Below are 43,966 nucleotides of genomic sequence, written 5' to 3' on the forward strand. Positions count from 1 at the left end.
GTGCGCGCCGGGCCCGGCCTTCGTGGCACGGAGACCGATTGAGGTGACCGACAGCGGTGAGGCATGCTGGGGTTGTCGTCAGGCGGCCCAGATCTGCTGTCTTGCGGCGTTGTGGAGGCGGAGGATCAGTCGGTGCCGAGAACGAGCCCGGGTGACGCTGCTGGAACGCCTACGCAGGTCAGGGCCTCGTGCTGCTCCCAATCCGAGCCGAAGTCGAAGAAGCTCACTGAACCCTGACCGGGCCGGCCGCTGGGGTCGTATGTCTGCGCGCGGTGACTGAATAGGCGGCGAGCGGGCGGTTGCCGCGCGGCTTGGCGATGGCCCGGAGAACGTCGGCCTGGCTCAGGACGAGCTGTCGCACCGGCTCGGGCAGCGCGGCCAGACGCTCATCGCTTCCCACCAGGTCGAGGCAAGCTGAGATTTCCCAGTCGCCGTCCTGAAGTTCTTCGGTATCGACCGGCTCGCTGCCGTCGGCCGTCCAGCCGGCCTCGGGCAGGAGCCGCAGCAGGCCCTCACGGGAGGAAGGGGTGCGGACGTTGCCCTGGCCATGCGATCCCGCGGCCTCGATCTGTCCCTGGATCAGCACGGCGAGCAGGTGCGCCAACTGGTCGTCGGAGGTAGGCGTCAGGTCCCACTCGGCGAACCACAGTCGTCGCGCCCACGGCTGTATCCGGGCCAGCGTGTCTCGCAGTTGTCCGAGCGATGTGAAGTACCAGGAGCAATGTGCGAGCACCACATGGTCGAAGGTGCTTTCGGGGAAGTCGACCGATGGGTCGAGGACGTCGGTGGCGAAGCGGAAGTCGATGCGCGGCCCGAGTGGGCCCGCCGCGAGCCGGGCTGCCGATTCTCCGAGCGTGACCGGCGCCCCGTAGGAGGGGTCGGCCACGTCAACGGCCACCACGCGCCCTTGGGGCCCGACCGCCTCTGCGAGGACGGCGGTCATGTCGCCCTGGCCGCAGCCCACTTCGAGGACGGTTGAGCCGGGTGCGATGTGCCAGCTCGCCACGAGCGCGGCGCGGTGGCGAGTCTGGGACAGCTGGATGTCCGAGCTGTGATCGGCGGCGGCCATGCCGGCCGCGAGCGAGGGGGCCTCGGCGAGGAGATCGGAGTGATTCACAGAGTCCTTGGTGATACTCGACGGGTCGGTGCGGGCCGAGGGTATGAGATGCGCGGGCAGCGGCGCCTCCGATTTCCTGGACGTCACCGGCACGACGGCGGCCCAGGTTCCCTCGTGAGCGGCCCGCGCGTCGAAGGGGCTGTGTCTTCGAGCGGGCTCGGAAAAGTCATTCCGGTGCCGGAACGTTCGGTCCACGCTTTTCCGATGAACCAGCCCGGCAAGCCCGAACCCGCCGATGAGGATCAGGTCACGGCGGGCCCGCTGCTGCTCACCTTCCTGGTGGCTCTGCCTTTCCCTGCCCGCTGCCGCACGGGGCAGTGATCACCAAGATGCTGCCCGGCACAGTCGGCGGGCGCGGCGGCATGGAGATGCGTCCCTCCCCGGACGGCCCCGTGTTGCCGTCGGCCGCAGGGGAGGCCATTCGTGTCGCTGAAGTTCTGCCAGCTCCGGGAACGCCAGAGCGGGGGGCCCATGCACCTGGCTGCCCTGACGCAGGTCTGCGCGGAGATCACCGGCAAGCCCCTGCCCGAAGAGGACTTCGCTGACGGGACGGTCGACGCGTACCGGACCGTGGTGGAGATGGTCACCATCCAGGGCGCCGACCGCCTGGAGCCGCAGGAGGAAGTCCTGCACGAGACGTTCGCCCGCTGCTTCGATGTGCTGACCGACGTCTCCTCGATGGCCAGGATGGTCCTGCCTCACAGCAACCCGGTGGCCGCTCCGGAACAGATAGCGCTGGCCCTCTGGCTCGCCAGGACCGTCACCGGCAGCCACGCCGACGGCGCGATGGGCGTGATGCCCCTGACGCCCCCATCGAGCCCGCTCGGCACTGTCCTCGACGAGGACCGGTTGACCCGCCTCAACGGGCACCTCCAGCGCCTGTGGGACGGATCGCCCCTGGAGCTCGCCATGGAGCGCCCCACCGAGGCCCGGCGGGCCTTCCGCCGCGATGGCGACTACCGCAACGCTGTCGTCCAGGCCCGGCTCGGCGGAGACTGGAACCGCACGCTCCCCGGCCCCGTCCACGACTGGACACACGCAGTGGCCGCACTGCGCAACCGGGTCGCCCACCGCGGATACCGCCCGACGAACGTGAACCGGGGGCCGCTACTCCGTCTGCTTGACGCAGGTCCGGTCCCTCGCCGGCAGCTTGCCGGTGGCCAGGTACCGGTTGACCTGGTCGTCCACGCACGCGTTGCCGTAGCGCCCGTAGAGGGCGTGCCGGTTGGCGCCCTCGAGGGTGACCAGCCTGGAGCTCGGCAGCTGCTTGTGCAGCTCGACGCTTCCCTTGTAGGTCGTACGCGGGTCGCCGGTGGCGGCGACGATCAGTGCAGGGGCATCGCGCCGCACCCGGGTGGGCTCTTCGCGCGGCGAGTCCCAGAAGGCGCACGGGTTGATGTTGTTGGTCAGAGCGCCGAACAGCGGGTGCGCGATGCGGTTGCGCTCGATGTCCCGCCAGAAGAACTCGGGATCGCGCGCGGCGGGCACGTCCCCGCAGATGACGGCGGACTGCGCGCCGGTGGGCTCGCCCTCACCGCGCAGCACGTACCGGAGCTCCGGGACGAGCATCGGCGGCACCGTCGTCGGCCGGCCCTCCGCGGCTTTGGCCAGTACGGAAAGCAGCTCGCCGAACGACGCCCGCGCAGGGGCGGTGTCGTCCGCGATGCCCGAGAAGAGGAGGAGCGGCACCTGGCTGTCGTCGATCCGGAAGGCATCGGCGCCGGCGCCGATGGTCAGCGGACCGCGCGCGGCCGCCGCGACGATGCGATCGACCGCGGCGAGCACCTCGGCGCGGCTGCGGCCGAGGCCGTAGGTGTCGTGGTGCTCCGCGGCCCAGGCGGCCCAGTCGGACAGCGCCTTCTCGTTCTCGCGCTCGGTGCCCTTCAGCAGCCGGGGGCGGTAGTTGCTCGGGTTGATCGCGCCGTCCAACACCATCCGGTCGTGGCGGCCGGGGAACATCTGCGTGTAGACCGTGCCCAGGTAGGTGCCGTACGAGTAGCCCAGGAAGGAGATTTTCCGCTCGCCGAGCGTGCCGCGGATGACGTCCATGTCGCGGGCCGTGTTGCGGGTGGTGATGTGCGGGAGCACCGCGGCGTCGGTGGCCCGGCACTTGTCGGCCAGGCTCTTCTGCAGGGCGACCTGGCGGTCGAAGCCGGCCCGGCCGGTGCCGGCGGACAGCCAGGTCATGCCGACGGGCCAGCCGCAGTCCAGCGCGGTGCTGCGCCCGATGAAGCGGGGGTCGAAGCCGACGATGTCGTAGCGCGCGCCGACCTCCTTCATCGACGCACGGGCCTGCGGCGGGGAGTGGAGCGCGGGACCGCCCGGACCGCCGTTGTTGAGGAGGATCGCGCCGATGCGGTGGCGGGTGTCGGTGGCCTTGAGCCGGGAGATCGCCACGGTGATCGTGCGCCCCCGGGGGTCGGCGTAGTCCAGGGGCACGGTCACGTCCGCGCACTGCACGCCTGCCCGGTCCAGATCGCGGCCCGTGGTGTCGTCGGGGCCCTTGATGCAGCTGCCCCAGCCGAGGTGCTGGCGGTAGTACCGGTCCAGTCCGGCCCCGGAGCTGTCCTGGGCGGGGGTCTCGGCGGCCGTGGCCAGGAAGGGGGAGGACGTGAGGCAGGCGGCGAGGGTGAGGCCTACGGCCAAGGCGCGGCGTGCGGCGGGGCTGACAGTGGTCACGGGGTCTCCTTGAGCATCGTCCGCTTCGTGTGATCGCATGCCCCGAGGCTAGGAACTCGCCCTGGTACGGCACATCGCCCAAGGGCACGAGGACCCCGGTCCCGTCCAACACCTGGTCCGGGACCTGCGGCCCGGTCCCGGCCTCCTCCTCCGGGAGGAGACGGTCGGCGGGGCTGCGCCGAGGGCCGTCCCGGCCACGCGCCTGCCGCAAGGGGAGATCGCCGCACTGGCCTGCTGTCAGGAGTTCTTCGGCTCCAGAATCGAGACGACCCTGCGTCTGCCTCCCGGGCGTTCGGCGATGACGCCTGCTTCGAAGCGGGACGAAAAGGTCGTAGGACCCGTCGGCGTCCTGGTCGTAGTAGCCGGTCCGCATGCGCGGGAGTTCACGGCCGGCCAGTACTTCGACGGCGCGTTTGGCGTCCTCGCCCGTCAGGAGGCGGAAGCGGTCGAAGATCTCCGGGAGGACGATGACGAGGGACTCCTCGGTGCCGTCCGCGGCGAGCGCCTCGATGGCGCGGGGTTCGGGATGGTAGGAGGCGGCGGCCTTCCCGCGGCCTCCGGCAAACGCCGCTACGTCGGACGCCGGGTTCGTCAAGAAGACACTGCACATCAGCCAACGGCACCCACGCAGACCAGCGCACAGACGGCCCCGAGAGGAACGCTATCGGCTGCCCGCCCCGTCGGCCGGGTCAGTGGCCGCCCACCAGGCAATGAAGCGGACGGCCATCGCCTCGGGCGGCCGACTCGAAGGAAGTCCGAAGTGAACCTCCAGCTCATGCCGCAGAAACTCACCGATCACCGTCTGGTCGGCGCCACCATGAAGCCTGCGGAACAAGGGGCCGATCATGCAGTCGTACTCGTCCTGGACATCGTCGGCGACACCGATCGGATCCCACTCATTGAGCAGCCGTCTCAGATCCTTCTGAGTGGAGGTGTTCCAGGAGTGCATGTCCCCAGAATGCCATTCGAGAACGCTAACGATCACTCACGGCATCTTGATCCAGACGAAACTGCCTGGCGGGCCGACGGGGCCGGGCCGATCGGCCGGGCCCGGAGTCCGGATCGGCGGTAGCCGCCCCTGGATCCGCGTGACCGGCGACGTCCGACCGACCTCAGATGGACAGCCGCCGCGGCGAGGAGAGGCACCTCCGCCCCCTGGTGACCCGGCATGAACCCATCGACTTTCGGCTTGCACCTCGGGCGCCTCCCACAACGAAAGTTGCGCCCACGATCATCCTTCGTACGGACGAGGCGACCGAACCGGGTCCCTAGCGTGATCCACATGACCAGTGACACGGGGGACCGTACCGACGGACCGACATGGCGGCGGACCGTGCTCGCAGTCGCGGCGGGAGTACTGGCCGCGGCAGCCGTGTGCGCGATCTATTGGTGGCAGGACTGGAATCTGGGCCCCGGTGCGGCTTTCCTGTCCAGCAAGGCCGCGGTGAAGGTGGGCCTCTTCGTCGCCGCCGGAGGGCTCGGCGCCGTGACGTTGTGGTGGCAGGGGCGCCGTACCTCGCGGTCCACGCCACCCAAGAAGGCCGACTGAGTCCGGTGGGCACCACCCTTGCCCAGCCGGCCGATCGCGCCATCGGACACGCACAGCCTCAACGACCCGCCCCCATTTCGTCCGCGGCCGAGCCGTCGGTCCCGCCGTCCGCGCTCAGCGCTTGACAAGGATCGTGCCAGGCGCGTCGCCGAGGTAGGCACGAACGAACCCGCCCAGGGACGTTGCCAACGCAGCGCCGGTGGGGCCCGGGTGAGTGAACTGCGAGGCGGATAGCGGCGGCGCATCGGGGACGGCGGCCTCCGCCGGCGTTCCGCCGACCGTGACCGGGCCGCCATCCTTTGCCAGGGCGGGTTTGCGCGGGTGTCGGGGGTTGGGGTGGCGAGTTGGTGCCTTGGCCTTGTGGTCTGTCAGATCCATCGGTAGTTGGAGTCGTTCAGGGTGGGCAGGGCTGCGGAGGAGGCGTTGACGTGTTCGTTGGGGTTGCCGAGGTCAGCAATGGGCACTGGGGGGAAGATGTCGAGGTCTCGTGTCTGTTCGTATGGCATCCAGACGACGTCTCCGCGGCCGACGGTGTCGTCGTCTTCGAATGTCTTCAGCTTCGGGCGGACTTTCGGGGCGAGGTGGGTTCGGTAGACGAGGTGTAGCTTGCGTGGGGGGCTGGTGCCGGGCCGGGTCACCATGGCGTCCAGGAGCCAGGTGAAGCTGGGCGGGCTGGCGAGGTCTTCCGGGGTCAGGCCGAGTTCTTCCTCGAGTTCTCGTTGCAGGGCGTCGGGCAGGGGTTCGGCGGGTTCCACGTTGCCGCCTGGCAGGGAGTAGTGCGTCATGCCCTGGTTGTTCGTTCGGCGGATCAGTGCCACGTCCTGGCCGTCGAAGACCAGTGCTGCAATCCGGATTTTGATCCGGTGGAATGCGGCTGCCTCGTTGTTTGTCATACGTCGTCCCTGGTTTGCGGTGCCTGTGTCGGCTCGGAGGTTGTCCTGCGTAAAGGGGAGACCGTCAGCAGGTGGGCCACGGTGGACACCGTTCTGCGTGCACTCTGCCTTATGGGCGGACAGGATTCCGACCGTCGGCGTTGGCCAGAGCCGGAAGACCGCTTCGACCCCTGACGACCCCTCGACGTGCAGGGAGCATCTGCGCCGCCTTTGGAAGGATGCCATCGACGGGGTTGAGCCGGAAGAGTCGCTGTCACGCCCGCCCGAAAAGCCGGTCCTTGAAGTGCCAGCCCCACGCCCTGCCTCTGACCCCTGGGCGAGCAGCACACCGACCCCCAGCGGGTGGGGCACAAGCAGCCCTTCCGCCGGGCCACGGTTACCCGCGCGGGTGAAGGCGGTCAGAACCGGCGACGGCCCGGGGCGGCGTTCGGCAGCTTGGATCCGGCGGGTTGCCGGCCCTGCGTCGTGCGCGTCAGACCCCTGTCCTGCCTTGCGGACGCGGGGTCGTCCTCAGCTGGCGGCACGAGCCCGGCCTGCTCCGCGGCGGCCTGAACGAGGGGACGAGACATGGACTACTGCAGGTGCGGAGCCCAGGCAGTGGGACGTTGTGTGGCTGGTGGGGAGTTCTTCTGCAGCTCGGAGCGTCGGACGTACCCACACACCGTCCGCGGCCTGTTGGCAGAGGCGGGCGAGCAGCCACCCGCCCAGTGGTACGGGCTGTTGTGTCCCTCGTGCTACCAGGACGCGATCGACGCGGCGCTGCCGACCGTTGCAAGCCATCTGTTCCAGGCCGAGGCAGGATCGATCGAACGTATCGTCTACCGGCTCGTGTCCGGCCACGGCTGGACGGACCTGGAGAACCGCAACCGTACCCTCGGCGCGGACATCATCTCAGCCGTGGTCGGGGATCGTCCCGCATGGCTGTTCAACAGTCTCCCGAGAACGCTGGCGGCGCTGTACGCCACGATGGCCCGGTCTCGCTCGCTCGCCCCACCGCCTCTTCGGGTGGAGTACGAGGAGGTACGCCACACCCCGACCCTCTTCAACAAACACAAGACGACCACGACAGTGACGCAGCTGGGTGAGCTCCACGCCTGGCCATTCGGATACAGCACCGACAGAGGCTTCTCGAGGCGTATCTACGTCGGGACGGGAGGGATCCTGATGGAGGGTGACTTCGGAGGGCCTATCAGGGACGGCACGATGGCCATGCACGTCGTCCTGGGCGATCTGCGGAACCAACTGAACGAGCTGAACCGGAAACTTGCCGAGCCTCCGCACGAGGGCCACTTCGACGACGATGCAGTGGACGTTCTCGCCGCTGCGGTCTCCCGGCTGCTGTAGGAAGCGGGGAGAGCCGCGGACCACCGTACGGGCAGCCGAGAAGGGCGGTCTGGGGCCCTGCTGGCGGGCGTTGCGGCAGCGGATCGGGATACCCGGCTACGGCCGCAGGATCCTCCCCCCGATTCAGCGGCTGTCCGGGGCCGGCGCCCCTTCCCCCCCGTGGCGCGGCGGCCCCGTAATCGCTCGGTGGCGTTTCGACTGCGGCGTTTCAACGGACCCGACCGGGGACTCCCGCATTCACTTCCGTTCTTCGAGGGCCGGACCCCACCGACGAACGGCTGGCGCCTGTTTCCCTCCTCATCCGTCGTAGAGGGGCCCAGCGTCCTCAACCCGGGGAACCTTCCCGGTCACAGCACGCGGGGGTGCGTCAGCGGAACCGGTCGGCCACCGCGCGGAAGGACTGCTTGGGTGTCCACTGCCCGGTTTCGGCGTAGCCGCGCCGGGTTCCGGACGGATACGTCCTGACGAGCGCGAAGCTGGCGATGTCCAGGTCGTGGCAGCGCTGCGGGGAATACGGGGAGTCGGGCGCGATGAAGTTGTAGACGAACGCCCCGTCCACGCGCTCGGCTGCGTAGAGGTCGAGCAGCGCCCCGACCTCGGCGGCCTGCTCGCGCTCGTCGCGCACGTAGCCGTCCTTGACCAGGGGAGGGTCCCGCTCCCAGTCCACCGCGGTGAAGCCCGAACCGCCCCGATCCCCGGCCCCCGTGAAGGTGCAGCAGCCGAACTCGGTGATGACGACCGGTTTGCCGTGCCGGTGCAGGGCCCGCAACGCGCGGGTGTAACTGGTCCTGTTGTCGCCGTTGCGGTACAGGTTGGCGCCGACGACGTCGAAGCCGTGCCAGTCGACCTGCTCCCAGTCGCCGGAGCTGTAGGTGACCGGCCCGTGGAACCGCGGCCGGACGGTCTCGACCGCCCGGCCCAGGAAGGCGTTCAGCCGCTCCTGGTAGCCGGCCGACTCCGGGCGCCCCAGCGCCTGACCGCGCTCCGCGTAGTCCTTTCCCGGTACCAGGCCGGACATGAAGATGGTCAGCTCTGTGCCGACGGAGAGGCCCACGCAGGAATACCGGGTGCGCAGCGACTCGGCGGCGCGCGCCACCGAGCCGAGGAAGGCGAGGGTCTGCTCGGCGTCCTGGTCGAACTGCCGCGGCTCGAACCAGACGAACAGGCCGAGCGCGGCGGCGATCGACGCGGCCTCGGTGAGCCGGTCGAGCCGGTGGCCGAGCAGGAGAACGGCGTTGCCGTGTAACTGCTCCTTGACGGCCGCGATCTCCCGGCGCACGTACTCCGTCCGCCAGACCTCACGGTCCGTGTCGAAGTTGACTCCCTTGTAGGTGAGCGATGCGGGTGTCCGCGAGGATGCCGTGGCTGTGGTGTCGTCCGCGTGGGGTGTCCGGGCAAGTGCGCTGCCGGTGGCGGTGGCGCAGAGGGTGGAGGCTGCCGCGACACCGGCCAGCAGGGTCCGACGGTCGATCAGTGGTGAGGTCATGCCCCCAGCCTCTACGGGGGGTGGGACCCGGCCCATCGTCCGTAGGTATCGCACGCCGAGACCAAAGTCGCTCCGCGTCCCTCGGACGATCCCGCGGCGGGCCGACCACCGGGATCCACTTCGCCGCGCCGGCCGCTGCCGGCCGCTCGCGTTCGTACTCACGCCGGGCCAGGCGGCGCGACCTGTGCGGCTGGAGCCACAGGATGATGCATGTGATCCAGGCCACTATCGCGGCGAGGGAGAGCGTTCTGGGCACCGGGCCTGGCCGGCGTATGCCATCCCGGCGTGGGCTGGCCACGGCCCTGACGGCGCACGGGCCGCCGTCCTCTTCACCGGCCGGGAAGCGGTCCCGGCGACTGGTCCTGGCATCTGACATCGGTGCCGCCGCTCGCGGCGACCTCTCCCACCGGGCCCAGCGGCGGACGGACCACCAGGCGGCCGGACAGGTCGGATGCCAGGACCCGGGGCTCGTCCCGGTCAGGCCGCGCAGAACGGCACAGCCGTGCCCGGGACGGTGTGCACCCGGCCCTTCAACGACCGAGCACGCCACCGGTTCCGCGCGCACGTCAACACAGGGCAGAGCGTTGGGTGACCGTGCGCCGGCATGGCAGTTGCCTGTCCGGAACTCCCGCTCGGGGGTCGGGGAGCACGGAGACCACATGGAACTGCACAGCCGCCTCCTGCTGGAGGACAACATCCTCGTGGCCACCGCGCACGAACCGGTCGGCACCGAGCAGAGAGCCGCACTTGCCGGGGAGATCGACCGTCTGATCGACGAGCACCGCCCCGCCGGTCTGGTCGCCGCTCTCGGCCCGGCCGCCGCAACCGCAGCAGCCGTCTCCGTCGTACTGCGCCTCTACCGCCACCACGCCAGTAACGGCATCGTCATCGCCGTGGCCACACCACCCGCTGCGGTCCGCTACCTCATCAAAGCCAACCAGCCCTCGCTGCCGGTCCACACCGACACCACCGACGCCCTGCGGGACTCCCTTCGCCGCCAGACCGCCTGCCACCACCCCCGGGCCGCAGAGCCGAGCCCGGGAGTCCGGCAGAGCACGCCCGCGTCGGAGCGCCGGGGCGGACTTTGAGTACGTAAGGGCTGGCTTCGGTGTGCTCGCATCGGAGGCGGGCCGACTTCACCCCCAGTCCGACTCGGCTGCTACCGCTACTGCCGGTGCCCGCAGCCGGGGCGCAGGTCCAGGAGGCGTGTCCGTAGATCCAGGAGGTCGGCAAGCGCAGCCCGCTGCACCAGCCGGCGCAGCAGCCGGTCGATCCGTATGTCGTCACCGGCCGCCACCGCCTCGACGATCTCCCGGACAAGACATTCCTCCCGCCCCGCGGTACCCGGCGTCATCAGTCCCGGCTACCTCGCACACCAGGGCTCCAAGCCAGCCACACAAGTGTCCGCGTCCCTGACGCACCGCCCTCTCGGACCCAGTGCCGGCGACTTCCCGGCCGAACACCCGCCACGAGGCCCTCCTGGCCGAAGCGGTCGTGTATCCGGAGATCGGCCCCGGCTGCACCCTGACCGGCGGGACCTGGTGGTCGAACTACGACGAGCGGGAGGTGACGCCGACCGGTGTGCTGGACATCGACCACATAGTGCACACGGCGTCCCAGCGAGGCACAGCAGGGCGCCGATGGCTCGGAAGCGGTCAGGACGATAGCCACCGGCGACCATGTTCCGGGAGTTCGACTCGGTCACGAAGTTCCCGTGGCGCGCGGCGAGGAGGCGCCGCGAAGCTGTTGTCAGGGGTCGGGCCTTTCGTTGTCTCTCATCACCAGTACGGGGCAGGTCGCGTGTTCGACGCAGTAGCGGCTCACTGAGCCCAGCAGGGTGCCGGTGAAGGCGCCCAGGCCACGGCAGCCGACGACCAGCAGGTCCGCGCCGTTCGCGGTGTCGACGAGTACCCGGGCGGGATGTCCGTGCACGATGTGGGTGTCGAGAGGTACCTCTGGGGCTGTGTGTCTTTCCTGCTCCACGGTGTCGGCCAAGGCATGCCGGGCGGCTGCTTCGAGGTCGGATGCGGGAACGGGTATCCAGCTGCTGGTTGCCGGGAAGGTCCAGCCGGTGACGGCTTCAACGGCCGCGTTCTGCATGCGTGCCTGGGCCAGTGCCCACCGCAGCGCCTTGCGCGAGGATTCGGAGCCGTCGACTCCCACCACGATCCTCGCGGTCGGCCTGTCCTCCTCGGCCATGGTCCGCCTCCTGGACGCCTTGCTCACCCGGCGCTCGGTTGTAGTGCCTGCTGGTGATTCTCGGCTCCTCACCATGGCCCCGCCAGCCGACGGCGCGGTCGGTAAGGTGCTGCAGCCGGATTGGCTGGGGTGCCCGATGTCGCGATGATGGGCAGAACCGGCCGACGCTTGGGCAACCACATTCCCGACCTGCGCGACCTGCGCTGTCCCCCGCCAGCTCGAAGCTAGTACGAGGCAGGCGAACCCCAGCAAGATCGTTCTCGCCGGGGTTTCCTGTGCCTCAACTACGCGTACCCGATCATGAGATCGGCGTCCTCGTTCCTTTCCAGGCGGCCGCGTTGGGCCGACCGGGCCGAGCCGGGGGCGTCCGGAGCACGGTTCCCGCAGATCTGACCGGTGCCGCCATAGGGTCGGACCTCGCCTCTCTGCGCGAGGCGGGCGTGAGGAGTGCCGATGAACGGCTGGGCCGTCGTGATCGCCGGGGGTGCGGTCGTCGGCTATGGGGCGCTCTCACGCCGTTTGTCGACCACGGTGCTCTCGGGACCGCTGGTCTTCATGCTCGTCGGTCTGGCGATCGGCCCGCTGGGACTGGACCTGCTGGACCGGGCGAAGGATCCCGAGGTCACGCGGACGCTCCTTGAGAGCGCGCTGGTGCTCCTTCTGTTCGCGGACGCGGCGGGGATCAAGGCCCGGGACCTGCGCCGGGAGGAGTTCCTGCCGCTGCGGCTGCTCGTGGTCGGTCTGCCGGCCACGATGGCTCTGGGCATGCTGGTGGCCTGGCCGCTGCTGTCCGGCCTGAGCGTGTGGGAGCTGGCCCTGGCCGCCGTCATCCTCGCGCCGACGGACGCCGCGCTCGGGCAGCAGGCATTCTCCAACAAGCGGGTGCCCCCGCTGGTCCGCGGCGGCCTGACCATCGAATCCGGTCTGAACGACGGCCTGGCTCTTCCGTTCTTCGTCCTGGCACTCGCGGCGGCGGGTGAGGGACACGACCATCCGAGCGTGGCCGAGACGTTTCTGCGCGCGCTGCTGCTGAGCGGCGCGATCGGAGTCACGGCCGGCTGGACCGGGGCGAGCCTGTTGCGCTGGTCACTCGCCCGGGGGTGGAGCAGCTCCGACTGGCGGCAGTTCCTGGTATTCGCCGTCCCAGTCATCGCGTACGTCCTGTGCGCCATGGTCGAGGGCAGCGGCTTCATCGGCGCCTGGGTCGCCGGCCTGGCCTTCGGCATCCACCTGCGCGGCACCCCCGCCGACCTGGGTATCCCTCCCCAGGACTCGGACCCCGCGCAGAGCACCGGGTTCACCGAACGCCTCGGCCTCCTCCTCGCCTCACTGAGCTTCCTCGTCTTCGGCGCCGTCATCCTGGGACCCGCACTCCAGCACCTGAACTGGCGCATCGTCCTCTACGCGCTGCTCAGCCTGACCGTCATCCGGATGCTGCCCGTCGCACTCGCCCTGGCCGGCACCGGCCTGCGCCCCGCCTCCATCGCGTACATCGGCTGGTTCGGCCCGCGGGGGCTCGCCTCCCTCGTGTTCGGCCTGCTCGCCCTCGAAGAACATCTGCCCGGGGGAACCCTGCTGAGCGAGGCCGTCGCCGTGACCGTGGGCCTGAGCATCATCCTCCACGGAGCATCAGCTCCCATCCTGGGCGACCGCTACGGCAGATGGTTCACCAGGACACTCCGCAAGGAACCGAACCTGCGGGAGAACGCCCTCGCGCAGCACGACGGCCCACACTGATGGAGTCAGCGGCCTTATGGGGACAGGGACGCCGGCCAGCCGCGACCCTGATGGTCAATTCGGTGGCCATGTGTCTGTGGGGGTGGGCAGGTTCCCTTCAGGTCGGTAGCGGCGGCAGGGGAGGGGCTGGGTTGTGTCGATGTCGCCGAGGCCGAGGCCGAGGCCGGAGCCGTCGCCGGAGAGCGCTGCTGCGATCCGGAAGATCTATGCGCGTAAGGAGCTTCTGCTCGCGGTGGCGGTCCGGGACCGATTGCCCGAGGTGTTCCCGAACGTGGAGTTCTCGTCGGCATTCGGGTCACGGGGCCGTCCGGCGATCTCGCCGGGCCTGCTGGCGCTGGTCACGGTGTTGCAACCGTGCTCCGCCGCCGTGCGAACGGCGAGTCGGTCGAGCAGATCCAGCCCGACCTGATCATCCCGTCCGGCAAGCGCAAGGGCCAGGCCCCAGCGTTGCGAGCATCTACCGGGCGCTCGCCGAGCACGAGAAGCAAGAGGCGTACCCCGAAGCCGCCGCCTGGGTGCACGCCGACTTCGCCGACCTCCAGGCCACCGACGAGATCCCCCGCCCTCCCGCCGAGTCCGCATCCGGCGGCCGGACGACCCGGTCCCCCCGACGCCAGCCGGCACAGAAGAAAGCGCTCTGAGCTGCGCTTTCACCCCCCGTCTTGCGAGGTCCGCCCCAGACTGGGCCCGCGCGGACGGGCAGGACGGTGAACTGCACTGTTCCCTCGGGGGAAAGCCGGGCCCGCGGGCGGGATGTCACGGCATGACGAAGCGCGGAGCGGGGATAGGCCCCGGTTGGGTGTAGGTCAGATGCGCCAGGTCCGAATGCGGTCGGCGGCCTGGTACACGGTGGCCTTGCCGGCCTGGATGTCGCGGACGAGGTCGACCATGGCGCCGTGCGGGGGGTCGATGCCCTCGCCGGAGGCGTGCATGTAGGCGGCCGCGACCTGGCAGGCGTACAGGCTGTTGCGGTACGGCAGCGGCTGCAGGCGCACCAGAGTGTGCAGGAGAGCCGCGGCGCGCCAGGCGGGGTCCGGCTCGACGGTGGCGGGTCGGGGGATGCGGGTCTTGTGCCGGGCGACAGCAGCGACGAGGGCCGAGTAGTCCGCGACGCTGACATCTTCGGGGACGGCCTGTTCCTGGACGTCCAGGAGCCAGGGGACGTCGATGTGGAGGACCATCAGGCCGCGTCCGCCCCCTGCTGGTGGCGTGTGGAGGGCGGGGCCTCGTCGGGGAAGGCGTCGTCGAACTCGGAGCGGCGGGTCTCGCCCCAGGAGACGGCGTAGCGCACGAACTGGCGGCGCTGGCGCTCGCGCAGCGGCAGGTCGTGGACGTACTGCTTGAGGGACTTGCCTTCGGCGGCCGCGGCGGCGCGGACCTCCTCCAGCTCCTCGTCGGTGAAGGTGACGTTCAAGGACGGCATACCCTGATGGTACCTACTTGGTACCTGCCGGGCCACAGGTAGGCGGCAAGCTACGGCACAGGACCGGCCGCGCAGCGGCCAGGCGCCCCGGAATTCGGCCAGCGCCCGCTCCAGCAGGGCATGCACCTTCCCGTACTGGGCTCCCCGAGGCCCGAGGAAATACGTTTTGTCGAAGAAGACCGGGCCGACGGTGTCCAGGTCGACGAACCTGGCGACGTCGATCGACCGGGACCGGCCCGGAGCGATCTCGTCGAGCTCCTGCGGCTCGACGATCACGTACTCGCCGCCGGTGTCGCAGCCCTTCACGATGTCCGCCAGGTCCACCTCATCGCCGGTGCGCTCGTTCACGCGCCGGTTCCGGATCCGGTCCGCCGGCCGCCGGAGCTGGTGGAAGCGGATCATGTGGCTGTCGGGGCATCGCCAACGCCAACTGGCGCGCGTCCCACGCCCCCGCGCCCGCCGGCACGGCGCCACGATGACCCTGCTCATCCGCGGCAGTGACGCCGCCCTCTACAGCGCCGAGTTCAACGGCTCATGGGCCAGCGCCCAGAAGGTCGCCAGCGTCGCCCTGACGGAGGCACCAGCGGCGATCTACTTCGGCGGCAACCTCCACGTGATCTACCGCCGCGCCACCTCCTGACACCCACCCCACCGCCTCTCGGTCATCCACCCCCGGGGCAGTGGTCGAAGCCGACGGAGCTCTCGGAACCTGCTCCCGGGGCCGGCACGGCAGCACAGATGCGGGGAAGGCCCACGTGATGCCGTCCACGCAAAACGCTCGGCTGGGGAAGCCCGGCCGAGCATCCGCCACCACACCGCACGACCTGGACCCGCTACCTCCGGCGCGGCCTGGGCATGAGCCCCTTCCCCGCGGCCGTGACCTTCGTACTGCTCCGCCGGAGAACTGGCCGGCGCGACGATCGTGGCGAAGAGCGCCGGGCGCCCCGGTGCGCCGCACGCTGCGGGGCACGGGAGGCGGCGGCGTGCTCCTGGTGCTCGTTGCACGCGCGGCAGGGTCCGGCGCACGGCCTACTACGCCTGATCTGCCCAGCCGGACGCCCTCGCCCCCACCCCACTGCCTTTGTGTCCGCTGCGGGGGCGAGGCTGGGGTGGCTAGTGGACCGTCCCGATCAGCTTGCTCGTGCGACGAGCTCGTCGTACTCGATGTCGGACGGGTCGGTCGCCTGCACGTACATCTGGACGCCGTCGAGCGCGCTGCGCAGGGTGTTGGAGCTGGAGGAGTGCGCCATCCTCTGCTTCGTCTTGGTTCCGCCAGGGCACCAGGAGATCAGCATGATCTTGGTGCGCTTCCCTTCGCCTTCTCCCGTGGTGTAGGTCAGGTCGTAGACGACGTGGCGGGGTTCGTCCGTGGGCAGCTTCTCCAGCAGCTCGTCGTGGGTGAGCTTGCCCTGGTAGTCGGGGACGATCGTGCTCAGGTCGTCGCTGAGACGGTAGAAGACCGTGTTGGCCGACCTCTTCTTCAGCTCCATGAACGCGGGGATGACGCTGTCATAGATCTGAGGGGCACTGCTCATGACTGTTCCTCACTGCTCTGTCGTCCTTCGGGCGGTCGAGTGGATCAAAGAGGCTGCCCGCAGACAGTCGCTGCGCCGTCAGGCGGAAACCGGGGACCGCGCCGCCGCCTACGCCCAACGCCTCTTCGGCGCCCGCGCCCAGGGCGCCGCCGACCCCGGCCTACTCATGCTCGTCTGGGTAGCCGCACTCAGGCGGAACTTTTGGTCCGTTGCCTAGCCTTCGGATCATGAGTTCCGCACAGCAGATCGATTCGTTCGACGAAGAGGCTCTCCCGCAGCTGACGGGAACCTGGTCCCTCACACTGGGCACCGCTGCTGTCGCAGCCGTCGGCTGCCCCCTGCTTCCGGAATTCGTTCCGAACCTGCTCCGCTACCTCCCCGTCTACTTCATCCTGCCCTTGGGGATCTGGGCGGTCATTTCAGGAGGCATTGCCCTGCGACGCGTTCGCGGCGACGAGGGAGTCAGTCGCATCCGGGCGCGGGCCGGGATCGCCCTCGGCACGGTGGCCGTCGTGACGGCGGTGACCACCATCGTCTGGGCGTGCTGGGCATTGCGCCACATCTGAGAGTGACGGCCGTGTAAGGGCCCTCGCAATACGGGCAGTGTTCCGGCGGTGGACCGCAGCACGCCGGGTGCCGTCGACCGTCGCATGATGGCGGTCCAACGCCGCGATGTTGCATCGGATGCAATCGTGGGGTGGGCGCGCCCATGCTCGGCCTGCACCTCATCACTGCCCAGCAATGGCGCCGCCGCGCCGCCACCGACTGGACCGCCCACCTCGAAGCCCGCAGCACCAGCCGGGCACCGGGAGACGATACGACCGGGCCCTGATGGCCTGGCCGTTACCCCACTCCGTTCCTTCTCCAGGTCAGGCGCTGCCTTCAAGGGGTCCGGGATTGTCCGTCGCCTCCCTCACTGGAGCACGACGGTGACGCCCCTCTTGCGCAGGAGGTTCACGGTCTCCTCGAAGTAGGACAGGCCGCCGAGGTGGTGCAGAACGTGTCCGGCGAGGGCGTGGCGCGCGATGTCGGCGTGGTGCCAGACGAGGGTGAACGGGGGGACGACGGAGGGCCCGCCGCACAGGGAGTCCGCCACCGAGTCCAGGTCTCTGCCGTAGTTGGCGCCGGGGCCGAGCAGGGCTTCGCCGAGTGCCAGGAGCAAGCCGGTCCTGTCGGTGACGTGCTGTCCGTCCAGGTGGTACGTCCCGCCGGACAGGCCCTGCAGCCCGTACGGGCCGACGCGGGTGAGGTCCAGCCACTCGGACCGGCCCTCGGCGTCGAACTGTGCCCACTGGTTGGGCCGCGTGGGAACACCGTGGGACCAGATCTCCCAGACTGCGCGGGCGGCCAGGGTGGGGCGGTCGTCACCGGGGTCGGTGACGGTGACGTCGATCAGGGCCCCGCCGAGGACGGATGGGCGTGCCTCGACGGTGTCCAGGTCGAGGTGGTACCCGGTCATCGTCCGGCCGTGGCGATCGAGGCGCCAGAGCGTGATCGGGTCGCCCTCCTGCGGAAGGGGACGACACAGCAGGGCCAGAAGCGGTGCGGCGGGTTCGCAGCCGATCAGGTGCACGGGCTGGGTGGGCCGCTGCGGGCGCGGGGTGAACAGGCCGTCAACGGAACGGCAACTGCCCGATGGGCTGTCCCCCCGGATCGAGGGGAACCACAGCTCGAACCGCGGACTCGAAGGCAGCCGCTTGCTGCCCCAGTAGTCGTCCTCCCTGACGCCGGTGCCCACGACGATGTCCACGCGCCCGGGATCGCCCGGCGTGGGCCACTGGGCCAGGACAGTCGTGTCCTCCAGGTCCCAGAAGCGGGCCGGCCCGTCGTTCGAGGGATCCACAGGCACGATCGAGAGCATTCCGTCCCCCAGCAGCCGCACCGGTTCGGCGCTGTCCGCCACGGCCTGGACCAGCAGGCTCTCGCGCGGGCAGCCGCGCAGCGTCAGGACCTCTCGCGGCAACGGAGGCGCGTCCATGAACAGGCCCTCGACCTCGGCGCACCGCCCCCACAGCACGCCCTCCTCCTCACCGTCGGTGTCCTCCCGCACCAGGAGATACCGGACCGGGAAGTCCCGCTCCCACCCCACATGTTCCTCGGACCGCACGCTTCTCCATTGCTACCAGGCTGTCTTGGCGCGCCAACCCTACGGCTCGCTGACGCCGAAGCCCTCCGAATATCGCGTGCTTGGAATGACGCTCCCTGCCAGTCGGGGTGTCGGCGTGGACGGCGGCGCGGCGGGAGGCGTACGCGAACGACCAGGGCCAGCCGGCCTCCCTGGTCGCGGTGACGGCCCGCTCGAATCGCTCGAAGGCGGACCAGGACCCGGCGGAGTGGCTGCCGCCGTCCGCGGACGCGCACCTGCGGCGGAAGCGCGTACGACTTCTCGACGTTCCCGGCAGGGCTGCTCGGCTGCTCCACCGGACCGTCCACTCGCCCTGGGTCCAGGCGAGCACGATGCCGGTCAGAGCGGGCCCTGGAGTTCCACGCGACTGTGAACGACCTCGGAAGCGGCGGCCGAGAAGGTGATGGAGCGGTTGTCGCTGATCACCGAGACCTGCTGCCGCCCGGCGTCGCTCACGATGACACGTACGGTGCGATCGCGGCGGTCCGGATGTTCGGCGGCGATGCCCGTGATGCGCAGCCCGTCCGCACCGGTGAACGTGACGAAGAAGCGCAGCGTGTTGTACTGCTTCTCCTCCCACTCCGGCCTGGGGTGGTCCGGTAGCTGCGGGGTCTCGAAGCCGAGGGTGACCGAGGTGTCCCGCTCGTCCACGTGGACGTAGTACAGCGGGCAGGAGGAGAGGTTTCGACGCGGCGAACACCAGCGACTCCCGGAACGGGCTGCGGCATGAGAAGGGTGCCGGCTCCGTTCGTCATGACCTGGTGTGCGCGGCCTGCCTAGATAGACACGGTCGTCATTGCCGGCTTGTACACGGCAGCGAAAGCCCGACCGGCGCCGTCGTCTCCCGCCATCCCGCCATCCCGCCGTGCTGGCTCAGCGCGGTGAAGAGCAGGCCCACCATGTCGTGGATACATTTTCGATGGTCGGCGCAGGTTTCGATGCGAAGCGCCAGACCAGAGCCGCGCGGCCGTCATTCGCTCCACGATCGGCAGGACTTCTCGCGCAGCCTCCACGAGGCCGGCTACCAGGTGTGCCGACCGGCCTGACCCTGCTGTGTTGGCGGCCAAGGGTGCAGCAACCGGGGTCGGGAACGGAGCGTGATCTTCAGTGTCCGCAGAGTCGAAGGGTGGGGGCAGGGGATCAAGGGCGTCCTATCCGGACCTTAAGGGACGGATAACAGCGAGCCCACAGCCCCTCGGAGGCCCGTTCCGGCCGCAAACCCCGCTTAGGGTCACGGGTGTTGACCGAGGCACTTTCGATGCTGCCGCTGCACCGGCGGATCGGCTTTACCAAGAGGTTTCTGATGTCCCGAAAGCGAATTGCCCTGGCCTGCGCGACTGTGGTTGTCGGGGTCTGCTCCGTCGTCATACCCGTGGCCGCCAATGCGGGAGAGGAAGGGGGCGGCTTCAGCGCCGCCTGCCGCGTCGCGGACCAGTCCACCGTGTGGTGGGCGTCCGGCGAGGTCTCCCTGGCCAATAAGGGGGACCGGCCCGTACGGGACTGGACCGCCGAGTTCGACGTGTCGCAGGGGCAGGTCACCCTCGACAACCCCTGGGCGTACGAACTCCGCCAGACCGGCAAGCACGTCACCATCAAGCCGATCGCCGACCGCGCCGACGTGGCCGCCAAGGGCAACCGGGCCGTCAAGGTCGGGATCAACCCCGCCGGCAAGGGCATACCCAAGATCAGCGGATGCCGCGTGAACGGCCCGTCGGGCAACGGAGGCGACACCGGCACGAATACGGCCGTCCCCGCCGACAGCGGCTCCTTCGTCAAGGACGACACCGCCGTCCACCTGATGTGGAAGCCGCCCACCGGCGGCGCAGAGGTCGTGCGCTACGAGGTCTTCCAGGACGGCAAGCAGGTCAAGACCGTCAAGGACACGATGACGGACATCGAGCTGCTGGCCCCCGCCACCCGCTACGCGTTCAAGGTCCGAGCCGTCCGCGCCGACGGCCGCACCACCGGCTTCAGCAAGGACATCGTGCTCACCACCCTCGCCGCGCCCGGCCAGGACAAGGCGAAGCCGGTCATCCCCGCGGACCTGGAGGCGACGGCCTCCGGCCCGTACCAGGCATCCCTGCGCTGGCGCGCGGCGACCGACGACGTCGCCGTCACCGGTTACCGCATCTACCGCAACGGCGCGAAGGTCCAGGAGGCGGACGCCAAGGCCACCTCGGCCACCGTCTCCGGCCTGACCGCGAGCACCGCCTACCGCTTCAAGATCACCGCAGTCGACGCCTCCGGCAAGGAGTCCGACCCGACCCGCGAAGCCCAGGTGACGACCACCGCAGCCCCCGACGGCAGCGGCGGCAGGGCCGCCCCCGGCGACTTCGCCGCCACCACCGCCACGAAGCAGGACGGCGGTGTCACCCAGCACTACCTGAACCTCACCTGGTCCGTCCCACAGGGCGTCGGCCAGATCACCACCTACCAGGTCCACCTGAACGGCAAGCCCGCCCAGACCTTCATGTGGGGCACGGGCGACCCGGTGCTGCCCGTGCCGACGACGAAGGGGTCGCGCGAGGTGCTCGTCGGCGCCCACCCCGGCACGGCGTACACCGTGAAGATCCGGGCGCGGCTCGGCGACGGCACGTGGGGCGCGTTCTCCCGCGAGATGACCGTGAAGACCGGCGGCTGACCCGCCCGCCTGCCGCCCCACGCGCACGACCGACCCCATGACCAGGAGCATCCCCTCATGAGTACGACCCGCCCCGCCGCCACGACTTCTCCCGACCCGGCACGGCCCCCGGCCCGCCGCACCGCCCTCCTGCGCCTCACCGCGCTCGTGGTCCTCCCCCTCGCCGTGACCACCCTCGGCTCCGCGCCCGCCTCCGCACACGGCTCCACCGCCGACCCGGTCAGCCGCAGCGTGGCCTGCACCAAGAACCCGAAGGCGAGTGAGGCATGCCGACTGGCCCTCGCCGAGAGCCCCGGCATCCCCGGCGACTGGAAGTCGATCGTCCAGGGCCGCGCCATCGACCACAGCACCCCGACCTCCTCTCCGCAGCACCGCGCCCGCATACCCGACGGCAAGCTGTGCAGCGCCGGCAACGCACAGTTCTCCGGCCTGGACCTGGCGCGGGACGACTTCCCCTCGACGGCCCTGCCCGGCGGCGCCGAGTACGACCTCCGCTACGACATCAGCGCGCTGCACAACCCGTACCGCATGGAGATGTACGTCACCAAGGACGGCTACGACCCGAAGAAGCCGCTGAAGTGGTCCGACCTGGAGGACACGCCCTTCCTCAGCGCCGACAACACCGCGGCCACGGCCGCACCCGCGGGCTTCCTCGGCGCGAAGGCATTCACGTTCAAGGCGGTGCTCCCCGAAAAGAAGGGCAAGCACCTGATCTACACGATCTGGCACGGTCTGAAGCGGCCCGACGGCTCCTTCCAGAGCGAGGAGGCCTTCTACTCCTGCTCGGACGTCACCTTCAAGTAGGCGGACGCCGGCAGGCCCCACACCCCGAGCCCGGGTACCCCCTTCCCCGGGCTCGGGGTTTCAGCCGCCTCTCGGCATCAGCGCACCGCGCCGGTTCCCAGAGAGGCCGGTTGCGGACGGCATGGCCGTCCGTACCGGCCCCAGCCGGTCACTTGATCCCCGCTCGCCCTCCGCGCAGCTGGCCCGTACCCGACCTCCATGTGGCAGGCCCGACAAGGCTCGGCCGCAGGCCACCCCGACACTCCGTTCAGCCGCCACGGCTCGGAGCGGACGCTCGCTGCGTCACGCTCCGGCAGCCGCCGAACGGACTCATTGAGGCCCCTGGTTTCGGAGATCTTCGAGGCGTGCGATGTCGTCGTGGACCGACTCCTGCTCCTCGGCGGTGAGGTGAACCGCAGAGGCCTCGTCGAGGGCGGTCGTCATGGTCTCCCTGTCGCCGAGGCGGCCGGCGGTATCCGCTCGCAGGACCAGGAGGCGGAACAGTTGCACCGGGGTGGGCCGCTCGTCCTCCCTGCGGAGGGCGCGATCGATGATCCTTGCGGCGCCGCTCGGGTCGTCCTTCGAGTCCGCGAAGAGGGACGCCATGTGGAGAGCGCGGGCGAAGGTCTCGTCGGGGGCGGGTCGGTGGTGCTGGTCCCCGCTCGTCGGCTGCCCGACTCGGATGCAGTTGCCGCCCGGATCGGTCATGAGGAACTGCCGCACGCCGTATGACATGTCCTTCAGTGGCCCGATGCGTGGCAGCCCACGGGTCGGGACCCTCCCGTACGCCGCCTTGAGGCCGGCCCGGAAGGCATCGTGCAGGCCGTCGACGTCATCGGTCACCACGTAGCACGTGCTGACCGACTGGGTCGGCTCGTGCTGCTTCAGGCCGAAGAACTGGAGCTCGATACCTCCTCGTTCCACGACCGCGTAGGGATTGGGGCTCCGTTGCTGAAAGGTCACCTCGAAACCGAGCGCGATGTAGAAGTCGAGGACGGGCTGGAGGGTGAGGCACGGCAGGATCGGAATCGTCTTCTCGGTCATGCCGCCACTCTAGTCAACTTTGACTAGAGTGGGGAGCGGGTATTGGTGATCCCGATGGAACAGGCGCCGAGTGGCCGGTGAGGGACCGAGTGGTGTGACCCGACAGGCTCCGCCGCGGCTCACGCAAGGCACGAGGCCACGCCGAGCAGCGGCCGGCGGACGGTGCCGGTCCCGGTCCGGCCGGTCCTGGTCCCGCCGCGGCCGGTCCAGGAGGCGTGGATTCCCGTCCGGGAGACGGTCGAGCGGATCGTGCAGGCGGTCCGTGAGCCGGTCGTCAAGGACGGACCCCGGTTCGGGCCGACACCAACAACTGTGGCGGCCCGAACGCATGCGTTGTCAGGCTTGTGGGGGCGGTGAATCCGGGGCGGGTCCATTGTTCGTCTGCCCCAGAGCTGTTCGCCCCGGCGCCCGGAGTGGGCGGGCAGCCTCCTCATGGGCGGCGTCCTGGGCGGTGTACCGCTGCCCGGACCGCGCTTCACCGGCCCGCCAGGTGGCGAAGAGCCCGCCTCCCGCACTCATGATCACGGAGAATCCTGTCGACCCCGCCACCACGTACACCACGGTGGCCAGTGCGATGAGGACAAGCAGGCCGATCAGCTCCACGGAACGTGCGCTCATTTGCCTCGGGCGGGCCTGGATCATGCGGATTCCGGCGCCACGGCCGGTCTTCTTCTGCATGGCGATTCCTCCCGGTCGGGCACTCTGTCGGTGCTTCCTTGGAGAAGATGCAGGGTGAGAATTTGTGCCGCCAGGGGCAACAAGCAGGGGCGGAGATATTTCCCAGGACAGGCAAGTTGCCGCCCCGGGCAAGAAGGCGCGGCGCAACCACATCGGGGAGGACGCGTGACCGAGAGCGGGGAGGGGGGCAACCGCCGTGGGCGCTCGATGGCACCACTCGACCCGACGCTTTCCCCAGCGGAGCGGCAGTTTCTGGAACGGCTGCGGGAGGTGGCCAATGCCGCCGGGAACACCCTCGCGGAGGTCGGCAACGGTCTGGCCGAGCTGGCGCGCAGGGAGCGGATGCCCTTGATGGCGGCCAGCGTGCCGGACCTGTCGAAGATGCTCTCCGGCAAGCGCAGCACTCGGCCGGAAGTGATCAGGGGTCTCCACATCCTTGCCGCATGGCGGGCAAGGCGGAGGAGAGCTCTTGAGGCTACAGACCCCAACTGGGCTCTCCTCGAACTTCCGTCGGTTGTTGCGGAGGCCGAGACAGAGATCGCCATCACGCAACGCCTCTACACCGGGTGGGTGCGAGGACGCGACCGGGGACGGCTGCGCCTGCAACTGGCCGAGGCGCAGGAACAGTCAGGGGGACTCCGAGCCCGGTTGGCGCGCGCCGAGCTGCGTGCGGAGGAACTCGCCGCCGAGTTGTCCGGTGCGCGTCGGCGTCACACCGAGATGGCTGAGGCGCTGACCACACGCAGCACCAGGGCCTTTGCTGCGCTTGGCCGAAGCCGCCTGGAGCTCCGCGATCTCGCGGACCAGGTGCGGGCATTGAACGAGCGCATCGCCTGGCTGGAGCGAGCGCTGCAGGAAGCCTGGCGAGCCGTCGTTCGACACGTAGAAGAGCTTGCCTCTGTCTTTGAGCTGGTGATTGATCTGGCAGCCCGGCTCGCTGACGAGGAAGCCTGATCAAGACGCGATCTTGGTCTCGGTCGACTACCGTCCGGATCTGCCAGAACCCGGCCCGGGCAACGGGCAACGGATAGTCCTGTGAGCTGGCGAGTTCGATACGGACACACGCGCGCCCGCCGCTGAAGGCCGCGTGCGCTGGTGGAGGCCGACGAGCCGGAAGCGGTCCGTGCCGCGCTTCGGGGTGGGCAGCGGACCAGCTGGCGGAGGCATCGAGACCCTTCCTGCGCGCGCCGATTGCGTTTGCCAGCCGTTACAAGCGGCAGGAGACTGGTGGTACCAGCGTGGCCCTGCCGGGGGAATCGGGGCTGGCCGGCGCCCGACTCTTCCACTGCCGCCGCACCAGCTGCCCGCTGGTGTCCGCTGTGCCGCGCGACCACCCCGGTCCGTTCAGGGGGCCGCGGCAGGCTGCGCCCGGCCCATTCGAAGGTCAGGAAGCCGTCCGCGCGTGGGTGGGCTTCGAAGCCGTTGTCGGCACCTCGGTCCTTGGGCCAGGATGATCAACCGTCGGTCCTCTCACTCAGGAGGTATCCCATGAGTAGGACCCGCCCGATCAACTGCATCATCCCCCCGTACATTCTCGAAAAGCTCATGGAGAGCGACGACCGTGATGTCCGCCAGGCCGCCTTGGCCACTCTGCTGACCACGGCACGCCTGCGGTCCGAGCGATCGGTCCGAGCGGGTTTCGCCGCCGCGGCCGCCCCCGGCAACGGCCGGCGCACCGTATTCGACTGCGAGCAGACTGAATCCTTCACCAATGCCGTCCTGGCCAGGCCGGAAGACGGACCGGCGTCCCTGGACGAGTCCGTCAATCGGGCGTTCGACGCACTCGGCCTGACACGTGACTTCTTCAAGGAGGTGTTCCAGCGCAATTCGGTCGACGGCCGAGGGATGCGCCTGGACGGGTTCGTTCACTACGGCTCCATGTACGACAACGCCTTTTGGGACGGGCGGCGCATGGTGTTCGGCGACGGTGACGGAGACAGGGTCGGCGACCTCACCGGATCCCTCGATGTGATCGCCCACGAGTTGACACACGGAGTCACCGATTTCACCTCGGGATTCGAGTACCACAATCAGTCCGGAGCCCTGAACGAGTCGATGTCGGACGTCTTCGGGGCGCTGGTCAAGCAGTGGTCCCTGAAGCAGACGGCCGACGAGGCGGACTGGCTGATCGGGGCCGACGTGTGGACCCCGGCAATCGAGGGCGACGCCTTGCGTTCGATGAAGGCCCCGGGGACGGCGTTCGCAGGTGACCCCCAGCCCGACCGTATGAGCAAGTTCGTCCACAAGCCCGACACCGTCTTCGGTGACTGGGGTGGCGTGCACTACAACTCCGGTATTCCGAACAAGGCGTTCTACCTGGCTTCCGTGGGCATCGGCGGATTCGCGTGGGAGACTGCCGGGACCATCTGGTACGAATCGCTCAAGGCGTCCACCGCCGACGACCAGTTCCAGGACTTCGCCGACACCACCTTCCAGAAGGCCGGGCAATTGTTCGGCGTCGGCAGCCCCGAGCAGTCGGCCGTCATGGCGGGGTGGCAGGAGGCGGAGGTCCCACTGAGAAGTGTCCCGAGCGGCCTCGCCCGGGCACGGAGCTATGCGTTCAACGGGCACGGCGGCGTGGGCCGGGAGGACGGGCTGGCAGCCCTGACCAGGCAGATCGGTGCACTGAGCGACAAGGTGACGGGGCTGGCCAAGGAAGTGGCCAAGCTGAAGGGCTCCAGGTGACCGGAATTCCCCGCCGGCCGAGAGGCTGTGCGCAATGAAGGTGACTCTGGAGTCGTACGGCGGGCTGGCGGCGGCGGCAAACCTCCGCCGTCGGCCCAACGTGCTGAACACGGACGACCTGCCCGAAAGCGCTGCGGTCGAGCTGGCCCGGCTGGTGGCGGCGGCCGTAGCGATGCCTGAGGAGGAGGAGAACGGGCGCGCCAGGGACGCGATGAGCTACGTGATCACGGTGGAGGACGGCGGCCGCTCGACGGTTCTCACACAGTCGGACACCGCCAAGTCCCCCGCGTTCGCGGCCCTGCTCGCTTGGCTCCGAGGTCACTTCGCGCGGTAGCGGTGAAGCGGCACGGCTCATCTGCCGTTCTGCCGTCCCGTTCGAAGGTCCGGAGCAGTTCTGCCGCGACGCTTTCCGAGCTTGTCGTTCATCGTCCGGTTGGCGGGGGGCGCCTGGCGGCCGACATCTCCTGGAATCAGGCCACGGGCACGGCTCCGGTGGGCTTTGCGGCCGTCTGCCACAGAGGGACGCCGATGCGGTACATCCACAGGCCGGAGTCGAGCTGCCGGCGCTCGTGGAGCCGTACCCGCTCGATGGCCTGCCCGGCTCGACGGCCACGCCGGGCCGACCGCGTCCGGGACCGGTTTCCCTCGTCAGTGGTGGTCGATCCAGTAGGTCACCCAGGCCACGACCCCGGTCACCGACGACTTCACCGCCCATCGCACGATTTCATCGCTCGCGGTCTCCCACAGCCGTCGGGCTGCCGCATACCTGCCACCGTCGTTCTTCGGAACGTGCTTCTTCGCCTGATGCATGCCGAAATCGGAGCACCGGTCGCCCGGGACCGGTACCGAAGCGCTTCGGCGCGCACTGGTGAGAGACCTGTGACGGGTTTCCGAACCATGCTCGGGACCGGTCCCGAAACGGGCACCATACGGTGGCGGCCAGGAGGACGGTGCAGGTTCGGACCATGGGGGTGGATGTGCAGATCCGGGAATTCGTTCCACAAGTACTGCCGGCGACGATGCCGACGCTCTCGGGCTGCCTGCCCAAGGCTCCGCCGGGGACCATCTTCGTGAAGTCCACACAGAGCGGATTCGCCGTCCCGCCGCGGAAGTTCACTCTGCACTTCGGGCGCGCCACGGACGACGTCCATGTGCCCATCGGCGCTGACGATCCGTATGTGAGCCGACTGCACGGGGTCTTCACGTGCGACGGGCAGCACTGGTGGTTACGGAACGAGGGCCGACGCCCGATCCAACTGCCGGGCACCGAAGCCTTGCTCCGCGGCCATGAACGGGCGATGTCCCCCGGCTACTCGGCGCTGCTCATCGAGACCCGCAACCGCAGGTCCCACCTGCTGGAGGTGCACATCGTCGGGCACCCGGCCGCTGTCGACGACGGCGACTCGGAGGGAACCACGGCCACTGACGACGTATACGACCTGAGCAACGCCGAGCGCCTTGTGCTCATCGCGTTGGCGCAGCGGTATCTGCGCCAAGAGCGCTATCCCCAGCCCGTGTCGTGGAAGCAGGTGGCCGACGATCTGTCCCGTGCCGCCCCCCGGCGCACCTGGACGGCGAGGATCGCCGAGCACACGGTCGCCACGGTCCGCAAGCGCCTCGCGAGCGGCCGTGACCCCGTGGCCGGGCTGCTCCGGGAGGAAGGGGTCGGCGAGCCCGTGGGCAACACCCTCAACCACAACCTGATCCAGGCGTTGCTGAAGAGCGCGACCCTGCTGCCCCAAGACCTGTACGTACTCGGCGAGGAGACCTGACATGCAAGCGCCCGAGCGGTTTCCCGAGTGGCGGACAGGTGAGGTCATCGACGGCCGGTACCAGGTGGTGGGGCTGGCCGGGAAGGGCGGGATGGGGCTCGTCTACCAGGTCAGGCACCTTCAGTGGGGCATCGATCTGGCCGCGAAGCGCCCCCTCCGCGACGCGCCGCTGAGCCCGGACGAGCGACAGTTCGTCAGCGAGGCGGAGGCCTGGGTGAACCTGGGACTCCACCCGAACATCTGCGGCTGCCACTACGTCCGCAGGCTCGACGGCCTCCCGACCGTGTTCGCCGAGTACGTCCCGGACGGCACCCTCCACAGCTGGATCGCGAGCGGCCGGATCTTCCGGGACCTGACTCCCGCCGGGGCCGTGCGGCGAGCTTTGGACGTGGCGATCCAGTTCGCCTGGGGCATGGAGCACGCCCACCGCAACAGGCTGGTGCACCAGGACGTCAAACCGGCGAACGTCCTGATCGACACCGCGGGCGGCGACATCATCGTCAAGGTCACCGACTTCGGACTGGCGAGAGCCTGCACCGGTGCCACCGGTGCCACCGGACCGGCGGCCGCTTCCCTCGGCGCTGGAAGAGAGGCGGGGGACGCCGACAGCGTCCTGGTGGGCCGCGCTGGTCTGACGCGGGAGTACGCCTCTCCGGAACAGCTGGCCAACCGTGCGCTGAGTCGACGCACCGACATCTACAGTTACGCCGCGTCCGTGCTCCAGGTGTTCACCGGCCGGCGCACCTGGCCGAGGGGAGACGAGGCGGGCCGGGCACTGGCGGAGTACCTCGCCGCCGGGCCGGGCAGCAGGCCCGGACTCCCCGAGATGCCGTCCGGTCTCGCCGCGCTGCTCGGCCGCTGTCTCGAGAGGGATCCTGCCGACCGGCCGGGCACGATGGCCGAGGTGGCCGCCGAACTCGTGGAGATCCACCGGAGCGCGACCGGCCGGCCGTATCCACGGCCGAAGCCGGTGCCGGCCGACCTGCGCGCCGACGAGCTCAACAACCGTGCCCTCTCCCTGCTCGACCTCGACCGGCCCGCCGAGGCTGACGAGCTGTTCGCCCAGGCCCTGGAGGCGGACCCGCGGCATCCGCAGAGCACCTTCAATGCGGGAATGCGCCGCTGGCGGCGCGGCGAGATCAGCGACGAGAGCCTGCTCGCCGAACTCGAAGGGCTGGGGCCGGAGACTGAGCCCGACGGACGCCAACGCCATCTGCTCACGCTGGTGCACATGGAACGAGGCGACGTCGATGCGGCCTGCGCGTCGCTGGGCGAGCACGGTGATGGGCCGGCCGAACCGGAGGCCCGTGCCGCTCTGCTGGCGATCGCGGCGGGAGAGATCGTCAGGGCCGGGTGTGCCGCGACGCTTCCGATGCCCTGGCAGCGCTGGCCGGAGAAGGAGCGCCCCGGGCTGCCTGCCAGGCCGTCCGGAAGGCCGCTTAACCATAAGGAGGGGGCGCTCAGGGCCACGCCGGACGCGGGCGTCATCGTCGCGGGGCACAGCAGCGGTGGCGTGATCGTCTGGGCATCCGGCGACCAGGAGAAGGGACGCCTTTCGGCCCTGTCCGGGCACTCTGCGCCGGTGCACGACGTGGACGTCACCCCCGATGGCCGCTACGCGCTCACCGCCGCCTTCGACGGCGCCGTGCGGCTCTGGGACATCCCGCAGGAGCGCTGTGTCCAGGTTTTCGAGGGCACTCGGGTGCGCGGAGAGAAGATCAATCAAACCCCGGTGCGTATGTCCCATGACGGCAGAATCGGGGCCTGGACCGCCTCCGACGGGACGGTCCAGATCTGGGACCTGCACCGCGGCACACTCCTGTCGGCCGTCGGCGAGCCGGAGCAGAATTCGGTTTCTCTCGCGATGAGCCCCGACGGTCGCAGAGTGGTGTCCAGCAGCGCCATGTACGGCACGGCGTGGCTGTGGGACGTGGCCTCCGGCCGGCGCCTCAGGGAGCTCGTCGCCGGGCAGCCCTTCTCGATGAACGCCCTGTGCCTCAGCAGCGACGGACGCCTCATGGTCTCGGCGGGAATTATCGACACCACGATCCGCGTGTGGGATCTGGAGCGGGGCCGCTGTGTCCGGACCATGAGGGGACACACCGAAGGGGTGGACAATCTGGCGCTGCGGTCCGACAGCCGGTTCCTGCTCTCAGGGTCCAGAGACCGGACCGTGCGCTACTGGGACCTGCGCACCGGCCGTTGCGTCCGCACGTTCCGCGGTCATGACGGTGACGTGTGCGACGTCCGGTTCATCATGCTTCCCGATGTGCCCGGGGACGAAAGGTTCGGTCTCTCCCTGGGCAAGGACCACACCGTGCGCATCTGGGAGCTGCCCGGCACCTATCACGCCAGTGCGCAGATCAGTCGGCCCCGCCCGCAGACCGACCTGAACAGCACCGCGCAGCGGGTACGCACACAGGTCGCCCGGGCCGAGCGCGCGATCTCGGACGGCCGGTACTCCGACGCGCTCAAGGAGCTCACGCAAGCGCGGGCGGAGCGCGGCTACGAACGAGCGCCGGAGGTCCTCGCCGTCTGGCGCAAGCTGGGCCGGCACACCACCCGAGTCGGTCTGCGGAGCGTGTCCCAGATACGCACGCTCGGTACCGCGAAGCAGAACCATGCCGACGTGTCGGCCGACGGCCGTTTCGCCGTCACCGGTGACATGGAGGGGGTTCAGGTATGGGACGTCGCCACGGGCGCCCGCCTCGAAGGCCGGCGGCTCAGTGGCGGAAAGCTCCTGCAGAACCTGGCCATCAGAGGCACGCGGGTCCTGATGGTGCAGGCGGACGTCGAGAAGCTCATGGCGAACAACGGGGAGATGACCAGCTCCGAGCTCCATCTCTGGCAACGTGACACCGACGAGATCCAACGCATCGGTGGCGACTACGCGATCCGCTCCCTGCACTGGACGGCCGACGACGACCGGATCTTGCTGGGCGGCTACGACGGCAGTCTCCAGTTGTGGGACCTGGCCCCGGCCGAACCGCTCCGTCTGCACGCCATGCCCGGACATTCCGCTGAGGTCAGCGCCCTGAGCAGCACCCCCGACGGCCGTACGGCGGCGTCGGCAGCCTGGGACGGCACCGTCCGGTTGTGGGATCTACGGACCGGTCAGTGCGTGCGCACCTTGGGCGGGAACGGCCAACTGACGTCAGTCAGCCTGAGCTCCGACGGCCGTCTCGCCCTGTGCAGCAGCGGCCGTCAGAACGCGGCGCTCCGACTGTGGGACACGGCCAGTGGCCGGTGTGTGCGCACCTTCGACCCGATTCCCGGCTGGACGGTCGACGCCCACCTCACTCAGGACGGGCGCTTCGCGGTGTCCGCCGACCTGGCTGGCAACCTCCGGATCTGGCAGACCGACTCCGGCCGCTGCATCCGAGTGATCGAAGCCCATCCGGCAGGGGCCTCGTGCGCCGTTCTCCCCGCCCACGACCAGTTCGTGCTCACGACGGGCGGCCCGGCGGACACCGACGGTCCCAAACTCTGGGACCTCGACTGGGACCTGGCCGCCCTGCCCTAGCGCGAACCGTTCCCCGTGCGGAGCCCCCGGACGCCCGGTGGACGAGGTTGGATGGATCCGCCGGTGCGCGGAGTGGATCGATCACCTGGAGCGGGAGAGCTGCTTGGCCGCGCTCCGACGAGGACCCCTGCACGGCGTACGACCCCTTCCGAGGCGGCAGGACCTCACCTGGCCGCGACGTCCGGCTCTCTTCCCGTCCGTACGGGACACAACATCGGAGGCGCCACCACATGAGCACACCACCGGCGGCCATACCGGACGCGCCGCCCTGGCCGCACTGCGCACACGGCGCGGATCCCGCCACCGACCCCGTCGGCTGCACCGGCATCCACGTTCCCGGCCACAGTGCTTGCCTGGCCCACCTGACCGATACCGACCGCAACGCCTACCTGGCCAGCCTGGCGCCCGGCTCCGACATCGACCACCGCGGCACCCATTTCACCGCACCACTCCTCATTTCACTTCTTCACGCCCTGCGCGATCCCACCACTGCAGACCTGCACCTCGGCTCTGCCCGGTTCGACCGGGCGCAGTTCTCCGGGGACGCCCAGTTCGGCGAGGCACAGTTCTCAGGGAACGCCCAGTTCGGCGGGGCGCAGTTCTCCGGGAACGCCGGGTTCAGCCGGGTGCGGTTCTCGCGGAACGCCGGATTCGACCGGGTGCAGTTCTCCGGGAGCGCCTGGTTCGGCGAGGCGCAGTTCTCCGGCGATGCCTGGTTCGAGCAGGCGCAGTTCTCCGGGAACACCGGGTTCGACCGGGCGCGGTTCGCCGGCGACGCCCAGTTCGGCGAGGCGCAATTCTCGGGCGATACCTGGTTCAGCCGGGCGCAGTTCTCCGGGCACGCCGGGTTCAGCGGGACGCTGTTCTCCAGGAAGGCCTGGTTCGAGCAGGCGCAGTTCTCCGGAGACGCCTGGTTCGACCGGGCGCAGTTCTTCGGGGACGCCTGGTTCAGTGGTGCCCAGTTCTCCGAAGGCACCTGGTTCGAGCGGGCACAGTTCTCCGCGGACGCTCTGTTCCGCCGGGCGCAGTTCTCCAAGAAGGCATGGTTCGGCGAGGCTCGATTCTCCCGGGACGCCTGGTTCAGCCGGGCTCAGTTCTCCGGCGAAGCCCAGTTCGGCGAGGCACGATTCTCCGGCGATGCCGGGTTCCGGCGGACGCAGTTCTCCGGGGACGCCGGGTTCAGCGGGGCGCAGTTCTCTGGCGATGTCCGATTCGCCGAGGCCAGGTTCGCGGTGCTGTCGTGGTTCGGTCCGGTGGTGTGTGGGCGGGGGGTCGATCTGTCCCGTGCGGTGTTCGAGGTGCCGGTGACGCTGGAGATCGCGGCGCGTGAGGTGCTCTGTGTGCGGACCCGGTGGGAATCGACAGCGACGGTGCGCCTGCGCTACGCCACAGTGGTCCTCAGCCAGGCGGTGCTGTCCTTCCCTGTAGCGGTCACCGCCCACCCCACCCGCTTCACCACCGGCGACGGGCCGGTGGACGAGAGCCTGCTGGCCGGCCCCGCCGGAGTGCGGGTGGCTTCGGTGCAGCATGTGGACGCCGCGCATCTGGTACTGACCGACGCCGACCTGGCCGACTGTCTGTTCACCGGGGCCTTCCACCTCGACCAGCTCCGCCTGGAAGGCCGCTGCGCTTTCGCTCCAGCCCCCACCGGCTTGCACCGACGCGGAATTTGGCCGGTGCGGTGGACCCGCAGACGAACCCTCGCCGAGGAACACCACTGGCGGGCCCAGAGTGCCGGCCAGCCCGCTCCGGCCCCGGGCCGGCCACCCTCGCCCCGCGCCTGGCGCACCGGACCGCACCATCCCGACGCTGACCTCACCCCCGACCCGGAGGACGTGGTCGCCACCTACAGGCAGCTTCGCAAGGCGTTCGAAGACGGCAAGAACGAACCAGGAGCGGCCGACTTCTACTACGGCGAGATGGAGATGCGCCGCCACGACCGCACCGGCACCCCGTCCGGTGAACGCGGCCTGCTGCACGGTTACTGGTTGCTCTCCGGCTACGGCCTGCGCGCCTCCCGCGCTCTGGGGTGGCTCGCTGCCGCGATGCTGGTGACGATCATTCTGTTGATGGGCTTCGGGATCCCCCAGGATTCGCCGAAGCAGAAGGCCACCGGCACCGTGCCGCCCGGCGGGGGCAAGGTCACCTTTGTGATCGACAAGGCGGATCCGCAGAACCCCACGGGGAACAGGTTCACCAGCAAGCGGTTCGACAAGGCCCTGAGTGTGACGCTCAACTCGGTGGTGTTCCGCTCCAGCGGACAGGACCTGACTGCCGTCGGCACCTACATCGAAATGACGTCCCGCCTCCTCGAACCCACCCTCCTCGCCCTGGCCGCCCTCGCCGTACGCGGACGCATCAAACGCTGACCACCCCCGCCGGGAAAGCCGCGGCCCGAGCTCGGCGGTACCCGGCGCCTGGCACCCGGCAGCCTGCTGGTCGGCGATTGGCATGATGGGCGACGGCAAGTGCTCAGATTCTCTGGAGGAGCGACTGTGGCGTTCGAGGCCGAAGCCGAATTCGGAGTCGCCGAACGGGACGAGTGGTCCTATGCGCCGGCTGTCGGCGTCGGACCGCTTCGGTTCGGTATGACCGTCGACGAAGTGGTCGAGGCAGCTGAGATACTCGGTCAGACGAAGGTCGGCGATTGTGCACGGGACCACGCGATCTTCTCGACAACTTGGAAGGTCGAAGTCCACCGTCGCGGGGTCGCTCCTTCTCCGCCTGCCGTCACGGCCTATGTGAGCCAGGCTGTGGGCCTGTTCTGCATTGCTGCCGACGCCGTGCAGGGTCCCCAGATCGCATACGACGGTCTCCCGCTGGTCGGGCGGGGCATGGATGAGCTGGAGAGCAACGCAATCGCCTATGCCGAGGCGATGGACGTGCAGTTTCGCATAACGCCGGAGGGCTACGCGGCACCGGATGATCCGGGAATTGTCATGCGCGCGCAACAGGTCGGGGAGGTCCTCCGATCGCGTCCGCTGTTCATGGTGCCGCGAGACGGCGCGAATACTGAATGGGACTCGTTGCCCTCCGAGGAGTACCACTTCAACGGCCGCCCTCCGAGGAGTACCACGCCAACGGACAGTCCATGGCGCGACATGGCGTGACCCAGACTGTGGGAGGGGGAGTTACGCTCGAACAGCACTGCCCCGCCGGTCCAGGACGGGTTCGGGCGCCCGCTCATGCACGAAGTCGAGTTCCTTGAGCACATCCGTCGCTGCGGTTCGTGGAGACGGGCGCAACTCGCGGCCTGTAGCGATCACTGGCAGGTCGGTGCAGGCGAGCGCCCCGGCGCGGGGTCGGGCGGTCGCGTGTCCCCGCCATATCGAATATTGCGAACTGTCATAATCCGTCCCGTTCTGGCAGCCCGGTCGGGAGGATTGCTGTGACTATCTGTCAAACCGTGACGGGGGTGGGCGCGCAGGAGGCCTTCCCGTCGTCGGAGCCGCCCGGTCTTCGAGTGCGTCGCTCGTGGTGGGGTGGGTTGCTGCGGGCGCTCGTGGCAGGTTTCGTCCTGGTGGCCGGCCTGGCCCTGCCCGTGGTGGCCACGCAGCCCGCCCAGGCCGTGCCGCCCGGCACCTACGCCTACGTCGCCAACTTCAACGATGACACGGTGTCGGTGATCAACACAGCGACGAACACGGTGGTGGTCACGGTTCCCGTCGGCGATGCGCCGTGGGGAGTGGCGGTGTCGCCGAACGGCACCCGCGCCTACGTCACCAACCGCGCCGATGGCACGGTGTCCGTGATCAACACTGCGACCGACACGGTCGTCGCGACCGTCCCCGTCGGCCTTGAGCCCCTGGGGGCGGCGGTGTCGCCGGACGGCACCCGTGCCTACGTCACCAACTTCAGCGGCAACACGGTGTCCGTGATCAACGCGAACACCAACACGGTCGTCACCACCGTCCCCGTCGGCGATGCCCCCATCGGGGTGGCGGTGTCGCCGAACGGCACCCGTGCCTACGTCACCAATTCCGACGACGACACGGTGTCCGTGATCAACACGGCGACGAACACGGTCGTTGCCACCATCCTCGTCAGCGATGTGCCCCAGGGGGTGGCGGTGTCGCGGGACGGCACCCGCGCCTACGTCATCAATGCCGACAGCGACACGGTGTCCGTGGTGAACACGGTGACGAACACGGTCGTCATCAACATCCCCGTCGGCGATGCGCCTCGAGAGGTGGCGGTGTCGCCGGACGGCACCCGCGCCTACGTCACCAACGCCAATGACGACACGGTGTCCGTGATCAACACCGTCACCAACACCGTCGTGACCACCGTCCCCGTCGACGACCTCCCGTTCGGGGTGGCGATCGGGGCCGTGCCCCGGTCGGCGCCGGCACTGACGCTGATCAAGCTCACCGCCGGCGGGACGTTCACCCGGGGCGGGCAGGGCACCTACACCCTCACCGTCACCAACACCGGCGACCTGCCCACCGACGGCAGGACCGTCACCCTCACCGACACCCTCCCCGCCGGCCTGACCCCGGTCAGCTTCTCCGGCACCGGATGGACCTGCACCCTCACCCCGCTGTCCTGCACCCGCAGCGACATCCTCGCCCCCGGCGCCGCCTACCCGCCCCTCACCCTCACCGTCCGGATCGCCCCCGACGCGCCGAAGCAGGTCACCAACACCGCCACCGTCACCGGCGGCGGCACCACCGGCACCAGCATCGCCACCGCAACCACCACCGTCGACAGGAAGCAGCAGCCCAAGCCCCCGCACCACGACCGCCCGGGCCACGGCAAGCCGGGTCACGGCAAGCCCGGTCACAGCAAGCCGGGTCACGGAAAGCCAGGCCACGACCGGCCCAACCACGGCCACCGCCCCGGCCCCCGGTAACCGCACACCGGCATGACGAACGCCCCGGCGCCGGGGTCGGACAACGACCCAGGCATCCGGGGCTGCGGTCGTCCGGGGGACGGGTACGGGCCAGTTCCGGGCACCCTCCCCAGGGCCCGCTCGCCCGATTGTCAGTGGCAGGGGAGAGGATAGGCCGGTATGACACTGCTGCCGATCACCACGCCCGCGTCCCTGCTGGACGTCCACCATCTCGACCCCGAAGCCGGCGGATGGGGATTGAGGGTCGATCACGCCGTGGCGACAGCGGCCGGCGACACTTACGTGCTGACCGGCCTGCGCCGCTACCGCGGGCATCCGGCCGGCTCGGCCGACCCCGCCGAGCAGGATTTCGGCTACCAGCTGATCACCCGCCACGGCCCCGACGGAAAGCCCACCGCCACCGCCGTGTTCGGACAGGCGGTGCCGGGCGGCGGCCCGTCGGCCATACCGGAGCGTGACGGGACGACCCTGGCCGTCCTCCCGGACGGCGCGGTCGCCGTCAGCTCCGAGCCCGGCAGCACCCACCTCCTGTCCCCGGACCTGGACGAGGTCCTCGCCTCCTGGCCGATGTCCTGGGGCTGGGAGAAGCAGCAGGGCGCCGGGGACGACGACCCGTTCGCCGCCTCGATCGCCGTCACCCCCGCAGGTCGGCTGCTGTGCATGACCTCCGAGTACGGGCTCAGCAACTGGGCCGGCGCCCACCTCAACATCGTCGCCGTCTCCGAACCCGTCACAGCCCTCGGCCCGGGCCGCAAGCCCCTGCTGCGCGCCATCGCGACCCTGGACGCCCGCACCGACTGCCAGAGCGACGCCGACTCGTACGCGCACGTACGGTACGGCGACGAGCCGGTGTGGCGCGGCAACCGGCCATCGCCTTCGTTGACCGAGGCCCTGTCGGAGCTCACCGGGACCAGCGGCAGCCTCTACGGCTACCTCGACTCCACGATGACCCGCCCGGCAGCACTCGGCGACGACCTGTTCGTCGTCCCGGTCTTCGGGAAGACCTACCGTTCGACCAACCGGGGGCAGGAGTTCAGCTTCGCCCTCGTCGACGACCGCGGGGTGTTGCACGGCCGGCTGGGAGGCTTGCACCTGCGTGAGGACAGCCCTTTCACCGGCTTCGACTTCACCGTCGTCGCCGACCCGTACCGCGCCCGCGCCTTCCATCTCAACCGCTACGGCCTGTACGCGTGGAGCGCCGACGGGGTGCTGCGCGCCCGGATGTCCACTACGGAGAAGCCCTTCAAGCCCCTCGTCCACTTCGCCCTGCTGGAGTGCACACCCGCAGGGGAGCTGCTCCTCGCACACCGCAAGCAGCACCTGCTGTTGCGGGTGCCAGTGCCGCAGGACCTGGACGACCTGCCGGTGGCGGTGGAGGCCGCGCTGAAGGGCTACGGGCGCGAGCGCACCGCGCTGAAGAAGCAGTACTCGCCCGTGAACTGGCTCTGGTCGGACAGCGCGGCCACCGTGAACCATCTCTGACGATCCATCATTCGATTGCGTGCCGGGGTGCGGTGTGGCCGATGGCGCGGCCCGTGGAAGCCAGGTCCGTCCAACGAACGCTTCGCTCCCAGGGCCAGCAACAGATCCAGCGCTGCGACTGCAACCGTCACTCGGCGTGCGGGCGCCGGTCGATCAGGCAAGGGCGTTGCCGAGCAGCCGGCGCGGGGGCTCCGGCAACCAGTGATCGTTCAACGGCGCACTCGATAGCGCAGGTGAAGAACCCGGTCGCCCTGAATCACCACGTCAGGATCCTCCAACAGGTGCTGCGCGCGGACCGACCCGAAGTAGCGCTTGCCGGACCCGAACAGGACGGGTACGACGTCCATGCGCACCTCGTCGATCAGGCCCGCGGCAAGCACCTGGCCACCGACATCGCCGGCGGCGACCTCGACCAGGCGGTCACCCGCAAGCTCCTGTGCCTTGGCCACGGCTGCCTCGACGCCGTCGACGAAGTGAAACGGCGCCTCGGGGTCCCAGCCCTCGGGCATCGGCCGGTGCGACACGACGACCACGTGGTCGATCCCGCCCGGAGGCTTCCCGTCCCAGCCGTCCGTCAGGTCGAAGACGTGACGGCCGACGATCGTGACTCCGATCTGGTCCCAGTACGGCCGGGTGTAGTCGTAGGACGTCTGCGACACTCTCAGCTCGCCGCCCTCGTCCAACGGGACGTCACCGCTGGACAACCAGTCGAACAGCGGTCCGGGCTGGTCATTCTCGTCCGCGACGAAGCCGTCCACCGACACCGAGCCGTACATGACCACCTTGCCCACGGGGCTCTCCTCTGCGCTGGGGTGCCCCAAAATTAGCGTGTCGTGAGCTGACCGCACCTGACCAGAAGGGGCGCACCCAGACCTCCACGCCCTGGGTCTCACCTTCCAGCGTCGCACCGGCCCGAGCCAGGTGAGTGCCGTGCGGGCCCATCCGGAGGACCACTGCAGCGGTCCAGGACCTCGCCCTCCGCGCACCGTCCGCGCAAACCGTCTGACCCGTACTGACCCACGTAAAGCAGGGGCCCGGAACCACTTGCACTGGCTCCGGGCCCCGCCCGTGACCGTAGCCGGAACACGCTCGGCCGCTATGGTGTTCGCCCGGGTTTCGCTGTTCAGCTCTTGCGGGCCAGCGGTTGCCCGGCGAAGCTCACCCCTGCCAGGCCATGGGCCATGAGGTTGCGAATGTTGCCGTGATCAGTGTCGTTCGGCGTCGCCAGCACGCTGCGGTAGTGCTCACCGAATGCCAGCAGCGCCTCCTGGTCGCTCAGCCCTTCCAACAGCGCCAGTCCCAGCGTCTTGCAGGAACCCTCGTTCTCACCTGCGGCATTTTCGGCTTCCCCATTGCGGAACGCCTGCGGCTGGTATTCGTAATGCGCGGTGATGAAGGCCAGGGTGTCGGCGAACTCGTGCTCACCTGACGCAAGGCTTGCCCGCAGCGAGTTCAGATCAGTCATGTCGGTTCCCTTGGGTTGGCAGACGAGCCGATTGCCGTCCGTGACCGGGGGACAATAGCCCCTTCAGGCCATCCGGCAGGAATCGGGCCACATGTCGGAACGAGCCGCATCTCCGCAGGTCACGAGGTGCGTCTGTGTGTCTGTGAGACCCGTCGAGACCCGCTTTCGGTCCGGGCGATCGACTTCGAGGGCGGTGCTGATCAGCACGCCGTTGCCGTTCCCGCCCGGTGCCCCGCACGGCTGGAACGGTTGCGTGCCGCGGCAAGCCGGGGTCGGGCGGCGACGTTGTCAGTGCTGGGCACGATGATGACCTTCATGACCGAAAACAGTGCCCTGCTCTCTCCTGCCGCCTACGTGGAGGCCGTGACCACCGCCTTGGCGGCGTCGGCCGCGTACTACGGCGACGGGACCACACCGCTCGGTGACGACGAGTACGACGGGCTGCTGCGCGCCATCGCGGCCTACGAGGAGGCCCACCCGGACGAGGCGCTTGCCGAGTCGCCGACCGGGAAGGTGGCGGGCGGGGCTGTTCAGGGCGATGTGCCGCACTCGGTGCCGATGCTCTCCCTCGACAACGTCTTCGACGCCGACGAGCTCGCCGAGTGGGCCGCAGGGCTGGAACGGCGTCTCGGGCACCCTGTGGCCGGGTGGTGTGTGGAGCCGAAGCTCGACGGCCTCGCAGTGGCCGCCCGGTACCGGGGCGGTCGGCTCGTCCAGGTCCTCACCCGCGGCGACGGCCTGGCCGGCGAGGACATCACCCACGCCGCCGACGCCGTCCTCGGTCTGCCGCCGGTACTCACCGAGCCGATCGACGTCGAGTTGCGCGGCGAGGTGCTGCTGACGACCGCGCAGTTCGAGGAAGCCAACCGGATCCGGCTCGCCCACGCGGCCACGCCCTTCGCGCACCCGCGCAGCGGAGCGGCCGGCACGCTGCGGGCCAAGGACCGCCCCTACCGGATCGAGTTGACCTTCTTCGCCTACAGCGCGATCGGCCTGGACGACCTCGGCCACGTCGCTCTGCTGGAGAACCTGGCCGCGCTCGGCGCGAACACGGCCGCCGGCACGGCCGCCGCCCCGATGCGATACGAGACCTTGGAGCAGGTGCAGGAACGCATCGACGTGATCGCCGGGCTGCGCGGCGACCTGCCGTTCGGGATCGACGGTGTCGTCGTCAAGGCCGACTCGGCCGAGGACCAGCGGCAGGCCGGCAGCGGCTCGCGCGCCCCGAGGTGGGCGGTGGCCCGGAAACTGGCGGCCGAACACAAGGTGACGCGCCTGCTGGCGGTGGAGTGGAACGTCGGCCGGACCGGGATCATCGCCCCGCGCGCTGTCCTGGAGCCTGTGGTCATCGACGGGGTGACGGTCACCTACGCCACGCTTCACAATCCGTCCGACATCACCCGGCGCGGGCTCATGATCGGCGACCAGGTGTTCGTGTACCGGGCCGGCGACGTGATCCCCCGGGTCGAGGCACCGCTGGTCGACCAGCGCACCGGCGCCGAGAGCCCGATCGTCTTCCCCGAGGCGTGCCCCCGCTGTGGGGACGGGATCGACACCTCCGAGCAGCGGTGGCGGTGCGTGCGCGGCCGCAGCTGTCAGGCCGTGGCCTCGGTGATCTATGCGGCCGGCCGGGACCAGCTCGACATCGAAGGTCTGGGCGGCACCCGCGCGATTCAGCTGGTGGAGGCCGGTCTGGTCAAGGACGTCGCCGACCTGTTCACGCTGACCCGCGAGCAGCTCCTCGATCTGGACCGGATGGGTGAGACCAGCGCCGCCAACCTCCTGGCCGCGATCGAGACCGCCCGCGGGGCCGCACTGAGCCGCGTGTTCTGCGCCCTCGGTGTCCGCGGCACCGGGCGCACGATGTCCCGCCGGATCGCAGCGCACTTCGGCTCGATGGCCGCGATCCGGGCCGCCGACGCGGACACGCTGGCCGGGGTCGACGGCATCGGCACCGAGAAGGCCCGCGTCATTGCGGCCGAACTCCTCGAACTCGCCCCGCTTCTCGACAAACTCCAGGCCCAGCAGGTCGGCACGCAGGTCACCGAGCCGCAGAAGCCCGCGACCGACGCGAACGACGCGAACGACGGCGAGGACTCGGCGGACGGCCCGCTGGCCGGAGAGGCCGTCGTGGTAACCGGCTCCATGACCGGCCCCCTTGCGGTGTTGTCCCGGAACGAGATGAACGAGCTGATCGAGCGGGCCGGCGGCAAGGCATCGTCGTCGGTGTCCAAGCGCACCACCCTCGTGGTGGCGGGCGAGAAGGCCGGCTCCAAGCGCACCAAGGCCGAGGAACTGGGCATCCGCATCCTCGACCCCGAGGAATTCGCCGTCCTGGTCGCCGATTTCCTCCCCACCCCCTAGCCATCGCCGTCGGCCAGCCGCCCGGCGCGGCCCTGTCCCTTCCGATCCCGGATCCGCTCAAGCCCGCGCAGGCCGCCCGGGTCCTGCGCAACGCAGCGATCGCCGAGTCTGGTACTCGCTCTGCTGCTCAGGCCGACCCAGCCGGCAGCAGACCGAGCTCGGCTCTGCTGATCTTGCGTGAAGAGAGCTGGAGCGGGACGTCACCCGTCTGCTCGCCAGACACGAGCAGGCTTCTGGAACCGTCGGACGGTGAGCTGGAGTTCCGGCCGACGATCGCGCACTGCACTCGCTCCGCCGCCTGGTCGACCTGCTCGCCACAGAGGCGGAGCGCCCCCGGGAGGAGGGCTGCCTCCAGGCGCCGCCCAAAGCTGGAGGTCGGGATGAGGCCCATCACCACGACGGTGACCCCCGGGCGCGCGGCGAGGATCTCGTCGGCCACCGCCGCCAGCCGGGCCGGCGCGTTGGCCTTGTCGGTGCCGCGGTCGTGGTCGTTGACGCCGTGGTGGAGGAGCACGACGTCCGGCTCGGCGCGGCGTACCCATTCGGGGGCCTTGCCGCGGAAGCCGTTGATCATGGTGGCGCCGTGGGCCTCGTTGTCCGAGTCCGGTGCCGAGCACGACTGCCGGGATCCGACGAAGTCGACACGTAAGCGCGAGTGCGTCTGGGACTTCTGCCACAGCGGCAGCCGGTACCCGGCGTAGGAGGAGGTGAGGTACCCGTCGGTGATGGAGTCGCCCAGGGGCATGACGCGCAGCACCGGCGGTGCGGGCGTCGTGGCGGCTGCCGCGGGAGCCGCTGCTGCCGCGAGGGTGGTCAGCTTGTGCAGCATGCGTGGTTGTCCCTTCTGGTGGTGTGGGCCTGCTCCCAGCAGGGCTGGATGCGGGTGGGTGCTCATGAGGTGTGGGGGATCACCCCGAGGTAATTCCAGCCGGCCGGGGCGGGGTCGCCGCCGTTGAAGGCGTACAGGGCGGTGCCGCCGTCGTCCTTCTGGAAGAGGTAGTCGGCGTGCGTGTCGGCGGTGACGTCGGCGAGCTGCACCCGGGTGTGGTCGGTGGTCACACCGGTGGCGGTCTGGCCGGCGTAGCGCCAGCCGCCGTGGCCGTCGCCGCCGCGGTTGACATAAGTCGTCACACTGCCACTGGAGTTGACGGTCCAGTAGTCGGCCCGGCCGTCGCCGTCGAAGTCCGCCAGGCGCACCCGGGTACGGTCGGTGGTGGTGCCCGTCGCGACCTGCCCGATGCCGACCCAGCCACCCGCACCGGCCGGGTCGCCGCCGCGGTTGAGGTGGACGTTCACGGCCCCGCTGTCGGCGATGGTCGCGTAGTCGGTGCGGCCGTCGCCGTCGAAGTCGGCGAAGCGGACCTGCTCGTGGGCCCGGGTGGTGCCCCAGGCGACCTTGCCGAGGTGCTGCCAGCCGGCGGGGCCGCTGATGTCGCCGCCGCGGTTGAGGTAGGCGGTGACACCGCCGTCCGGGGCGATGTAGAGGTAGTCGGCGCGCCCGTCCCCGTCGAAGTCCGCCAACCGGACCCGGGTGCGGTCGGTGGTGACACCGGTGGCGATGCGGCCGGTCTCCTGCCAGCTGCCGACGCCCGCGCCGCCGCGGTTGAGGCGGGCCCGGACCTCTCCGGAGTCGGCGATGGTGAGCTGGTCCGTACGTCCGTCGCCGTCGAAGTCGGCCCAGCGGACGCGTCCCGTCCCGCCCGACTCGGTGCCGGCCCGCGGGGCGTCGGCGGGCCTCACCCAGCCGTCGGCCACGGCGGCCTTGAGCCCCTCGTGGAAGGCGGCGGCCATCTTGCGATAGCCGGCGTCGCTGGGGTGGAGCCCGTCGGGCAGCTCGGCGGGCAGGGACAGGCGCGGGGGTTCGACGTAGCGCAGATGCCGGCCGGCCTCGGCGCGGGTGGCCACGGCGGTGCGCAGGTCGGTGTTGAAGGTGCCCGTGCGTGCGAACTGGCCGTCGGTGTCGGGGAGGAGCCCCTGGACGATGACGGTGGTGCCGGGCCGGTTCGCCTGTATGCGGTCGATGAGCGAGGCCAGGTCGGCCGCGGCGGTCGAGGGGTCCGCGTGGTAGTGCTTGAGGTCGTTGATGCCGAGGTGGAGGAGGACGACGTCGGGTGCGGCGGCGGCCTGCCAGCGGTCGATGTTGTCGCGTATGCCCCCCACGGTCCAGCCGCTGTGGCCCTCGTTGTCCGGGTCCGCGGTGTTGCCGAAGGAGCCGGACCCGACGAAGTCGGGGGTGTAGCCGCTCTGTTCGGTGATGCGGTCCCAGAGGGGGGCGCGGTAGCCCGCGCGGCCTTCGCTGCCCTCGCCGGCGGTGATGGAGTCGCCGAGCGGCATGATCCGTACCAGTGGAGGAGCAGGCTGAGGCGCCGCAACGGCGAGGGGTGTATCCGCCAGTCCGAAGGCGGCGGTGGCTCCGGTGAGCAGGGCGGTGGTCAGGGCGGTGCTGCGCTTCATCACTGAGGCGGTCTCTCGGTCTCATCTGCCGCCGGGGCCCCGACGGGAGGCCCGGTCGGCCGGAAGGAAGAAGGGGGACGGCCGTCCCCCGCCCTGCTGCAGGGCAGGGCGGCGGACGGCCGGTGGATCAGCCGAG

The 43,966-nt window shown here is 69.8% G+C and carries 37 protein-coding genes and 3 pseudogenes; 20 read left to right on the forward strand and 20 right to left on the reverse strand.

Annotated features, from left to right (window positions below; all coding sequences use genetic code 11):
• Nucleotides 1-223: 223 nt before the first annotated feature.
• The 3 genes from ACWGE1_RS16875 to ACWGE1_RS16885 form a co-directional block, all read right to left on the reverse strand.
• On the reverse strand, nucleotides 224-1,117 hold the full coding sequence (locus tag ACWGE1_RS16875) for a class I SAM-dependent methyltransferase (protein WP_453421273.1): 894 nt from the start codon (nucleotides 1,115-1,117) through the stop codon (nucleotides 224-226).
• A gap of 1,107 nt (nucleotides 1,118-2,224) precedes the next feature.
• Entirely contained in the window at nucleotides 2,225-3,796 is a 1,572-nt protein-coding gene (locus tag ACWGE1_RS16880; protein ID WP_453421274.1) for an alpha/beta hydrolase, read from the reverse strand.
• Between the two features lie 661 nt (nucleotides 3,797-4,457).
• The gene (locus ACWGE1_RS16885) at nucleotides 4,458-4,745 is read right to left on the reverse strand and encodes a hypothetical protein (protein WP_453421275.1); all 288 of its coding nucleotides are present in this window, start codon (nucleotides 4,743-4,745) and stop codon (nucleotides 4,458-4,460) included.
• A gap of 333 nt (nucleotides 4,746-5,078) precedes the next feature.
• On the opposite strand from ACWGE1_RS16885, the gene ACWGE1_RS16890 reads away from it, so the two are divergent.
• On the forward strand, nucleotides 5,079-5,345 hold the full coding sequence (locus tag ACWGE1_RS16890) for a hypothetical protein (protein WP_453421276.1): 267 nt from the start codon (nucleotides 5,079-5,081) through the stop codon (nucleotides 5,343-5,345).
• Between the two features lie 368 nt (nucleotides 5,346-5,713).
• Here ACWGE1_RS16890 and ACWGE1_RS16895 read toward each other — a convergent pair whose 3' ends face one another.
• On the reverse strand, nucleotides 5,714-6,238 hold the full coding sequence (locus ACWGE1_RS16895; protein WP_453421277.1) for an NUDIX hydrolase: 525 nt from the start codon (nucleotides 6,236-6,238) through the stop codon (nucleotides 5,714-5,716).
• Between the two features lie 567 nt (nucleotides 6,239-6,805).
• Between ACWGE1_RS16895 and ACWGE1_RS16900 the strand changes: the two genes are divergently transcribed.
• Entirely contained in the window at nucleotides 6,806-7,582 is a 777-nt protein-coding gene (locus tag ACWGE1_RS16900) for a hypothetical protein (protein ID WP_453421278.1), read from the forward strand.
• 367 nt (nucleotides 7,583-7,949) lie between these two features.
• On the opposite strand, the gene ACWGE1_RS16905 is transcribed toward ACWGE1_RS16900, so the two are convergent.
• Nucleotides 7,950-9,068: an abortive infection protein gene (locus ACWGE1_RS16905; RefSeq protein WP_453421279.1), complete on the reverse strand. Its 1,119-nt coding sequence runs from the start codon at nucleotides 9,066-9,068 to the stop codon at nucleotides 7,950-7,952.
• Between the two features lie 659 nt (nucleotides 9,069-9,727).
• On the opposite strand from ACWGE1_RS16905, the gene ACWGE1_RS16910 reads away from it, so the two are divergent.
• Nucleotides 9,728-10,156 (forward strand): hypothetical protein, encoded by a 429-nt coding sequence (locus ACWGE1_RS16910; protein WP_453421280.1) that lies wholly within the window; start codon nucleotides 9,728-9,730, stop codon nucleotides 10,154-10,156.
• A gap of 77 nt (nucleotides 10,157-10,233) precedes the next feature.
• Here ACWGE1_RS16910 and ACWGE1_RS16915 read toward each other — a convergent pair whose 3' ends face one another.
• Nucleotides 10,234-10,422, reverse strand: a complete 189-nt coding sequence (locus tag ACWGE1_RS16915) for a hypothetical protein (RefSeq protein WP_453421281.1) — start codon at nucleotides 10,420-10,422, stop codon at nucleotides 10,234-10,236.
• A 395-nt stretch (nucleotides 10,423-10,817) separates the two neighbouring features.
• Nucleotides 10,818-11,267, reverse strand: coding sequence for a universal stress protein (locus tag ACWGE1_RS16920; RefSeq protein ID WP_453421282.1), 450 nt, complete (start codon nucleotides 11,265-11,267; stop codon nucleotides 10,818-10,820).
• 453 nt (nucleotides 11,268-11,720) lie between these two features.
• On the opposite strand from ACWGE1_RS16920, the gene ACWGE1_RS16925 reads away from it, so the two are divergent.
• Entirely contained in the window at nucleotides 11,721-13,004 is a 1,284-nt protein-coding gene (locus tag ACWGE1_RS16925) for a cation:proton antiporter (RefSeq protein ID WP_453421283.1), read from the forward strand.
• An 806-nt stretch (nucleotides 13,005-13,810) separates the two neighbouring features.
• Here ACWGE1_RS16925 and ACWGE1_RS16930 read toward each other — a convergent pair.
• The 3 genes and pseudogenes from ACWGE1_RS16930 to ACWGE1_RS16940 form a co-directional block, all read right to left on the reverse strand.
• Complete coding sequence (locus tag ACWGE1_RS16930) at nucleotides 13,811-14,185, reverse strand: toxin Doc (RefSeq protein ID WP_453421284.1); 375 nt, start codon at nucleotides 14,183-14,185, stop codon at nucleotides 13,811-13,813.
• On the reverse strand, nucleotides 14,185-14,427 hold the full coding sequence (locus tag ACWGE1_RS16935) for a hypothetical protein (protein WP_453421308.1): 243 nt from the start codon (nucleotides 14,425-14,427) through the stop codon (nucleotides 14,185-14,187). Before ACWGE1_RS16935 ends, ACWGE1_RS16930 begins: the two co-directional genes overlap by 1 nt.
• Before the next feature lie 108 nt (nucleotides 14,428-14,535).
• Nucleotides 14,536-14,916: pseudogene (locus tag ACWGE1_RS16940) on the reverse strand (Ku protein); the annotation flags it as partial.
• Here ACWGE1_RS16940 and ACWGE1_RS16945 point away from each other — a divergent pair.
• Complete coding sequence (locus ACWGE1_RS16945) at nucleotides 14,903-15,067, forward strand: hypothetical protein (RefSeq protein WP_453421285.1); 165 nt, start codon at nucleotides 14,903-14,905, stop codon at nucleotides 15,065-15,067. The pseudogene ACWGE1_RS16940 and the gene ACWGE1_RS16945 sit on opposite strands and share 14 nt — an antisense overlap.
• Before the next feature lie 490 nt (nucleotides 15,068-15,557).
• On the opposite strand, the gene ACWGE1_RS16950 is transcribed toward ACWGE1_RS16945, so the two are convergent.
• Nucleotides 15,558-15,962 (reverse strand): actin-binding ADF family protein, encoded by a 405-nt coding sequence (locus tag ACWGE1_RS16950; protein ID WP_453421286.1) that lies wholly within the window; start codon nucleotides 15,960-15,962, stop codon nucleotides 15,558-15,560.
• 227 nt (nucleotides 15,963-16,189) lie between these two features.
• On the opposite strand from ACWGE1_RS16950, the gene ACWGE1_RS16955 reads away from it, so the two are divergent.
• Both ACWGE1_RS16955 and ACWGE1_RS16960 read left to right on the forward strand, forming a co-directional pair.
• The gene (locus ACWGE1_RS16955; protein WP_453421287.1) at nucleotides 16,190-16,528 is read left to right on the forward strand and encodes a hypothetical protein; all 339 of its coding nucleotides are present in this window, start codon (nucleotides 16,190-16,192) and stop codon (nucleotides 16,526-16,528) included.
• Nucleotides 16,529-16,659: 131 nt separating this feature from the next.
• Nucleotides 16,660-16,794, forward strand: a complete 135-nt coding sequence (locus ACWGE1_RS16960; RefSeq protein ID WP_453421288.1) for a hypothetical protein — start codon at nucleotides 16,660-16,662, stop codon at nucleotides 16,792-16,794.
• A gap of 81 nt (nucleotides 16,795-16,875) precedes the next feature.
• Here the strand turns inward: ACWGE1_RS16960 and ACWGE1_RS16965 are convergent, their stop codons facing one another.
• Nucleotides 16,876-18,069 (reverse strand): barstar family protein, encoded by a 1,194-nt coding sequence (locus ACWGE1_RS16965; RefSeq protein ID WP_453421289.1) that lies wholly within the window; start codon nucleotides 18,067-18,069, stop codon nucleotides 16,876-16,878.
• A gap of 104 nt (nucleotides 18,070-18,173) precedes the next feature.
• Here ACWGE1_RS16965 and ACWGE1_RS16970 point away from each other — a divergent pair.
• A pseudogene (locus tag ACWGE1_RS16970) lies at nucleotides 18,174-18,329 on the forward strand (HNH endonuclease); the annotation flags it as partial.
• Between the two features lie 97 nt (nucleotides 18,330-18,426).
• Here the strand turns inward: ACWGE1_RS16970 and ACWGE1_RS16975 are convergent.
• A pseudogene (locus tag ACWGE1_RS16975) lies at nucleotides 18,427-18,756 on the reverse strand (Imm50 family immunity protein); the annotation flags it as partial.
• A gap of 634 nt (nucleotides 18,757-19,390) precedes the next feature.
• Here ACWGE1_RS16975 and ACWGE1_RS16980 point away from each other — a divergent pair.
• Both ACWGE1_RS16980 and ACWGE1_RS16985 read left to right on the forward strand, forming a co-directional pair.
• A complete protein-coding gene (locus ACWGE1_RS16980) occupies nucleotides 19,391-20,728 on the forward strand; it encodes a fibronectin type III domain-containing protein (protein WP_453421290.1) in 1,338 nt (445 codons plus the stop codon).
• A 57-nt stretch (nucleotides 20,729-20,785) separates the two neighbouring features.
• On the forward strand, nucleotides 20,786-21,532 hold the full coding sequence (locus tag ACWGE1_RS16985; RefSeq protein ID WP_453421291.1) for a lytic polysaccharide monooxygenase auxiliary activity family 9 protein: 747 nt from the start codon (nucleotides 20,786-20,788) through the stop codon (nucleotides 21,530-21,532).
• A 309-nt stretch (nucleotides 21,533-21,841) separates the two neighbouring features.
• Here the strand turns inward: ACWGE1_RS16985 and ACWGE1_RS16990 are convergent, their stop codons facing one another.
• Both ACWGE1_RS16990 and ACWGE1_RS16995 read right to left on the reverse strand, forming a co-directional pair.
• The gene (locus ACWGE1_RS16990) at nucleotides 21,842-22,555 is read right to left on the reverse strand and encodes a bleomycin resistance protein (protein ID WP_453421292.1); all 714 of its coding nucleotides are present in this window, start codon (nucleotides 22,553-22,555) and stop codon (nucleotides 21,842-21,844) included.
• A gap of 336 nt (nucleotides 22,556-22,891) precedes the next feature.
• Complete coding sequence (locus ACWGE1_RS16995) at nucleotides 22,892-23,233, reverse strand: hypothetical protein (protein ID WP_453421293.1); 342 nt, start codon at nucleotides 23,231-23,233, stop codon at nucleotides 22,892-22,894.
• Between the two features lie 165 nt (nucleotides 23,234-23,398).
• Here ACWGE1_RS16995 and ACWGE1_RS17000 point away from each other — a divergent pair, with 165 nt between their 5' ends.
• The 3 genes from ACWGE1_RS17000 (at nucleotide 23,399) to ACWGE1_RS17010 (ending at nucleotide 26,252) form a co-directional block, all read left to right on the forward strand.
• Nucleotides 23,399-24,187 (forward strand): hypothetical protein, encoded by a 789-nt coding sequence (locus ACWGE1_RS17000; protein WP_453421294.1) that lies wholly within the window; start codon nucleotides 23,399-23,401, stop codon nucleotides 24,185-24,187.
• Between the two features lie 534 nt (nucleotides 24,188-24,721).
• On the forward strand, nucleotides 24,722-25,918 hold the full coding sequence (locus ACWGE1_RS17005; protein ID WP_453421295.1) for a M4 family metallopeptidase: 1,197 nt from the start codon (nucleotides 24,722-24,724) through the stop codon (nucleotides 25,916-25,918).
• A 34-nt stretch (nucleotides 25,919-25,952) separates the two neighbouring features.
• Complete coding sequence (locus ACWGE1_RS17010) at nucleotides 25,953-26,252, forward strand: protealysin inhibitor emfourin (RefSeq protein WP_453421296.1); 300 nt, start codon at nucleotides 25,953-25,955, stop codon at nucleotides 26,250-26,252.
• Nucleotides 26,253-26,566: 314 nt separating this feature from the next.
• Here the strand turns inward: ACWGE1_RS17010 and ACWGE1_RS17015 are convergent, their stop codons facing one another.
• Nucleotides 26,567-26,728 carry a hypothetical protein gene (locus ACWGE1_RS17015; protein ID WP_453421297.1) on the reverse strand — a complete coding sequence of 54 codons (162 nt, stop codon included), beginning with the start codon at nucleotides 26,726-26,728 and terminating at the stop codon, nucleotides 26,567-26,569.
• Nucleotides 26,729-26,883: 155 nt separating this feature from the next.
• Between ACWGE1_RS17015 and ACWGE1_RS17020 the strand changes: the two genes are divergently transcribed.
• From ACWGE1_RS17020 to ACWGE1_RS17045, 6 genes are all read left to right on the forward strand, one after another.
• Nucleotides 26,884-27,690: an FHA domain-containing protein gene (locus ACWGE1_RS17020; RefSeq protein WP_453421298.1), complete on the forward strand. Its 807-nt coding sequence runs from the start codon at nucleotides 26,884-26,886 to the stop codon at nucleotides 27,688-27,690.
• Nucleotide 27,691: 1 nt separating this feature from the next.
• Nucleotides 27,692-31,213 carry a protein kinase domain-containing protein gene (locus ACWGE1_RS17025; RefSeq protein WP_453421299.1) on the forward strand — a complete coding sequence of 1,174 codons (3,522 nt, stop codon included), beginning with the start codon at nucleotides 27,692-27,694 and terminating at the stop codon, nucleotides 31,211-31,213.
• Nucleotides 31,214-31,443: 230 nt separating this feature from the next.
• Nucleotides 31,444-33,582 (forward strand): pentapeptide repeat-containing protein, encoded by a 2,139-nt coding sequence (locus ACWGE1_RS17030; RefSeq protein ID WP_453421300.1) that lies wholly within the window; start codon nucleotides 31,444-31,446, stop codon nucleotides 33,580-33,582.
• Between the two features lie 126 nt (nucleotides 33,583-33,708).
• A complete protein-coding gene (locus ACWGE1_RS17035) occupies nucleotides 33,709-34,323 on the forward strand; it encodes a hypothetical protein (RefSeq protein ID WP_453421301.1) in 615 nt (204 codons plus the stop codon).
• Nucleotides 34,324-34,715: 392 nt separating this feature from the next.
• Entirely contained in the window at nucleotides 34,716-36,065 is a 1,350-nt protein-coding gene (locus tag ACWGE1_RS17040; protein ID WP_453421302.1) for a cytochrome D1 domain-containing protein, read from the forward strand.
• 159 nt (nucleotides 36,066-36,224) lie between these two features.
• Nucleotides 36,225-37,547: a hypothetical protein gene (locus ACWGE1_RS17045; protein ID WP_453421303.1), complete on the forward strand. Its 1,323-nt coding sequence runs from the start codon at nucleotides 36,225-36,227 to the stop codon at nucleotides 37,545-37,547.
• Nucleotides 37,548-37,756: 209 nt separating this feature from the next.
• Here ACWGE1_RS17045 and ACWGE1_RS17050 read toward each other — a convergent pair whose 3' ends face one another.
• Nucleotides 37,757-38,338, reverse strand: a complete 582-nt coding sequence (locus ACWGE1_RS17050) for a dihydrofolate reductase family protein (RefSeq protein WP_453421304.1) — start codon at nucleotides 38,336-38,338, stop codon at nucleotides 37,757-37,759.
• A gap of 332 nt (nucleotides 38,339-38,670) precedes the next feature.
• Nucleotides 38,671-39,012, reverse strand: a complete 342-nt coding sequence (locus ACWGE1_RS17055; protein WP_453421305.1) for a HopJ type III effector protein — start codon at nucleotides 39,010-39,012, stop codon at nucleotides 38,671-38,673.
• A gap of 306 nt (nucleotides 39,013-39,318) precedes the next feature.
• Between ACWGE1_RS17055 and ligA the strand changes: the two genes are divergently transcribed.
• Nucleotides 39,319-41,376 carry an NAD-dependent DNA ligase LigA gene (gene ligA, locus ACWGE1_RS17060; protein ID WP_453421309.1) on the forward strand — a complete coding sequence of 686 codons (2,058 nt, stop codon included), beginning with the start codon at nucleotides 39,319-39,321 and terminating at the stop codon, nucleotides 41,374-41,376.
• A gap of 127 nt (nucleotides 41,377-41,503) precedes the next feature.
• On the opposite strand, the gene ACWGE1_RS17065 is transcribed toward ligA, so the two are convergent.
• The gene (locus ACWGE1_RS17065; RefSeq protein WP_453421306.1) at nucleotides 41,504-42,205 is read right to left on the reverse strand and encodes a GDSL-type esterase/lipase family protein; all 702 of its coding nucleotides are present in this window, start codon (nucleotides 42,203-42,205) and stop codon (nucleotides 41,504-41,506) included.
• Between the two features lie 62 nt (nucleotides 42,206-42,267).
• Nucleotides 42,268-43,830 carry an FG-GAP-like repeat-containing protein gene (locus ACWGE1_RS17070; RefSeq protein ID WP_453421307.1) on the reverse strand — a complete coding sequence of 521 codons (1,563 nt, stop codon included), beginning with the start codon at nucleotides 43,828-43,830 and terminating at the stop codon, nucleotides 42,268-42,270.
• Between the last annotated feature and the right edge of the window lie 136 nt (nucleotides 43,831-43,966).

It is taken from the genome of Streptomyces sp. NPDC054932 (assembly GCF_053610205.1).

Bases quoted from the DNA above. Each gene is read 5' to 3' on its own strand.
- ACWGE1_RS16885 (WP_453421275.1), bottom strand. From the start codon at position 4,745: ATGCACTCCTGGAACACCTCCACTCAGAAGGATCTGAGACGGCTGCTC.
- ACWGE1_RS16890 (WP_453421276.1), top strand. From the start codon at position 5,079: ATGACCAGTGACACGGGGGACCGTACCGACGGACCGACATGGCGGCGG.
- ACWGE1_RS16895 (WP_453421277.1), bottom strand. From the start codon at position 6,238: ATGACAAACAACGAGGCAGCCGCATTCCACCGGATCAAAATCCGGATT.
- ACWGE1_RS16900 (WP_453421278.1), top strand. From the start codon at position 6,806: ATGGACTACTGCAGGTGCGGAGCCCAGGCAGTGGGACGTTGTGTGGCT.
- ACWGE1_RS16905 (WP_453421279.1), bottom strand. From the start codon at position 9,068: ATGACCTCACCACTGATCGACCGTCGGACCCTGCTGGCCGGTGTCGCG.
- ACWGE1_RS16910 (WP_453421280.1), top strand. From the start codon at position 9,728: ATGGAACTGCACAGCCGCCTCCTGCTGGAGGACAACATCCTCGTGGCC.
- ACWGE1_RS16915 (WP_453421281.1), bottom strand. From the start codon at position 10,422: ATGACGCCGGGTACCGCGGGGCGGGAGGAATGTCTTGTCCGGGAGATC.
- ACWGE1_RS16920 (WP_453421282.1), bottom strand. From the start codon at position 11,267: ATGGCCGAGGAGGACAGGCCGACCGCGAGGATCGTGGTGGGAGTCGAC.
- ACWGE1_RS16925 (WP_453421283.1), top strand. From the start codon at position 11,721: ATGAACGGCTGGGCCGTCGTGATCGCCGGGGGTGCGGTCGTCGGCTAT.
- ACWGE1_RS16930 (WP_453421284.1), bottom strand. From the start codon at position 14,185: ATGGTCCTCCACATCGACGTCCCCTGGCTCCTGGACGTCCAGGAACAG.
- ACWGE1_RS16935 (WP_453421308.1), bottom strand. From the start codon at position 14,427: ATGCCGTCCTTGAACGTCACCTTCACCGACGAGGAGCTGGAGGAGGTC.
- ACWGE1_RS16945 (WP_453421285.1), top strand. From the start codon at position 14,903: ATGACCCTGCTCATCCGCGGCAGTGACGCCGCCCTCTACAGCGCCGAG.
- ACWGE1_RS16950 (WP_453421286.1), bottom strand. From the start codon at position 15,962: ATGAGCAGTGCCCCTCAGATCTATGACAGCGTCATCCCCGCGTTCATG.
- ACWGE1_RS16955 (WP_453421287.1), top strand. From the start codon at position 16,190: ATGAGTTCCGCACAGCAGATCGATTCGTTCGACGAAGAGGCTCTCCCG.
- ACWGE1_RS16980 (WP_453421290.1), top strand. From the start codon at position 19,391: ATGTCCCGAAAGCGAATTGCCCTGGCCTGCGCGACTGTGGTTGTCGGG.
- ACWGE1_RS16985 (WP_453421291.1), top strand. From the start codon at position 20,786: ATGAGTACGACCCGCCCCGCCGCCACGACTTCTCCCGACCCGGCACGG.
- ACWGE1_RS16990 (WP_453421292.1), bottom strand. From the start codon at position 22,555: ATGACCGAGAAGACGATTCCGATCCTGCCGTGCCTCACCCTCCAGCCC.
- ACWGE1_RS16995 (WP_453421293.1), bottom strand. From the start codon at position 23,233: ATGCAGAAGAAGACCGGCCGTGGCGCCGGAATCCGCATGATCCAGGCC.
- ACWGE1_RS17005 (WP_453421295.1), top strand. From the start codon at position 24,722: ATGAGTAGGACCCGCCCGATCAACTGCATCATCCCCCCGTACATTCTC.
- ACWGE1_RS17010 (WP_453421296.1), top strand. From the start codon at position 25,953: ATGAAGGTGACTCTGGAGTCGTACGGCGGGCTGGCGGCGGCGGCAAAC.
- ACWGE1_RS17015 (WP_453421297.1), bottom strand. From the start codon at position 26,728: ATGCATCAGGCGAAGAAGCACGTTCCGAAGAACGACGGTGGCAGGTAT.
- ACWGE1_RS17020 (WP_453421298.1), top strand. From the start codon at position 26,884: ATGGGGGTGGATGTGCAGATCCGGGAATTCGTTCCACAAGTACTGCCG.
- ACWGE1_RS17025 (WP_453421299.1), top strand. From the start codon at position 27,692: ATGCAAGCGCCCGAGCGGTTTCCCGAGTGGCGGACAGGTGAGGTCATC.
- ACWGE1_RS17030 (WP_453421300.1), top strand. From the start codon at position 31,444: ATGAGCACACCACCGGCGGCCATACCGGACGCGCCGCCCTGGCCGCAC.
- ACWGE1_RS17045 (WP_453421303.1), top strand. From the start codon at position 36,225: ATGACACTGCTGCCGATCACCACGCCCGCGTCCCTGCTGGACGTCCAC.
- ACWGE1_RS17055 (WP_453421305.1), bottom strand. From the start codon at position 39,012: ATGACTGATCTGAACTCGCTGCGGGCAAGCCTTGCGTCAGGTGAGCAC.
- ligA (WP_453421309.1), top strand. From the start codon at position 39,319: ATGACCTTCATGACCGAAAACAGTGCCCTGCTCTCTCCTGCCGCCTAC.
- ACWGE1_RS17065 (WP_453421306.1), bottom strand. From the start codon at position 42,205: ATGCTGCACAAGCTGACCACCCTCGCGGCAGCAGCGGCTCCCGCGGCA.
- ACWGE1_RS17070 (WP_453421307.1), bottom strand. From the start codon at position 43,830: ATGAAGCGCAGCACCGCCCTGACCACCGCCCTGCTCACCGGAGCCACC.